48 protein-coding genes and 1 tRNA gene are annotated in these 50,946 nt (G+C 74.5%); 25 read left to right on the forward strand and 24 right to left on the reverse strand.

Features of this window, described 5'->3' with window-relative positions; translation table 11 throughout:
* Positions 1–267 precede the first annotated feature (267 nt).
* Positions 268–1,362, reverse strand: a complete 1,095-nt coding sequence (locus ACIPW5_RS31055) for a DUF5925 domain-containing protein (protein ID WP_401251982.1) — start codon at positions 1,360–1,362, stop codon at positions 268–270.
* Positions 1,363–1,576: 214 nt separating this feature from the next.
* On the opposite strand from ACIPW5_RS31055, the gene ACIPW5_RS31060 reads away from it, so the two are divergent.
* A complete protein-coding gene (locus ACIPW5_RS31060; RefSeq protein ID WP_401251985.1) occupies positions 1,577–2,386 on the forward strand; it encodes an SGNH/GDSL hydrolase family protein in 810 nt (269 codons plus the stop codon).
* Positions 2,387–2,400: 14 nt separating this feature from the next.
* Here ACIPW5_RS31060 and ACIPW5_RS31065 read toward each other — a convergent pair whose 3' ends face one another.
* Positions 2,401–4,089, reverse strand: coding sequence for a serine/threonine-protein kinase (locus ACIPW5_RS31065; protein ID WP_401251988.1), 1,689 nt, complete (start codon positions 4,087–4,089; stop codon positions 2,401–2,403).
* 269 nt (positions 4,090–4,358) lie between these two features.
* Between ACIPW5_RS31065 and ACIPW5_RS31070 the strand changes: the two genes are divergently transcribed.
* Positions 4,359–4,628 (forward strand): hypothetical protein, encoded by a 270-nt coding sequence (locus ACIPW5_RS31070; protein WP_125816285.1) that lies wholly within the window; start codon positions 4,359–4,361, stop codon positions 4,626–4,628.
* 90 nt (positions 4,629–4,718) lie between these two features.
* Here the strand turns inward: ACIPW5_RS31070 and ACIPW5_RS31075 are convergent, their stop codons facing one another.
* The 3 genes from ACIPW5_RS31075 to ACIPW5_RS31085 all read right to left on the reverse strand — a co-directional run bounded on the left by ACIPW5_RS31075 (position 4,719) and on the right by ACIPW5_RS31085 (position 7,794).
* Positions 4,719–5,915, reverse strand: a complete 1,197-nt coding sequence (locus ACIPW5_RS31075) for a CaiB/BaiF CoA transferase family protein (RefSeq protein WP_401251992.1) — start codon at positions 5,913–5,915, stop codon at positions 4,719–4,721.
* A gap of 122 nt (positions 5,916–6,037) precedes the next feature.
* On the reverse strand, positions 6,038–6,826 hold the full coding sequence (locus tag ACIPW5_RS31080) for an ABC transporter permease (RefSeq protein WP_401251995.1): 789 nt from the start codon (positions 6,824–6,826) through the stop codon (positions 6,038–6,040).
* Positions 6,823–7,794, reverse strand: a complete 972-nt coding sequence (locus ACIPW5_RS31085) for an ATP-binding cassette domain-containing protein (RefSeq protein ID WP_401251998.1) — start codon at positions 7,792–7,794, stop codon at positions 6,823–6,825. The genes ACIPW5_RS31080 and ACIPW5_RS31085 overlap by 4 nt, the downstream gene beginning before the upstream one ends.
* A gap of 77 nt (positions 7,795–7,871) precedes the next feature.
* Here ACIPW5_RS31085 and ACIPW5_RS31090 point away from each other — a divergent pair, with 77 nt between their 5' ends.
* A complete protein-coding gene (locus tag ACIPW5_RS31090) occupies positions 7,872–8,594 on the forward strand; it encodes a TetR/AcrR family transcriptional regulator C-terminal domain-containing protein (protein ID WP_401252001.1) in 723 nt (240 codons plus the stop codon).
* 355 nt (positions 8,595–8,949) lie between these two features.
* On the opposite strand, the gene ACIPW5_RS31095 is transcribed toward ACIPW5_RS31090, so the two are convergent.
* Positions 8,950–10,071, reverse strand: coding sequence for a type ISP restriction/modification enzyme (locus ACIPW5_RS31095; RefSeq protein ID WP_401252224.1), 1,122 nt, complete (start codon positions 10,069–10,071; stop codon positions 8,950–8,952).
* Between the two features lie 171 nt (positions 10,072–10,242).
* Between ACIPW5_RS31095 and ACIPW5_RS31100 the strand changes: the two genes are divergently transcribed.
* Positions 10,243–10,413 (forward strand): hypothetical protein, encoded by a 171-nt coding sequence (locus ACIPW5_RS31100; RefSeq protein WP_401252004.1) that lies wholly within the window; start codon positions 10,243–10,245, stop codon positions 10,411–10,413.
* A gap of 48 nt (positions 10,414–10,461) precedes the next feature.
* On the opposite strand, the gene ACIPW5_RS31105 is transcribed toward ACIPW5_RS31100, so the two are convergent.
* Together ACIPW5_RS31105 and hmgA are read right to left on the reverse strand one after the other, a co-directional pair.
* Positions 10,462–11,211: a GntR family transcriptional regulator gene (locus ACIPW5_RS31105; protein WP_401252006.1), complete on the reverse strand. Its 750-nt coding sequence runs from the start codon at positions 11,209–11,211 to the stop codon at positions 10,462–10,464.
* A gap of 72 nt (positions 11,212–11,283) precedes the next feature.
* Entirely contained in the window at positions 11,284–12,597 is a 1,314-nt protein-coding gene (gene hmgA / locus ACIPW5_RS31110; RefSeq protein ID WP_401252009.1) for a homogentisate 1,2-dioxygenase, read from the reverse strand.
* Positions 12,598–12,903: 306 nt separating this feature from the next.
* On the opposite strand from hmgA, the gene ACIPW5_RS31115 reads away from it, so the two are divergent.
* The 8 genes from ACIPW5_RS31115 to ACIPW5_RS31150 all read left to right on the forward strand — a co-directional run bounded on the left by ACIPW5_RS31115 (position 12,904) and on the right by ACIPW5_RS31150 (position 24,795).
* Positions 12,904–15,054, forward strand: a complete 2,151-nt coding sequence (locus tag ACIPW5_RS31115) for a right-handed parallel beta-helix repeat-containing protein (RefSeq protein ID WP_401252012.1) — start codon at positions 12,904–12,906, stop codon at positions 15,052–15,054.
* Positions 15,055–15,341: 287 nt separating this feature from the next.
* Entirely contained in the window at positions 15,342–16,169 is an 828-nt protein-coding gene (locus tag ACIPW5_RS31120) for a hypothetical protein (RefSeq protein WP_401252226.1), read from the forward strand.
* Positions 16,166–17,488: a hypothetical protein gene (locus tag ACIPW5_RS31125; protein ID WP_401252014.1), complete on the forward strand. Its 1,323-nt coding sequence runs from the start codon at positions 16,166–16,168 to the stop codon at positions 17,486–17,488. Before ACIPW5_RS31120 ends, ACIPW5_RS31125 begins: the two co-directional genes overlap by 4 nt.
* Before the next feature lie 45 nt (positions 17,489–17,533).
* Positions 17,534–18,154, forward strand: a complete 621-nt coding sequence (locus ACIPW5_RS31130; protein ID WP_401252017.1) for a TetR family transcriptional regulator — start codon at positions 17,534–17,536, stop codon at positions 18,152–18,154.
* Positions 18,155–18,298: 144 nt separating this feature from the next.
* Positions 18,299–20,614, forward strand: a complete 2,316-nt coding sequence (locus tag ACIPW5_RS31135) for a molybdopterin-dependent oxidoreductase (protein WP_401252020.1) — start codon at positions 18,299–18,301, stop codon at positions 20,612–20,614.
* A gap of 73 nt (positions 20,615–20,687) precedes the next feature.
* Positions 20,688–22,133, forward strand: coding sequence for a CitMHS family transporter (locus ACIPW5_RS31140; protein ID WP_401252023.1), 1,446 nt, complete (start codon positions 20,688–20,690; stop codon positions 22,131–22,133).
* A 100-nt stretch (positions 22,134–22,233) separates the two neighbouring features.
* Positions 22,234–23,646 carry an aldehyde dehydrogenase family protein gene (locus ACIPW5_RS31145; protein ID WP_401252026.1) on the forward strand — a complete coding sequence of 471 codons (1,413 nt, stop codon included), beginning with the start codon at positions 22,234–22,236 and terminating at the stop codon, positions 23,644–23,646.
* 69 nt (positions 23,647–23,715) lie between these two features.
* Positions 23,716–24,795, forward strand: coding sequence for a Zn-dependent alcohol dehydrogenase (locus tag ACIPW5_RS31150; protein WP_401252028.1), 1,080 nt, complete (start codon positions 23,716–23,718; stop codon positions 24,793–24,795).
* A gap of 36 nt (positions 24,796–24,831) precedes the next feature.
* Here ACIPW5_RS31150 and ACIPW5_RS31155 read toward each other — a convergent pair whose 3' ends face one another.
* Positions 24,832–25,482: a TetR/AcrR family transcriptional regulator gene (locus ACIPW5_RS31155; protein ID WP_401252031.1), complete on the reverse strand. Its 651-nt coding sequence runs from the start codon at positions 25,480–25,482 to the stop codon at positions 24,832–24,834.
* An 88-nt stretch (positions 25,483–25,570) separates the two neighbouring features.
* Here ACIPW5_RS31155 and ACIPW5_RS31160 point away from each other — a divergent pair, with 88 nt between their 5' ends.
* The 3 genes from ACIPW5_RS31160 to ACIPW5_RS31170 all read left to right on the forward strand — a co-directional run bounded on the left by ACIPW5_RS31160 (position 25,571) and on the right by ACIPW5_RS31170 (position 27,804).
* Positions 25,571–26,725 carry an acyl-CoA dehydrogenase family protein gene (locus ACIPW5_RS31160; RefSeq protein ID WP_401252034.1) on the forward strand — a complete coding sequence of 385 codons (1,155 nt, stop codon included), beginning with the start codon at positions 25,571–25,573 and terminating at the stop codon, positions 26,723–26,725.
* Between the two features lie 59 nt (positions 26,726–26,784).
* On the forward strand, positions 26,785–27,072 hold the full coding sequence (locus ACIPW5_RS31165; RefSeq protein WP_401252037.1) for a YiaA/YiaB family inner membrane protein: 288 nt from the start codon (positions 26,785–26,787) through the stop codon (positions 27,070–27,072).
* Positions 27,073–27,156: 84 nt separating this feature from the next.
* Positions 27,157–27,804: a TetR/AcrR family transcriptional regulator gene (locus ACIPW5_RS31170; RefSeq protein ID WP_401252040.1), complete on the forward strand. Its 648-nt coding sequence runs from the start codon at positions 27,157–27,159 to the stop codon at positions 27,802–27,804.
* Here the strand turns inward: ACIPW5_RS31170 and ACIPW5_RS31175 are convergent.
* Complete coding sequence (locus ACIPW5_RS31175) at positions 27,795–28,256, reverse strand: MaoC family dehydratase (RefSeq protein ID WP_401252043.1); 462 nt, start codon at positions 28,254–28,256, stop codon at positions 27,795–27,797. The two genes, ACIPW5_RS31170 and ACIPW5_RS31175, sit on opposite strands and share 10 nt — an antisense overlap.
* 120 nt (positions 28,257–28,376) lie before the next feature.
* Between ACIPW5_RS31175 and soxR the strand changes: the two genes are divergently transcribed.
* Positions 28,377–28,826: a redox-sensitive transcriptional activator SoxR gene (soxR, locus tag ACIPW5_RS31180; protein ID WP_401252044.1), complete on the forward strand. Its 450-nt coding sequence runs from the start codon at positions 28,377–28,379 to the stop codon at positions 28,824–28,826.
* Here soxR and ACIPW5_RS31185 read toward each other — a convergent pair.
* From ACIPW5_RS31185 to ACIPW5_RS31200, 4 genes are all read right to left on the reverse strand, one after another.
* Complete coding sequence (locus ACIPW5_RS31185; protein ID WP_401252047.1) at positions 28,801–29,583, reverse strand: 3-keto-5-aminohexanoate cleavage protein; 783 nt, start codon at positions 29,581–29,583, stop codon at positions 28,801–28,803. The two genes, soxR and ACIPW5_RS31185, sit on opposite strands and share 26 nt — an antisense overlap.
* Entirely contained in the window at positions 29,580–30,176 is a 597-nt protein-coding gene (locus tag ACIPW5_RS31190) for a hypothetical protein (RefSeq protein ID WP_401252050.1), read from the reverse strand. The genes ACIPW5_RS31185 and ACIPW5_RS31190 overlap by 4 nt, the downstream gene beginning before the upstream one ends.
* A gap of 150 nt (positions 30,177–30,326) precedes the next feature.
* Positions 30,327–31,625, reverse strand: coding sequence for a serine-threonine protein kinase (locus ACIPW5_RS31195; RefSeq protein WP_401252052.1), 1,299 nt, complete (start codon positions 31,623–31,625; stop codon positions 30,327–30,329).
* Positions 31,626–31,733: 108 nt separating this feature from the next.
* Entirely contained in the window at positions 31,734–32,981 is a 1,248-nt protein-coding gene (locus tag ACIPW5_RS31200) for an exo-beta-N-acetylmuramidase NamZ domain-containing protein (protein WP_401252055.1), read from the reverse strand.
* A 102-nt stretch (positions 32,982–33,083) separates the two neighbouring features.
* Between ACIPW5_RS31200 and ACIPW5_RS31205 the strand changes: the two genes are divergently transcribed.
* Genes ACIPW5_RS31205 through ACIPW5_RS31215 form a run of 3 tightly spaced genes read left to right on the forward strand, consistent with a single transcriptional unit; the run spans position 33,084 to position 36,415 of the window.
* Positions 33,084–33,863, forward strand: a complete 780-nt coding sequence (locus ACIPW5_RS31205) for an SDR family NAD(P)-dependent oxidoreductase (protein ID WP_401252058.1) — start codon at positions 33,084–33,086, stop codon at positions 33,861–33,863.
* Positions 33,860–35,767, forward strand: coding sequence for a class I adenylate-forming enzyme family protein (locus ACIPW5_RS31210; protein ID WP_401252061.1), 1,908 nt, complete (start codon positions 33,860–33,862; stop codon positions 35,765–35,767). The genes ACIPW5_RS31205 and ACIPW5_RS31210 overlap by 4 nt, the downstream gene beginning before the upstream one ends.
* Positions 35,768–35,803: 36 nt before the next feature.
* Positions 35,804–36,415: a TetR/AcrR family transcriptional regulator gene (locus ACIPW5_RS31215; RefSeq protein WP_401252064.1), complete on the forward strand. Its 612-nt coding sequence runs from the start codon at positions 35,804–35,806 to the stop codon at positions 36,413–36,415.
* On the opposite strand, the gene ACIPW5_RS31220 is transcribed toward ACIPW5_RS31215, so the two are convergent.
* Entirely contained in the window at positions 36,412–37,533 is a 1,122-nt protein-coding gene (locus tag ACIPW5_RS31220) for an alkene reductase (protein ID WP_401252067.1), read from the reverse strand. The genes ACIPW5_RS31215 and ACIPW5_RS31220 overlap by 4 nt on opposite strands.
* A 52-nt stretch (positions 37,534–37,585) precedes the next feature.
* On the opposite strand from ACIPW5_RS31220, the gene ACIPW5_RS31225 reads away from it, so the two are divergent.
* On the forward strand, positions 37,586–38,035 hold the full coding sequence (locus ACIPW5_RS31225; protein ID WP_401252229.1) for a MerR family transcriptional regulator: 450 nt from the start codon (positions 37,586–37,588) through the stop codon (positions 38,033–38,035).
* On the forward strand, positions 38,032–38,610 hold the full coding sequence (locus ACIPW5_RS31230) for a TIGR03086 family metal-binding protein (RefSeq protein ID WP_401252070.1): 579 nt from the start codon (positions 38,032–38,034) through the stop codon (positions 38,608–38,610). The genes ACIPW5_RS31225 and ACIPW5_RS31230 overlap by 4 nt, the downstream gene beginning before the upstream one ends.
* Positions 38,611–38,669: 59 nt before the next feature.
* On the opposite strand, the gene ACIPW5_RS31235 is transcribed toward ACIPW5_RS31230, so the two are convergent.
* The 7 genes from ACIPW5_RS31235 to ACIPW5_RS31265 all read right to left on the reverse strand — a co-directional run bounded on the left by ACIPW5_RS31235 (position 38,670) and on the right by ACIPW5_RS31265 (position 43,777).
* The gene (locus ACIPW5_RS31235) at positions 38,670–39,905 is read right to left on the reverse strand and encodes an acyl-CoA dehydrogenase family protein (protein ID WP_401252073.1); all 1,236 of its coding nucleotides are present in this window, start codon (positions 39,903–39,905) and stop codon (positions 38,670–38,672) included.
* Between the two features lie 13 nt (positions 39,906–39,918).
* A complete protein-coding gene (locus ACIPW5_RS31240; RefSeq protein ID WP_401252076.1) occupies positions 39,919–40,944 on the reverse strand; it encodes a phosphotransferase family protein in 1,026 nt (341 codons plus the stop codon).
* 129 nt (positions 40,945–41,073) lie between these two features.
* Complete coding sequence (locus ACIPW5_RS31245) at positions 41,074–41,985, reverse strand: MBL fold metallo-hydrolase (RefSeq protein ID WP_401252079.1); 912 nt, start codon at positions 41,983–41,985, stop codon at positions 41,074–41,076.
* Positions 41,986–42,105: 120 nt separating this feature from the next.
* Positions 42,106–42,402 carry a hypothetical protein gene (locus ACIPW5_RS31250; RefSeq protein ID WP_401252082.1) on the reverse strand — a complete coding sequence of 99 codons (297 nt, stop codon included), beginning with the start codon at positions 42,400–42,402 and terminating at the stop codon, positions 42,106–42,108.
* A 99-nt stretch (positions 42,403–42,501) separates the two neighbouring features.
* Positions 42,502–42,822, reverse strand: a complete 321-nt coding sequence (locus ACIPW5_RS31255) for a DUF202 domain-containing protein (protein ID WP_401252085.1) — start codon at positions 42,820–42,822, stop codon at positions 42,502–42,504.
* Complete coding sequence (locus ACIPW5_RS31260; protein ID WP_401252091.1) at positions 42,819–43,217, reverse strand: YidH family protein; 399 nt, start codon at positions 43,215–43,217, stop codon at positions 42,819–42,821. Before ACIPW5_RS31260 ends, ACIPW5_RS31255 begins: the two co-directional genes overlap by 4 nt.
* Positions 43,218–43,237: 20 nt before the next feature.
* Positions 43,238–43,777 (reverse strand): NUDIX hydrolase, encoded by a 540-nt coding sequence (locus ACIPW5_RS31265; RefSeq protein WP_401252093.1) that lies wholly within the window; start codon positions 43,775–43,777, stop codon positions 43,238–43,240.
* 87 nt (positions 43,778–43,864) lie between these two features.
* Between ACIPW5_RS31265 and ACIPW5_RS31270 the strand changes: the two genes are divergently transcribed.
* Positions 43,865–45,520 carry an FAD-binding dehydrogenase gene (locus ACIPW5_RS31270; protein ID WP_401252096.1) on the forward strand — a complete coding sequence of 552 codons (1,656 nt, stop codon included), beginning with the start codon at positions 43,865–43,867 and terminating at the stop codon, positions 45,518–45,520.
* Positions 45,521–45,611: 91 nt separating this feature from the next.
* Here the strand turns inward: ACIPW5_RS31270 and ACIPW5_RS31275 are convergent, their stop codons facing one another.
* Entirely contained in the window at positions 45,612–46,037 is a 426-nt protein-coding gene (locus tag ACIPW5_RS31275) for an ASCH domain-containing protein (protein WP_401252099.1), read from the reverse strand.
* A 296-nt stretch (positions 46,038–46,333) separates the two neighbouring features.
* On the opposite strand from ACIPW5_RS31275, the gene ACIPW5_RS31280 reads away from it, so the two are divergent.
* The 3 genes from ACIPW5_RS31280 (at position 46,334) to ACIPW5_RS31290 (ending at position 50,523) form a co-directional block, all read left to right on the forward strand.
* The gene (locus ACIPW5_RS31280) at positions 46,334–47,284 is read left to right on the forward strand and encodes a hypothetical protein (protein ID WP_401252102.1); all 951 of its coding nucleotides are present in this window, start codon (positions 46,334–46,336) and stop codon (positions 47,282–47,284) included.
* A gap of 26 nt (positions 47,285–47,310) precedes the next feature.
* On the forward strand, positions 47,311–48,861 hold the full coding sequence (locus tag ACIPW5_RS31285; RefSeq protein WP_401252104.1) for an APC family permease: 1,551 nt from the start codon (positions 47,311–47,313) through the stop codon (positions 48,859–48,861).
* A gap of 222 nt (positions 48,862–49,083) precedes the next feature.
* On the forward strand, positions 49,084–50,523 hold the full coding sequence (locus ACIPW5_RS31290; RefSeq protein ID WP_401252107.1) for an amino acid permease: 1,440 nt from the start codon (positions 49,084–49,086) through the stop codon (positions 50,521–50,523).
* Between the two features lie 134 nt (positions 50,524–50,657).
* On the opposite strand, the gene ACIPW5_RS31295 is transcribed toward ACIPW5_RS31290, so the two are convergent.
* Positions 50,658–50,745, reverse strand: a tRNA-Leu gene (locus ACIPW5_RS31295).
* Between the last annotated feature and the right edge of the window lie 201 nt (positions 50,746–50,946).

Raw genomic sequence — 50,946 nt, forward strand, 5'->3', positions numbered from 1 at the left:
GGGGCCCCACCCCGCCATACCACCGTCCCCCGGGCTCCCCCCGGACCCATCCGGCGCTCCCGCGCCCGCGCCACAACCGCGGGGGGGGCTGGAGGTGCGCGGCGCCCACCCCCCCCCCGGCCGGCAATTTCAGCCTCGCCGGCGTTTGAGGCGCGGGGGTCTGGGGGCGGAGCCCCCAGGAAAGGGGTCCGGGGCAACGCCCCGGGGAACGGGGGAAGGGCGGGTAGGGGACGGCTCCGCGCAGCGGTGGATCGGTCCCGCGAGGAGCTACAGGTACAGGCCCGCCTCCGGCGACGGCTGCGTCGGCAGCACCGCCGCCGGCCCCGTCCCGCGCCGGAGGGCGAAGAGTTCGGCCAGGGTGGCGCCCTCGCGGGAGACGCCCTCGTCCGTGCCGAGCCAGTCCACCGCCTCCCGGTGCGTCAGCCGGCCGACCTCGATGCGGGCCAGGCAGCGCCCCGGGCGGACCACGGCCGGGTGGAGGCGCTCCAGGTCCTCGTTCGTCGTGACGCCGACCAGGACGTTGCGGCCCTGCCCCAGCAGACCGTCCGTCAGGTTCAGCAGCCGGGACAGCGCCTGCCCCGCCGTGTGCCGGGCCTCGCCGCGGATCAGCTCGTCGCAGTCCTCCAGCAGCAGCAGCCGCCACCGGCCCTTCGCGGTGCCCTCGTCCTCCCCGATGGCGATGTCCATGAGGTAGCCGACGTCGTTGAACAGCCGCTCCGGGTCCAGCACGCAGTCCACCTGGCACCAGTCCCGCCACGACCGCGCCAGCGTGCGCAGCGCCGAGGTCTTGCCGGTGCCCGGCGGCCCGTGCAGCAGGAGCAGCCGGCCGGCGATGTCGTCGGGGGTGACCTTCATCAGCCGGTCCATCGCCAGGGCCACCGGCGCCGTGTAGTTCGGCCGGACGTCCTCCCACGTGCCCGCGGAGATCTGCCGGGTCGTGCGGTACGGGCCGCGGCGCGGGGAGACGTACCAGAAGCCCATGGTGACGTTCTCCGGCTGGGGTTCGGGCTCGTCCTGCGCCCCCTCCGTGGCCTCGCCGAGCACCTTCTCCGCGAGTTCGTCGCTGACCGCCGTCACGGTCACGTCCGCCCCCCGGCTCCAGCGGGAGACCAGGACCGTCCAGCCCTCGCCCTCGGCGAGCGTGGCGCTGCGGTCGGTGTCGCGCGCCGCGCGGAGCACGGTGGCGCGCGGGGGCAGCAGGGTGGCTTCCGCCTTCACCCGTTCGATAGTGACGCTCTGTGCGTACGGCTGCTCGCCGGTCGCGAACCGGCCGAGGAACAGTGCGTCGACGACATCCGACGGTGAATCGCTGTCGTCGACATGGAGCCGGATCGGCAGCGCGTCATGCGGGTCTGCTGGCATGGCGCCCATGATCCGGCACGAACTGCCCCCACGCACCCGTGTTTCGCCGGATCGGGTGGCCGGATTCCCTCTTCAAACCCAGCGCGGGTGAAGATTCCGGCCAGGTCCGCACCCCGATCCTGCGCCGAACATTCTTGGCATGGACACTTCCGGACAGCCCCGGCTGCTTGTACCACGGACTCAGGAGTAACCCCCCACAAGGAGCCGCACACCCATGAGCAGAAGAATGTCGCGTTTCGCCGCCTTGACGTCCTCCCTGTTACTCGCCGCGGGCGCCGCCCTGTTCGGCGCCGGCCAGGCCTCGGCCGCGCAGGCCGACTTCGGCTACGTGGCCCTCGGCGACTCGTACTCCTCCGGCGTCGGCGCCGGCAACTACGACAGCTCCAGCGGCAACTGCAAGCGCACCAACCGCGCCTACCCGGCCCTGTGGGCCGCCGCCCACTCCCCGCAGACCTTCTCCTTCACCGCGTGCTCGGGCGCCCGTACCGGTGACGTGCTCTCGGGCCAGCTCGGCCCCCTCAACTCCGGCACCGACCTGGTGAGCATCACCGTCGGGGGCAACGACGCCGGATTCTCGGACGTGATGACGACCTGCGTCCTGCAGTCCGAATCCACCTGCGTCAACCGGGTCAACGAGGCCAAGCGCTACGTCGACACCACCCTCCCCGGCCAACTCGACCGGGTCTACGACGCGATCCGGGGCCGCGCCCCCGCCGCCAAGGTCGTCGTCCTCGGCTACCCCCGCTTCTACAAGCTGAACGGCACCTGCGTCGCGGGCCTGACCGAGGGCGAACGCTCCGCCATCAACGGCGCGGCCGACTACCTCAACGCCGCGATCGCCAAGCGCGCCGCCGACCACGGCTACACCTTCGCCTCGGTCGCCGGCGCCTTCACCGGCCACGAGATCTGCTCCGGCAGCGCCTGGCTGCACAGCGTCAACTGGACCAACATCGGCGAGTCCTACCACCCGACCGCCGCCGGACAGTCCGGCGGCTACCTGCCCGTCTTCTCCGGCAAGGCCTGAGCCGCGGGACGTCCCTACGGGCCGGGGCCCGCGCTCGGTGTGGGCGCGGGCGTCGGCGTCGGTGTCCAGGCCGGCGAACCGGAGGGCCCGGGAGAACCGGGGGAGGAGGCCCCGCCCGTCGGGGTCTCCTTCTCGCACGTCAGGGAGTACTCCAGCCACGCCGACGCCGTCTGTGCCGGCGCCCGGACCTCCAGCCGGACCGCGTCGCGGACGCTCGCGCCCGCCGGGTCCCCCGGCTCGGTGTGGTCCAGCCGGCGGGTGCGCGTCCCGCCCTCCTCGTACACGATGCTCCGCCAGTCCCCGGCCGGAGCCCCGCCCGCGCCGCGCCTGACCCAGCGGTACTCCACCAGCGCCGGGATCCGGGCCACCTCGACGGTTCCGGTGAAGGCGGGCGCGGCCCCCGCGGCCGGCGGGCAGCTCCCGCTGTACGCGGGGCGCGCGGCGTGCACGTACAGGGTGACGCTCTGCGCGGGGGCGGTGCCGGAGGAGGCCGACGCCGACGCCGACGCCGAAGCGGAAGCCGACGCCGGGGCAGAGGCCGAGGGGGACCCGGAGGCGGACGCCGGGGGCGACGGGGTGCCCCCCGAGCCCTCGTCCCGCCAGGTGTCCCGCAGCAGCAGCCACCCCAGCAGGACCAGCGCCAGCAGCAGCACCGCGATCCCGAGGACCAGCACCGCCCCCGCCCGCCCCTGCCCCGGTGCACCGCGCCCCGTGTCCGGCGGCACCGGTCGGGGCCCGGGCGCGGGTGCCGGCATCGGCATCGGCGGGGTCTGCCCGTACCCCGGCCCGTACCCCGGCCCGGATCCCGCCCGCGCGCCGGCCGTCGGGGTGCCCGGCCCGGAGACCGGCCCGCCGGGGTCCCGTACCGCCCCGCCCGCGCCGATGATCCGCAGCATCCGGGCGGCCTCCGCGGCGGACAGCCGCTCGGCCGGGTCCTTGCGCAGCAGCCCCTCCAGCACCGGCTCCAGCGGTCCGGCCCGGCGCGGCGGGGGCAACTCCGCGTCCACGACGGCCTGCAGGGTGGTCAGCGGGGTGTCCTTCCGGAAGGGCGAGACCCCCTCCACGGCCGCGTAGAGCATCACCCCGAGCGACCACAGGTCCGACTCCGGGCCGGGCTCGTTGCCCAACGCCCTCTCCGGCGCGAGGAATTCGGGCGAGCCGACCACCTCGCCCGGCATGGTGAGCGCGGCGGAGCCCTCCAGGCGGGCGATCCCGAAGTCGCTCAGCACCACCCGCCCGTCATTGGCGACCAGTACGTTGGCCGGCTTCACGTCCCGGTGCAGCACCCCGGCGTCGTGCGCGGAGCGCAGCGCGGCCAGCACCTGCTCGCCGAGGTGCGCGGTGCGCTGCGGGGTCATCGGGCCCTCGCCCTCCAGCACCTCCGCCAGGGAGAGCCCGCGCACCAGCTCCATCACGATCCACGGACGGCCCTCCTCGGTGACCACGTCGTAGACCGTGACCACCCCGCGGTGCGAGATCCGGGCGGCGGCCCAGGCCTCCCGCTCCAGCCTCCGGTACATCCGTCCGACCTCGGCCGCGTCCAGCCCGGCGGGGGCCCGCACCTCCTTGACGGCGACCTCGCGGCCCAGCACCTCGTCCCGGGCCCGCCACACCACGCCCATGCCGCCCTGCCCCAGCCGGCCGAGCAGCCGGTACCGGCCGGCGACGACACGCCCGGCGTCCCCGCCCTCGTCCACATTCATGCGAACCCCCCTGCGTCACCGGGTGATCACTCCAAGTTAGCGCAGGACCTGCCGGGTGGCCCCCGTCGTGACGACACTGTCACCGACCGCTGTGCGGGGCCTCCCAAGTCGGGCGAATCGTACGGAGAGTGACGGATGACTCCGCTGAGTAATCGTCAACTACCCGTAATTACAGGGGTAATTCACACCACCGGGATACCCTGGGGCATGGAGTGGGCGATAGGGTTAACCTGCCCGGGCCGGGTGCCCTCGTACGGGTGGGGAGAGACATGGAACAGATAACGATGCGCAGCAGGCCGCCCCGCGTGCCTGCCATCACCTGCGGAAGCAGCGCGGTCAGCTCGCGCCTCGACCGCCACCTCGCCGTGCTGGGCGGTCCCGCCGTCCCGCGCCACGAGGTCGCCGAGGCGACCCTGCTGATGCGCGAGCTCACCTCGCGCGACCACACCCACGTCCAGCGGAGCCGGAGCGCGCGCGTCGCGCTCTTCGCACCGCTGCGCAGGCTGCGGCGCACGCTCTTCGGCAGCCGCCGCACCTGACCGTCCGCGCAGCCGGCCCCCCGTCCGGCTGCGTCCCGGCCCCCGTCCCCCCGTACGGCGCCTTCGGAACCCCACGGCGCCACCCCGGCCTCAGGCGATCACACCGTCCCGGCGCAACGCCGTGATCTGCGCGTCCGTCATCCCCAGGGCGTGCAGCAGCGCGTCGGTGTGTTCGCCGAGCGCGGGCACCGCACCCATCCGCGGTTCCGCGCCGCCCGGCAGTCCGATCGGCGGCAGCAGCGCCCGCAGCGGACCCGTCGGCGAATCCACCTCCCGCCAGCGGTCGCGCGCCGCCAGCTGCGGGTGCCCGGCCAGCTGCGCCACCGAGTTCAGCCGTGCGCAGGCGATCCCGGCCTCCTCCAGCCGCGCCACGGCCTCGTCCGCCCCGAGCCGGCCGAGGGCTTCGGCCACCACCGCGTCCGTCTCCTCCCGCCCCTTCGTCCGGGCCGCGTTCGTCGCGTACGCCGGATCCTCCGCCAGGTCCGGCCGGTCCAGCACCCGGACCGCGAGCCGTCGCCACTCGCGGTCGTTCTGCACCGACAGCAGCACCCGGTCCCCGTCGGCCGTCGCGTAGGCGTCGTACGGGGCGATCACCGCGTGCGCGAGGCCGGTCCGCACGGGCTGCTCCCCGCCGTGCATCGTGTGGTGCAGCGGATGCCCCATCCACTCCGCGAGCGCGTCCAGCATCGACACCTCCACCGGGCCGCCGCGCCCGGTGGTGCCGCGCCGCAGCAGGGCGGCGAGCACCCCCGAGAAGGCGTACATGGCGGCTGCGATGTCCGCCGCCGGGATCCCCGCCTTCACCGGCCGCTCCGGGGTGCCGGTCACCGAGACCAGCCCCGCCTCGCACTGCACCAGCATGTCGTAGGCGCGCTTGTGGGCGTACGGGCCCTGCGGGCCGTAGCCGGAGACGTCCACGGCGACCAGCCGTGGGTAGCGGGCGCACAGCGTCGCCGCGTCGATCCCCAGCCGGGCGGCGGCCCCGTGCGCGAGGTTCTGCACGAAGACGTCGGCCCCGTCGAGCAGGCCGTGCAGCACCTCCAGCCCGCGCGGGTCCTTCAGGTCCAGGGTGAGGGACTCCTTGCCGCGGTTGGCCCACACGAAGTGCGAGGCGAGGCCCTGCGCCGCGGTGTCGTAGGCGCGCGCGAAGTCACCGCCGTCGGGCCGCTCGACCTTGATCACCCTGGCCCCGAGGTCGGCGAGCTGACGGGTGGCGAAGGGTGCGGAGACGGCCTGTTCGACGGCGACGACGGTGAGGCCGGAGAGGGGGAGGGGTTCGGTAGCCATGGGGTCTGCCTACCGGGTGGAAGCCGGTCTGTCACCCGTGTCCGGATCCCGAGTCCACGGGAACGTCCGGATTCCGCGGGCACGGCGCGGGCGACCGGCGCCGGCGCCTCCGCGGCCGTCCGCTACCTGCCGCGCGCGAACCGGCGCGTGGCCGCCGGTACGGACAGCAGCAGGAGCAGCAGCGACCACAGCACCGCGGCCGCCACCGGGTGCGCCGCAGGCCAGGCCGCGGCGGGTTCCGCGGCCGCGCCGCCCGCGTTCCCGCACAGCTCCCGTACGGCGGTGGCGACGGCGCTGATCGGGTTCCACTCCGCGACCGTCCGCAGCCAGCCGGGCAGTCCGGCCGTCGGCAGGTACGCGCTGGACAGCATCGGCAGCACGAAGGTGGCGCTGCCGAGCTGGCCCGCGGCCTCCTCGCTGCGGCTCACCAGCCCGAGGTACGTGCCCACCCACGCGGCGGCGAAGCGGAACAGCAGCAGCACGCCGAGCGCCCCCAGGGCCCCGGGCACGCCGTTCTCGATCCGCCAGCCCATCGCCAGCCCCACCAGCATCAGCGGCACCATCGACACCGCCGTGGTCAGCAGATCGGCGGCGGTCTGCCCCAGCGGGACCGCGGCCCGGCTCATCGGCAGCGTCCGGAACCGGTCCATCACCCCCCGGTGCGCGTCCTGCGCGGCGGTGAACATGCCGGTCATCAGGCCGTTCGCGGCGGTCGCCGCGAGCAGGCCGGGCACCAGGAACTCGCGGTACTCGGTGCCCGGCATGGCCAGCGCGCTGCCGAACACGTAGCCGAAGAAGAGCAGCATCATGATCGGCATGGTCTGGGTCAGCACCAGCAGGGCCGGGGCGTGCCGGGCCTTCCGGAGCTGGCGGGTGAGGACGGCGGCGCCGTCCGGCAGCAGGGTGGTCATGCCGCGTGCTCCTTGTGGTCCGGGGCGGTGGAGGGGGTCCGGGTGAGGCGCAGGAACACCTCGTCGAGGGTGGGCGGGCGCAGGCTGGCGTCGGTCACCGGGATCCCGGCGGTGTCGAGCGCGCGGATGATCCGGGGCAGGGTGAGGCCGTCGTCGAGCACGGTCACGCCGACGGTGAGCCGCGCCCCGTCCAGGGCGGGCCGTCCGCCCGTGAGCCGGTCGAGGACCGCGGCCGCGCCCGCGAGGGAGTCCGGCCCGGCCAGGGTGACCTCGGCCCGCGCGCCGATCCGGGCCTCGAGGACGGCCGGGGTGCCGGTGGCGACGGCCCGGCCCCGGTCGACGACGACGATGTCGTCGGCGAGCCGGTCGGCCTCCTCCAGGTACTGGGTGGTCAGCAGCACGGTGGTGCCCCCGTCGGCGAGGCCGCGCACCGCCGTCCAGATCCGTTCGCGGGCCGCCGGGTCCAGCCCGGTGGTGGGCTCGTCGAGGAAGAGCACCCGGGGCCGGGTGACCAGGCCGGCGGCCAGGTCCAGGCGCCGCCGCATGCCGCCCGACCAGGTGGAGGCCACCCGGTCGGCGGCCTCCACCAGGCCGAACTGCTCCAGCAGTTCGTCCGCGCGGGCCCGTCCGGCCCGCCCCCGCAGTCCGGCGAGGCGGGCGAACAGCCGGAGGTTCTCCCGGCCGGTCAGGTCCCCGTCGACGGAGGCGTACTGGCCGGTGGCGCCGATGGAACGGCGTACCGCGGCCGGGTCGGCGGTGACCTCGTGCCCGGCGACCAGGGCGCGTCCGGCGGTGGGCGCGGTGAGCGTGGTGAGGATCCGCACGGCGGTGGTCTTGCCCGCGCCGTTGGGGCCCAGCAGCCCGCAGACGGTGCCCTCCGGCACGGCCAGGTCCAGCCCGCGCAGGGCGTGCACCTCGCCGTACTGCTTCTCCAGACCTTCACTAAGTACGGTGTACGTAGTTGTCATGTGCCGCACCCTACCGCACTACGTACGGCGTACGTAACTAAGATGGTGGCGGAGACGACGACGAGGTGATGTGACCGATGACAGCCGGTGGGCGCCCCGCCGAACCCGAAGTGATCTGGGCCCGCCCGCAGCGGGCCGGCCGCGGGCCCCGGCCCGCGCACAGCCGCGACTCGATCGCGGCCGAGGCCGTGCGGATCGCCGACGCGGAGGGGATCGAGGCCGTTTCCATGCGGCGGGTGGCGGCCGGGATCGGCGCCGGGACCATGTCCCTGTACAACTACGTCCCCCGCAAGGAGGACCTGTACGAGCTGATGGTCGACGCGGTCAGCGGGGAGTACGACCTCGCCCCGCCGAGCGGGCGCTGGCGGGACGACCTGCTCGCCCTGGCCCGCCAGACCCGGGCCCTGATGCACCGCCACCCCTGGCTGCCGCGGCTGCTGAGCCCGGTCTACGGCTTCGGCCCCAACGCCCTGCGGTACCTGGAGCACAGCCTGGCCTGCCTGGAGCCGCTGGAGGTGTCCGGGGCCGGGAAGCTGGAGCTGATCGCCTCCGTCAACGGCATGGTGGCCACCTTCGTGGCGGGGGAACTCGCCCTGGCCGAACGGGCCCGCTCGCTGCCCTGGAGCGAGGCCGCCGAGGAAGGCGTACGGACGGCCTGGCTCGGCTCCCGGCTGGCGACGGGGGAGTACCCGAGGCTCGCGGCGGCCCTCACCGAGGGCGCCCCGGTGACCGCCGCCGGAGCGGACCTGACGGAGGCGTTCGACCGCTCGGTGTCCCGCCTCCTGGCGGGCTGGCCCTGACGGTCCGCCTCCGGCGGGGTCCCGGGGGCGTACCGCTCCCCGGGCGACACGATCCCGCGGTCGCGCCCCCGGCGGCGCGGTCCCGGGCGGCATGACCCCGCCCGGCACGGCTGCGGGGGCGCCCCGCGGCAGTGCGGTCCCGGTCGGCAGGGTCCGGCCGATGCGGCCGCTGGCAGGGTGGTTCCGGTTGGCGTGCCTCCCGGTGGCGTGGGCCCGGGTGGCGTGAGCCCGCCCGGCGTGGCTGCGGGGGCGCCCCCGGGCAGCGTGGTCCCGGTCGGGCCGGCTCCCGGAGGGTGGGGCGCCCGGTGGTGCGGGCCGGCCTGCGGCATTGCGGCCGGCAGGCCCCCGGCAGTGGTCAGAGCAGTGCGAACTGCCCGCCCGGGCCCTCCTCCTGGTGGTCCAGGACCGAGGCCGGACGGCGGGCCCAGCGCGGCGGCGGGAGCACCCCGGCGGCCTCCAGCTCCCCGGCCGGCAGCAGCGGCCCGGGGGTGAACGCCGCCCGCTCCGGCGCCAGAGCGGCCAGCAGTGCCAGGGTGGTCACCAGGGCCAGCAGCTCCGAAGTCCAGGCCTGCGGCCACTCGGCCGGCCCCAGCCCCTCCAGCCCGCCCGCCCCCGGATCCCGGTGCGCGCAGCGGGCGGCGAACCACCCCTCCAGCACCCGGACGCCCTGGACCTCGTACTCCCAGGCCCCCGCCGGGACCGGGGAGACGGCCCCGTCCCCGAGGGTCAGCGTCTCGCTCTCCGCGTCGTAGCCGAGCCCCTCCGGCCAGGCCGTGACCGCCGAGCGGACGTACGGCCGCCGCCCGCCGGGCAGCCGCGGCGGCTCCCCGCCCCGCGCCCCGCGCAACTGGACCGTCAGCAGCCGCTGGCCCAGCTCCAGGCCGGCCCGCCAGTGCTCCGGGTCGGCCGCGAGCGGGACCTCGTACCCCCGGGGGCCCGGCCGCCCGGCGGCGAGGATCCAGCACAGCACGTCCTCCGGGGTGACCCAGCCGCCGTGGTGCCCGCCCAGCAGGGGCAGCAGGCCCGGCGCGAGGTTCGGCTCGGCCCCGCCGGGGCGCCGGTGCAGCGGGCGGATCCGGCCGAGCCGGCCCGCCGGGAGGTGCGCGGTGGCCAGCAGGCCCGGCGCCTCCAGCAGGAACACCTGCTGCGCGTCCCGCACCCGCCACAGCTCGGGCCGGGCGGAGTCGATGAGCCGCTGGTCGGGCAGCAGCCACTGCTCGTCGAAGGGCGCGCGGAGCACCCGTACGGGCTCGGGGAAGGCGCCGGGCGCGTCGGCGAAGCGGGCGGTGGCCGAACGCTGGCCCGGCAGCGCCGCCGCCCCGGCGGAGGGCGTACGGGTCCGGCTCGGGCGGAACAGCCGCTCCCGCTCCGCCCCTTCGGCGTCGGCCAGGGCCGTCCAGCGGGCCCGCAGGGTGGCGGGATCGGGCGCCGCGACCCAGTCCCGGCCCAGGCGCAGGCCGCTCACGGCCCAGGGCATCAGATCGTCCAGCAGCGGTACGTCAGCGCTCACCCGGCAGATGGTAGCGACGGCCCGCCGGGGCCGGGCCGTGTCCCGGCCGAAGCGTTACGCTCCTTATGTACGCATCCGCCGTGTACGTACGCATCCGTACCGGCCGGCCTGCGCACCCGCACCGACGAGGAGCCGGCCATGAGCACGTACGACGAGTATTCGACCCCGTCGCAGGCCGAGGGCGAGCGGCTCGACGAGGACATGGACGAGCGGGAGTGGGAGCAGCACCACCACCCCCAGACGATGCGCACCACGCCCTCGCAGGCCGAGGGCGAGCGGCTCACGGAGGAGAACGAGCAGCAGAAGTAGCGCGGGCGCCGGGCGCCGGGCACCGGGCATCGGCCCGGCGCCGTGCGGTCAGGGCGCTTCGACGGTCACCGTGAAGGAGAACCGGTCGCCCCGGTACCGGATGCGGGCCACGTCCACGACCCGCCCGTCCTCGTCGTAGGTCACGCCGGTGTAGTGCAGGATCGGGCTCAGCAGCGGGACCTCCAGCAGCTCGGCCGTGACCGGGTCGGCGAGCCGCGCCTCCACGGTGTCCGTGATCCGGCTGATCCGCACGCCGACCACGTCCCGCAGCACCTTGGTCATCGGCCAGCGCTCCAGGTCGGCCAGGTCCACGGCGTCGGCGAGCTCCGGACGGACCGCGTTCTCCGCCCAGTTGGTGGGCTCCCCGCTCTCGCCGTCGCGCCGGAGCCTGCGGTACGTGACCACCTCGGCCGTGTCCGGGAAGTGCTCCAGCAGCTCCCCGGCCACGGCCGTGCGCTCCCGGCCCAGCACCGTCGTCAGGTCGCCCGACTGCTGGGCCACGATCGCGTCCACCGAGCCGAGCAGCCGCACCGGGGCGCTGCGCATCGCACCCGGCTCGATGAAGGTCCCGCGCCGCCGGTGCCGGCTGATGAGGCCCTCGCCCTCCAGCTCCTTGAGCGCCTGGCGCATGGTCAGCACGCTCACCCCGTAGTGCTCGGCGAGCTGCTCCTCGGTCGGCAGCCGCAGCGAGGCGTCCGGGGCGCGCCCCAGTATCGAGGCGCGCAGGGACTGGGACACCTGGTACCAGAGCGGCAGCTTGCGGTTCAGTACCAGGGAGTCGGGGGCGAAGGCGGTCACGGGTCGTTCTCCGTACGGGCCGGCTGTCAGCAGACGGCGGGGCGGGGCGGTGTGCGGGGGGACACCGGCATGTTAGGCGCGGAAGTGGCGCTGGAGACCCTCCCATACGTCGTCGTATCCGCGCTGGAGGTGCTCCGCCCCCGCCGCCTGGGGGGTGGCGGTGATCGGCCAGCGCGTCTCGAACATGAAGGCCAGGCCGTCGTCGATCTTCTGCGGCTTCAGTTCGGCGGCGCTCGCCTTGTCGAAGGTCTCGCGGTCCGGTCCGTGCGCGGACATCATGTTGTGCAGCGAGCCGCCGCCCGGTACGAACCCCTCGGCCTTGGCGTCGTAGGCGCCCTCGATCAGGCCCATGTACTCGCTCATGACGTTGCGGTGGAAGTACGGCGGGCGGAAGGTGTCCTCGCCGACCAGCCAGCGCGGGGCGAACACCACGAAGTCCACGCCCGCCAGGCCCGGGGTGTCGGACGGCGAGGTCAGCACGGTGAAGATCGACGGGTCCGGGTGGTCGTAGCTGATGGAGCCGATCACGTTGAACTTGCGCAGGTCGTACACGTACGGGACGTGCGTGCCGTGCCAGGCGACGACGTCGAGCGGCGAGTGGCCGTAGGTCGCGGACCAGAGGTTGCCGCAGAACTTGTTGACCACCTCGGTCGGCCGCTCCACGTCCTCGTACGCGGCCACCGGCGCCCGGAAGTCCCGCGCCGCGGCCAGGCCGTTGGCGCCGATCGGGCCGAGGTCCGGCAGCTCGAAGGGCTGCCCGTAGTTCTCGCAGACGTAGCCGCGGGCGTCGCCGTCGAGCAGCTCGACGCGGAAGCGCACCCCGCGCGGGATCAGCGCCACCTCGCCGGGACCGGCGCTCAGCAGGCCGAGCTCCGTGCGCAGCAGCAGGCCGCCGCGCTCGGGGACGATCAGCAGCTCGCCGTCCGAGTCGCTGAAGACCCGGTCGGTCATGTCGGCGTTGGCGGAATAGAGGTGGACGGCCATGCCGGTGCGCTGGGTGGCGTCGCCGTTGCCGCCGAGGGTCCACAGTCCGGCCAGGAAGTCGGTGCCGGGGGCCGGGTCCGGCAGCGGGTTCCAGCGCAGCCGGTTGGGGTCCGGGACGGCGTCGGTGAAGGGCGCGGTGCGCAGGGCGCCGTTGTCCACGCGGGTGAAGGCCGGGTGGGCGGCCGAGGGGCGGATCCGGTAGAGCCACGACCTGCGGTTGTGGCGGCGCGGCTCGGTGAAGGCGCTGCCGCTGAGCTGCTCGGCGTAGAGGCCGAGGGCGGCGCGCTGGGGGGAGTTGCGGCCGAGCGGGAGCGCGCCGGGCACGGCCTCCGAGCCGTGTTCGTTCCCGAAGCCGGTGAGGTATTCCAGCGCCTCCGCCGTCTTCCTGGCCTGCTCACTCATGGGCTTGCTCCCGCTCCGTCGAAGGAATCCTATGGTCGACAGTAGGATTCCGTGACCCTCCCCGTCAACGCCCTCTTGCGGCCACCGCCCGAAACGCCCCGCCGCACGGGCCGGGCCCGCCGTGCCGCCGCCTCCCGCGCGGCCGCCGCGGTCGCGGGACGGATCCGCCCGGCCGGCGACCACCCCCGCCCGGGGCCCCGCCCCGCCCCCGGCGGCAGCCGCCCGGCGCAACGATCCGGTTACCGCCCCGGGCGGAATCCGCGCGAGGGGATCCCAAAAGATGAACATTGCTCTACTCTCTCGCGCATGTCGTGGACCCGCAGGTTCCCTGCCGTGCCGGCGGCGCTCCTCGCCGCCCTCCTCGCCTTCCTGTCCCTCCTCGCCGCCGCGCCCGCCGCCCGCGCGCACGAGGAGCGCCCCGTCGCCCTTCCCGACGGCACCGGATCCGTCCCCGCCCACCGGGCCGCGGCCGAGCCCGACCTGCTGGTCTGCAAGACCGACCGGCCCGCCTTCGAACGCCGCGTGGCCGGCTTCCCGCAGGAGCTCCGGCAGCGCAACCTCGACCTCTACGAGCGCTGCGAGAAGAACGGCTACCGCCACCTCCAGCAGGCCGTGGACGCCGTCGACCGGCCGGGGATGAACATCGCGATCCTGCCCGGCCTCTACGAGGAGGAGCCCTCGCTGCCCGCGCCCACGGGTGAGTGCGCGAACCTCAAGGCGCCCAACTCCTCGCTGGGCTACCAGATCCTGTCGTACGAACAGCAGGAGAAGTGCCGGCACAACCAGAACCTCGTGGCCGTCCTCGGCAAGAAGAACCTGCAGATCGAGGGCACCGGAGCCGCCCGCACGGACGTCGTCATCGACGCCAAGTACCAGAAGCTGAACGCCATCCGCGCCGACCGCTCCGACGGGATCTACTTCCGGAACTTCACCGCGCAGCGCACCACCTTCAACTCCCTCTACGTGCTCGCCGCCGACGGCTTCGTCATCGACGACGTCCTGACCCGCTGGAACGACGAGTACGGCTTCCTGACCTTCGCCAGCGACCACGGGCTCTACAAGAACTGCGAGTCCTACGGCAACGGGGACTCCGGGATCTACCCCGGAAGCGCCTCCAACATCAACGACGGCCGCGGCTACGACGTGCCCCGCTACTCCATCGAGATCACCGGCTGCCGCAGCCACCACAACATGGTCGGCTACTCCGGCACCGCCGGGGACTCGGTCTGGGTCCACGACAACGAGTTCGACCAGAACATGGGCGGCGCCTCGATGGACAGCGCCTTCCCCGGACACCCCGGACTCCCGCAGAACCACGCCCGCTTCGAACGCAACCTGATCCACGACAACAACGCCGACTACTACCCCTACGTCGCCGACGGCACCTGCGCCAAGCCGCCCGTCGAGCGCGGCTACGAGCAGGGGGTGGTCTGCCCGCAGATCTCCATGCCCCCCGGCACCGGCATCATCACCGCCGGAGGCAACTGGAACCTCTACGAGGACAACTGGGTATACGGGCACCGGCGCGCGGGCTTCTTCCTCAGCGCCGTCCCCGCCTTCATCCGGGGCGAGGAGCGCTGGTCCAAGCAGACCGACACCTCCCACCACAACCGGTACGCGGGCAACGTCCTCGGCAAGGACAGGTCGGGCGCCTCCCGCCCCAACGGCACCGACGTGTGGTGGGACGGCCAGGGCGAGGGGAACTGCTGGCAGGACGGCCCCGACGGCTCCACCCCGGGCACGCTCCCGCAGTGCGGGAAGGAGCGCGGACAGGTCAGCGGCTCCTCGGCCCGGCTGGTGGGCGAACCGGTGAAGCTGACCCAGCTGATGGTCTGCGCCGACTACAACGTCCAGGCCCGCAAGCTCCCGGCGGGCTGCGACTGGTACGGCGCCCGGGGCCTGGAGCGGGTGGAGACGCAGATCGCGCTGGCCGTGGCGGCGGTGCTGCTGCTGGTCGGCGGCACGCTGTGGTGGCGGCGCCTGCGCGGCTCCCGGCTGGGCACCGCGGCGTCGCTCGCCGGCCTGGCCGGACTGGCCCTCGACGTGGCCGGCTCCACGATGCCCCTGGTGGACACCCCCGTCCCGGCCCTGGGCCTGCTCCTGCTCGGACTCTGGTGGACCGGGGCCGGCCTGGCCCTGCGCCGCGAACGCCCCTGGCTGGCCCGGCTCACCCTGCTGCTGGGCGCCCTGACCCTGCTGGACGCCTTCGACAAGGCCGTCCTGATGATCCCGTGGATCCCGCTCAGCCCCGCCTGGGTGCGGGCCCTCGTCGCGGTGGTGTGGGTGCTGTGGGCGGTCGTCGCCTCGGCCCGCCCCGGCCCGGCCGCCCCCGCCCGTCCCGCCGGCCCGGGCGACGACCCGGCCGGCGACCGCACCCCCGTCCCGGCGGGCCCCGCCCCGGCCCTGACCACAACCGCCGAGCCCCCGCCCCCCACCCCCGACGGCAACCCCGCCTGACCCAGGACCCGCCCACAGGGGCAGCCCCGCCCTTGCCGCGGCCCCGCCCCCGGCAAGGGCGCCCGGCCCCCGCCCCGCCCGGCTGCGGCAAGGGCCCCACAGCCACACCCCGCCCCGCCCGCAGCGGGGCCGCCGCCCCCCCCGGAGCCCCGCCCGGCCGCGGCGGCCCGCCCCCTGACCGGAGGCCCGCAGTGAACGTGCCCGCAGAGACCCGCATCCGGTGCGACGCGTGCCGGACGCCCGCCCCCCGGACCCGCCCGCACCGGCGCTCCGCCCGCACCGCGGCGCTGCTGGCCCTGCTCCTGCTGCTCGCGGGCGGTGCGGCGACGGGCTGCGGCGGCCGGGCCACCACCCACCACAAGCCCGGCACCACCCACGAACAGGCCTCCGGCAGCACCGGCACCCTGCTGGACGCCCAGGACGGCGCCGGCCACCGCCTGCGCGAGGTCCCGGCCCAGGGGGCGCCCGAGGTGAAGCTCACCGCCCGCCCCGACTCCGAGGACGGCTGGAACCTCCGACTGGACGTGACCCACTTCCGCTTCACCCCGGACAGCGTCGGCGGCGCCGCGCTGGCCGGCGCCGGCCACGCCCACCTGGAACTCGACGGCCGCAAGCTGGCCCGCCTGTACGGCCCCTGGTTCCACCTGCCCGCGGCACAGGTGCCCGAGGGCGCGCACACCCTGACCGTCCGCCTGTACGCCGACGACCACACCGCCTGGGCCGTCGCCGGCAAGCCGGTCCAGGCGGCGGCCGAGCTGACCGCGGGCCCCCCGGGCCAGGGAACCCACAGCCACCCCGCGCCCACCCCGACCGGACCCCCGGCAACGCAGGCACCCCGGGAAGCCCCGCCGGCCGACCGGACCGTCACCATCGCCGTCCGGGACGGCAAGGTGGTGCCCGCCACCGGCCGCACCGAACTGAAACGGGGCGAACGCCTGGCCCTGCGCGTCACCAGCGACCGCGCCGACACCCTGCACGTCCACGGCTACGACAAGGAACTCGCCCTGCCCGCGGGCCAGGAGGCCACCCTGGTCCTCACGGCCGACCGCACCGGCCTCTTCGAGGTCGAGACCCACGAGTCCCGGCTCGTCCTGACCCAGCTCCTCGTCCGATGAGCCCGACGGCACCCGTGGTCCCCCTCCCGTCCGGCCCGTCGGCCCTGCTCGCGCACGGCATCGGCTCCCAGCACGATCTGCCGATCTCCCCCTTCTACGCCTTCGCCGGCGCTTTCACGGCGCTCTTCGTCTCCTTCCTCGCACTCGGCCTCCTGTGGTCCGCCTCCCGCTTCCGCGGCGACCGCTCCGGCCTCGCCCTGCCCGCCGGGCTCCAGCGGGCGGCCGACGCGCCGGCCACCCGCACCACCCTGCGCGGACTGGGTCTGGCCGCAGCCCTCGCCGTGCTCCTCCACCTCCTCCTCGGTCCCGACGACCCCGACCGCAACCCCGCCCCCGGCGCCGTCTACGTCCTGCTGTGGGTCGGCATCGTGCCCGCCTCCCTCCTCCTCGGCCCCGTCTGGCGCCTCCTCAACCCGCTTCGCACCCTGCACCGCCTCCTCGCCAGGGCCCGCCGCCGCCCGCCCGGGGCCGGCCGCCCCCTGCCGCCCCGGACCGGCCAATGGCCGGCCGCCGCCGGGCTGTTCGGCTTCACCTGGCTCGAACTCGTCGCTCCCGATCCCGCATCGACCACCACCCTCCTGTGCGCCCTCGCCCTCTACACCGCCGCCCACCTGCTGCTCGCCGCCCGCTTCGGCGAGAGCTGGTTCGCCGAAGCCGACGCCTTCGAGGTGTACTCCGGCCTCCTGGCCCGGCTCTCCCCCTTCGGTCGTCGCAGCGACGGCCGCCTGGTCCTCCGCAACCCCTTCCACGGACTCGACGCGACGCCCGAGCGGCCCGGACTCGTCGCCACCGTCTGCGTCCTGCTCGGCTCCACCGCCTACGACGGCTACTCCGACAACCCCGGCTGGATCAACACCCTTCAGACCTCCCCCCTCGGCCGCACCCCCACGGCCACGCTCGGACTGCTCGCTTCCGTCGCCCTCGTCGCCACCCTGTACTGCCTGTGCGCCGCGGCCACCCGCCTCGTCAGCGGCCCGCACCCCCGACCGCTGACGGCCTTCGCGCACTCACTCGTGCCGATCGCCCTCGGCTATCTCACCGCTCACTACTTCTCCCTCCTCGTCACCGAAGGACCACGCACGGTAAGCATGGCACTCGGCACTGACAACGCCCCCGAGCCCAGTCCCCCCTTGGGTCCCGGCGGCCTCGCCGCCCTCCAGGTCATCGCCGTCGTCACCGGGCACGTACTCGGTGTGATCGCCGCGCACGACCGTTCCGTACGCCTCTTCCCGCCCGCGAAGGCGGTGGCGGGCCAGCTGCCGCTGCTCGCGCTGATGATCACGTACACGATCGGCGGGCTGACCCTCCTGCTGAACTGAAGCCCCGCCCCCGCACCGCTGGACCCACGAGCCAGGAGCGGCATGATGGACCCCGTGCCTCCCGCCCACCCCCTGCGCAGGACCCCGGTCCAGCAGCGCAGCGCCGACCGCCTCGCCCGGATCCTCGACGCCTGCGCCGAACTCCTCGACGAGACCGGCTACGAGAACCTCAGCACCCGCGCCGTCGCCCTGCGCGCCGGCGTGCCCATCGGCTCGGTCTACCGGTTCTTCGGGAACAAGCGGGCCATGGCCGTCGCCCTGGCCCAGCGCAACCTGGAGCAGTACGCCGAGGGCATCGAACGGCGGCTCGCCGCCCTGCCGGCCACGCACTGGCGGCCCGTCGTCGACGCCGTGCTGGACGAGTACCTGGCCATGAAGCGCAGCGTCCCCGGCTTCGCCCTCGTGGACTTCGGGGTGCCCGCCCCGCCCGCCGAAGGACCCGCCTCCGACCCCAACCACCTGGTCGCCGCCCGTCTGACCGGGCTGCTGTGCGCCCACCTCGGACTCGACCCGGGCCCCGAACTGTCCCGGGTGGTCCTGGTGGCCGTGGAGGCGACCGACGCGCTGGTCCAACTGGCCTTCCGGGCCGACCCGGAGGGCGATCCCGGCATCGTCGCCGAGACCCGGGCGATGATGCACGCCTACCTGGCCCGCGTCCTGGACTGACCCCCGTGGGGAGGGGCGCCCGGTGCCGGTGCCGGTGCCGGGGCGAACGGGCCGCCGCAGCCCCCTCCCCGCCATGCCTACCGGTCGGTATGCTCGGGGCGCCCGCCGTGCCCGCGCCGCGGCCTGCCGCCCCCAGGAGGGCCCATGCCCCGCACCGCCCGCCGCATCTGCCCCCTCTGCGAAGCCACCTGCGGCCTCACCCTCACCATCGAGGGCACCACCGTCACCGGTGCCCGGGGCGACCGGGACGACGTCTTCAGCCGCGGCTTCGTCTGCCCCAAGGGGGCCGCCTTCGGCGCCCTCGACGCCGACCCCGACCGGCTGCGCACCCCTCTCGTCCGCCGCGGCGGACGGCTCCGCGAGGCCACCTGGGACGAGGCCTACGCCGCCGTCGCCGCCGCCGTTCCCGCCCTCGTCCGGGAACACGGCGCCCAGTCCGTCGGCATCGTGCTCGGCAACCCCAACGTCCACACCATGGCCGGGGCCCTCTACCCGCCGCTGCTCGTCAACGCCCTCGGCACCCGCAACCTCTTCACCGCCAGCACCCTCGACCAGATGCCCAAACACGTCTCCAGCGGGCTCCTGTTCGGCGACCCCTTCGCCATCCCCGTGCCCGACCTCGACCGCACCGGCTTCCTCCTGCTGATCGGCGCCAACCCGGTCGAGTCCAACGGCTCCCTGTGCACCGCCCCCGACTTCCCCGGCCGGCTCAAGGCGCTCCGGGCCAGGGGCGGCACCCTCGTCGTCGTCGACCCGCGCCGCACGCGCACCGCCGCGCTCGCCGACACCCACCTCGCGCCGCGCCCCGGCAGCGACGCCCTGCTGCTGGCCGCGCTCGCCCACACCCTGCTCGCCGAGGGGCTCGCCGACCCCGGAGCGCTCGCGGAGCACACCGAAGGGATCCCGGAACTCGCCGACGCCCTCGCGCGTTTCACTCCCGAGGCGGTCGCCCCCGCCTGCGACCTGCCGGCCGACCGGATCCGCACCCTCGCCCGGGAGCTGGCGGCCGCGCCGACCGCCGCCGTCTACGGGCGGATCGGCAGCTGCACCGTCGAGTACGGGACGCTCGCCAGCTGGCTGGTGGACGTCCTGAACATCCTCACCGGGAACCTCGACCGCCCGGGCGGAGCGCTCTTCCCGCTCCCGGCGGCCGGTCCGCGGCCCCGGCCCGCCGGGCCCGGCCGGGGATTCGCCCTCGGCCGCTGGCGCAGCCGGGTCAGCGGTTACCCCGAGGTCAAGAGCGAACTGCCCACCGCCGCCCTGGCCGAGGAGATCGAGACCCCGGGGGAGGGGCGCATCCGCGCCCTGATCGCGATCGCGGCCAACCCCGTGCTGTCCGCCCCCGACGGCCGGCGGCTCGACGCGGCACTCGCCGGGCTCGACTTCATGGTCAGCGTCGACCCGTACCTCAACGAGACCTCGCGCCACGCCCACGTCGTCCTGCCCCCGCCGCCGCCCTCGCAGAGCGCCCACCACGACTTCGCCTTCAACGGGTTCGCCGTCCGCAACCAGGTCCGCTACACCCGGCCCGCCGTCCCCCTCGAAGCGGACCGGCTCGACGAGTGCGAGATCCACGCGCGCCTGGTCCTGGCCGTCTCCGGGGCGCACGGCACCGCCCTGCCGTCCGCCGTCGACGACACGGCGATCCGGGCCGCCCTCGCCAAGGAGACCGCCGACCCCCGCTCCCCGCTCCACGGGGCGGACCCGGCGGCCCTGGCCGGGCTCCTCACCGGCGAGTCCGGACCGGAGCGCAGGCTCGACCTGATGCTCCGACTGGGCCCGTACGGAGACCTGTTCGGCGCCCCCGGCCACCCCGGCGGCACCGGTGCCGCAGGCACGGGCGCGGGAGCAGCCGGCGACGGTACGCGGACCCGTGCGGCCGCGCCCGGGGAGACGGCCGGGCTCAGCCTGGAGCGGCTCCTCGCCCACCCGCACGGCATCGACTTGGGCCCGCTGCGGCCCCGGCTCCCGGGCCTGCTGCGGACCCGCAGCGGCAGGATCGAGCTGCTCCCGGAGCCGATCGCGGCCGAGCTGCCCGGGCTGCGCGCGGCGCTCGCCGCCCGCCCCGCCGCCCTGGTGCTCGTGGGCCGCCGCCACCTGCGGTCCAACAACAGCTGGTTGCACAACGTCCCGGCCCTCACCGGAGGTTCCAACCGGTGCACCCTCCAGGTCCATCCCGCCGACGCGGACCGGCTCGGCCTCGCCGACGGCGGCCGGGCCCGGATCACCGCCGACGGGGGCAGCCTGGAGGCTCCGGTGGAGGTCACCGACGCCGTCCGTACGGGAGTGGTCAGCCTCCCGCACGGCTGGGGCCACGACCGTGCGGGCACCCGGCTCGCGGTGGCCGGAGCCGAGCCGGGGGTCAACGTGAACCAGCTGCTCGACGGCACCCGCCTCGACCCGCTGTCGGGCACCGCGGTGCTCAACGGCTTCCCCGTCACCCTGACACCCCTGCCCTGAGCTGGGGTTTTGCTCGTATTGCTCACGCGTGGACGTCTTGTTGGCGCAAGGAGGCGGCACCTACCTTCCCTGCATGCTGACCTTCCTCGGCTTCGCCATGATCGCGACCTTCCTGGTCCTGATCATGCTGAAGAAAATGTCGCCCATCGCGGCGCTCGTCCTCATCCCCGCGCTCTTCTGCGTGTTCGCCGGAAAGGGCGCGCACCTGGGGGACTACGTCATCGACGGGGTCGGCAAGCTCGCCCCGACCGCCGCCATGCTGATGTTCGCCATCGTCTACTTCGGCGTGATGATCGACGTCGGCCTCTTCGATCCGATCGTCCGGGGCATCCTGCGCTTCTGCAAGGCGGACCCCATGCGGGTGGTGGTCGGCACGGCCGTCCTCGCCGCGATCGTCTCCCTCGACGGGGACGGGTCGACCACCTTCATGATCACGGTTTCGGCCATGTACCCGCTGTACAAGCGGCTCGGGCTGAGCCTGGTGGTCATGACCGGTGTCGCCGCGACCGCCAACGGCGTGATGAACACCCTGCCCTGGGGCGGCCCCACCGCCCGCGCGGCGACGGCCCTCAAGCTCGACGCGGCGGACATCTTCGTCCCGATGATCCCGGCCCTCGCGGTCGGCCTGCTGTTCGTCTTCGCCCTGGCCTACGTCCTCGGCGTCCGGGAGCGCCGCCGGGTCGGCTCCCTCGTGATGCCGGGCGGGGAGACCGCGGAGGCCCAGGAAGAGTCCCTGGTGGCGGCCGGTTCCGGTGCCGGGGAGGCAGCAGCGGGCACCCGTACCGGCGGCGGCTCCGCCCCCGCCCCGGGCGCGGCGGCCCCCGCGGCCGGGGCCAACGGGCCGACGGAGGGTGACGGCGGCGAGGACGGTGACGGCTTCCAGGGGCTGGACCCCCGGCGTCCGACGCTGCGTCCGCACCTCTACTGGTTCAACGCGGGCCTCACCGTCGCCCTGCTCACCGCGATGATCATGGAGCTGCTGCCCATCCCGGTGCTGTTCCTGCTCGGCGCGGCCCTCGCCCTCACCGTGAACTTCCCGCACATGCCCGACCAGAAGGCCCGGATCGCCGCCCACGCGGACAACGTCCTCAACGTCGCCGGCATGGTCTTCGCCGCAGCCGTCTTCACCGGCGTCCTCACCGGCACCGGCATGGTCAAGCACATGGCCGACTGGCTGGTCGGCGCCATCCCCGAGGGGATGGGCCCGCACATGGCCCTGGTCACCGGCCTGCTGAGCCTGCCCCTCACCTACTTCATGTCGAACGACGGCTTCTACTTCGGGGTCCTGCCGGTCCTGGCCGAGGCGGGCGCCGCGCACGGGGTCTCCCCGCTGGAGATCGCCCGCGCCTCGCTGGTCGGGCAGGCCCTGCACATGTCCAGCCCGCTGGTTCCGGCCGTCTACGTCCTCGTGGGCATGGCCAAGGTCGAGTTCGGCGACCACACCCGGTTCACCGTGAAGTGGGCGGCGCTCACCTCCCTCGTGGTCCTGGCCGCAGGGATGGTTTTCGGCATCATCTGACCGCCGGGGCCCCTGGCGGACCAAAAACTACCGACGCTAGTTTGTAGGGTGTTGCGGCGAGGACAGGTCCACGCACTCGTAGGTGCTCGGGAGGAATGCCATGAAGGCCCACGACGGGATGTACATCGGCGGGGAATGGCGGCCCGCCGCCGGAACCGGCCGGATCGAGGTGGTCAACCCGGCCGACGAGCAGGTCATCGGCAGCGTTCCGGCCGGGACGGCCGAGGACGTGGACGCGGCGGTGGGCGCGGCCCGCGCGGCCTTCCCCGGCTGGGCGGCCACCGCCCCGGCCGAGCGGGCCGCACTGATCGGCGCCCTGCGCGACGTGCTCGTGGCCCGCAAGGCCGAGTTCACCGAGACCATCACCGCCGAGCTCGGCTCCCCGCTCGGCTTCGCGGAGCTGGTGCACGTCGGCGCCCCCGTCGCGGTGGCCTCCTCGTACGCCGAACTCGCCGCCTCCTACCCCTTCGAGGAGCGGGTCGGGAACTCCACCGTCTTCATGGAGCCGGTCGGCGTGGTCGGGGCCATCACGCCCTGGAACTATCCCCTGCACCAGGTCGTTGCCAAGGTGGCACCCGCTCTCGCCGCCGGCTGCACCGTCGTCCTCAAGCCGGCCGAGGACACCCCGCTGACCGCACGGCTCTTCGCCGAGGCCGTGCACGAGGCGGGCATCCCGGCCGGGGTCTTCAACCTGGTGACCGGCACCGGTCCGGTCGCCGGCCAGGCGCTGGCCGAGCACGAGGGAGTCGACCTCGTCTCCTTCACCGGCTCGACCGCCGTCGGCAAGAAGATCGGCGCCATCGCCGGCGCCGCCGTCAAGCGCGTCGCCCTCGAACTGGGCGGCAAGTCGGCGAACGTCATCCTGCCCGGGGCCGACCTGGCCAAGGCCGTCGCGGCGGGCGTCGGACACGTCATGAACAACACCGGCCAGAGCTGCAACGCGCTCACCCGCATGCTCGTCCACCGGGACCAGCACGAGGAGGCGGTCGCCCTCGCCGCCGCGGCCGTCGCCACGTACCCCTCGGGCGACCCCCGCGACCGGGCCACCCGCCTCGGCCCGGTCGTCAACGCCGCCCAGCGCGACCGCGTCCGCTCCTACATCGACAAGGGCGTCGCGGAGGGCGCGCGCCTCGTCGCGGGCGGCCCCGACGCGCCCCGCGAGCGCGGGTACTTCATCGCCCCGACGGTCTTCGCCGACGTCACCCCGGACATGACCATCGCCCAGGAGGAGATCTTCGGCCCCGTGCTGGCGATCCTCCCCTACGAGGACCAGGACGACGCCCTGCGCATCGCCAACGGCACCGTCTACGGCCTGGGCGGCGCGGTGTGGGCGGCGGACGAGGAGACGGCCGTGGCGTTCGCCCGCCGGATGGACACCGGGCAGGTGGACATCAACGGCGGCCGCTTCAACGTGCTCGCACCCTTCGGCGGCTACAAGCAGTCGGGCGTGGGCCGGGAGCTCGGCGCGCACGGCCTGGGGGAGTACCTCCAGACCAAGTCCCTGCAGTTCTGACGCCCCGGCAGCCCCGGAGCCCGGCAGCCCCCGCAGCCCCGAAGCCCCCAAGACACGGAGACGACGACCATGGTCCGCGCCGCCATCCTGCCCGCCGTCGGAGCCCCGCTGGAGATAAGGGACATCGTCCTGCCCGATCCCGGACCCGGGCAGGTCCGGGTGCGGCTCGCCGCGGCCGGGGTCTGCCACTCCGACCTGTCCCTCACCGACGGCACCATGCGGGTGCCCGTCCCCGCCGTCCTCGGTCACGAGGGCGCGGGGACGGTCCTCGCCGTCGGCGAGGGCGTCACCCACGTCTCCCCGGGCGACGGGGTGGTCCTCAACTGGGCTCCGTCCTGCGGGGAGTGCCACCACTGCCGGATCGGGGAGGTCTGGCTCTGCGCCGAGGCCCTGTCCGGGGTCGGCGCGGTGTACGCCCACGACGCCGAGGGCAACGAGCTGCACCCCGGGCTCAACGTCGCCGCCTTCGCCGAGGAGACCGTCGTCGCGGCGAAGTGCGTGCTGCCCGCGCCCGCCGGCATCCCGCTGCCCGAGGCCGCCCTCCTCGGCTGCGCCGTCCTGACCGGCTACGGCGCCGTGCACCACAGCGCCCAGGTCCGTCCGGGCGAGTCGGTCGCGGTGTTCGGCGTCGGCGGGGTCGGGCTCGCCGCCCTCCAGGCCGCCCGGATCGCCGGGGCCGGGCCGATCGTGGCCGTCGACGTCTCCCCGGCCAAGGAGGAGCTGGCCCGCGCCGCCGGGGCCACCGCGTTCGTCCTCGCCGGCGACACCACCGCCAAGCAGATCCGCGGCCTCACCGGCGGGCAGGGCGCCGACGTGGCCGTGGAGTGCGTGGGCCGGGCCGCGACCATCCGCACGGCCTGGGAGTCCACGCGCAGGGGCGGCCGGACCACGGTCGTCGGCATCGGCGGCAAGGACCAGCAGGTGGCCTTCCACGCGCTGGAGATCTTCCACTTCGCCCGCACCCTCAGCGGCTGCGTGTACGGGAACGGCGACCCGGCCCGCGACCTCCCCGTGATCGCCGAACACGTCCGGGCCGGCCGCCTCGACCTGGGCTCCATGGTCACCGACCGGATCACCCTGGACGGCATCCCGGCCGCCTTCGACGCGATGGTCGCGGGCAAGGGCGGCCGCTCCCTCGTGGTGTTCTAGCCACGCCCGAGCACCGGCGCACCGGGTGCACCGGCCCTACGGCCCCGGCGTGCCCGCCCGCAGGGCCTCGTACTGGAGGGTCAGGCCGTCCAGGAGGGCCGTCAGGCCCGTCTCGAAGGCGCCCTCGTCCACCTCCTGCCGGCGTTCCGCCAGCAGGTGGGCCTGCCCCAGGTGCGGGTAGTCCGCCGGGTCGTACGCCGTCTCGTCGTCCACGAACCCCCCGGCGAACGAGGCCACCGCCGAGCCCAGGATGAAGTACCGCATCAGGGCGCCGATCCGGGTCGCCTGGGCCGGGGGCCACCCCGCGGCCGTCATGGCGCCGAACACCGCGTCCGCCAGCCGCAGTCCCGCCGGGCGCCGGCCCGGCCCGCGGGCCAGCACCGGCACGATGTTCGGATGGTCCGACAGCGCCTCCCGGTACGAGTGCGCCCAGTCGTACAGCGCGCCCCGCCAGTCCTTGCCCCCGTCGAACGCCGACAGGTCGACCTTCGCGCTCACCGCGTCCGCGACCGCCTCCAGGATGGCGTCCTTGGTCCGGAAGTGGTTGTAGAGGGAGGGCCCGCTCACCCCGAGGGCGGCGGCCAGCCGCCGGGTCGAGACCGCCTCCAGCCCCTCCGCGTCCACGAGCGCGCCCGCCGCCTCGACGATGCGGTCTCTGCTGAGGAGGGGCTTGCGCGGTCTGGCCATGCGCCACATAGTAGGCCCTGCCCCGTCATAAACTACCGCCGCTAGTTTAAGTGCCCGAGAGCGGCCGGACCACGCCCCGGAGGGCCCCGTGAACCTGGAGCTGAGCGAGGAGCAGGAGGCCGTGCGCCGCCTCGCCCGCGCGTTCACCGACCGCGAGATCGCCCCGTACGCCGCCGAGTGGGACCGCGCCGAGAGCGTGGACCGCTCGATCGTGAAGAAGCTCGGCGGCCTCGGCTTCCTCGGCCTCACCGTCCCCGAGGAGTACGGCGGCTCCGGCGGCGACCACCTGTCCTACGTGCTCGTCACCGAGGAGCTCGGCCGCGGGGACTCGGCCGTGCGCGGCATCGTCTCCGTCTCCCTCGGCCTGGTCGCCAAGACCGTCGCCGCCTGGGGCACCGAGGAGCAGAAGCGCGCCTGGCTGCCCCGGTTGTGCTCCGGCGAGGCGCTCGGCTGCTTCGGCCTGACCGAGCCCGGCACCGGCTCCGATGCGGCCGCCCTCACCACCCGCGCCGTGCGCGAGGGGGACGCGTACGTCATCAGCGGCAGCAAGATGTTCATCACCAACGGCACCTGGGCCGACGTGGTCCTCCTCTTCGCCCGGACCGACCCGGCCACCCCCGGCCACCGCGGAATCTCCGCCTTCCTCGTCCCGGCCGACAGCCCCGGCCTCACCCGCCGCGAGGTCCGCGGCAAACTCGGCCTGCGCGGCCAGGCCACCGCCGAACTCGTCCTCGACGGCGTCCGCGTCCCCGCCTCCGCCCTGCTCGGCCCCGAGGGCAAGGGCTTCTCCGTGGCGATGTCGGCCCTGGCCAAGGGACGGATGTCGGTGGCCGCCGGCTGCGTCGGCATCGCCCAGGCGGCACTGGACGCGGCGGTCTCGTACGCGGCCCGGCGCGAGCAGTTCGGCAAGCCGATCGCCCACCACCAGCTGGTGCAGGAGCTGATCGCCGACATCTCGGTCGACGTCGACGCGGCCCGGCTGCTGACCTGGCGGGTCGCCGACCTGATCGACCGCGGGCGGCCCTTCGCCACGGAGTCCTCCACCGCCAAGCTCTTCGCCTCCGAGGCCGCGGTGCGCGCCGCGGGCAACGCCCTCCAGGTGCACGGCGGCTACGGCTACGTCGACGAGTACCCGGCCGGGAAGCTGCTGCGCGACGCCCGCGTCATGACCCTCTACGAGGGCACCAGCCAGATCCAGAAGCTCCTCATCGGCCGCGCCCGCACCGGGGTCTCCGCCTTCTGAGTACCCGTCTGAGTACCCGTGCGGATGTGGTCCCCGTCACGGCGCCCGATGCTGGCGGCATGAACGAGACACCGGTCAAGCAGCAGAACACGGGGGCGTACTACGGCCAGGCCGTCGCCTCCTTCGGCATCGCCCTGGCCGCCGTGGCCGTGGGCATCTACAACATGGACGTGGACGGCTGGGTCCGCGCCTTCCTCGGGATCGCCGTCCTCTACCTGACGACCTCCGCCTTCACCCTGGCCAAGGTGGTCCGCGACCGGCAGGAGGCGACGCAGATCGTCAGCCGGGTCGACCAGGCGAGAATGGAGAAGATCATGGCGGACTACGACCCCTTCACGCCGAAATAGCGCCCGCGGCGGCAGCTCCCCTAAGCGCTTGCTCACCCTCCGGTAAGCTGACGTCTTCCTACAGGACGAAGAGGGTGGCGGGCGATGGACAGCGCGGCGGAGACGACCGACGGCTACGTGCCGTGGTCGGAGGTCACCCCCGACGCCGCGCGGCGGCTCCTCGTGGCGGCCGTCGAAGCCTTCGCCGAGCGCGGCTACCACGCGACGACCACCCGCGACATCGCGGGCCGCGCGGGGATGAGTCCGGCCGCGCTCTACATCCACTACAAGACCAAGGAAGAACTGCTCCACCGGATCAGCAGGATCGGTCACGACAAGGCGCTGGAGATCCTGGAGACCGCCGCCTCCGGTCCGGGGTCCGCCGCCGAGCGCCTGGACGCGGCCGTGCGGTCCTTCGTGCGCTGGCACGCCGCGCACCACACCACCGCCCGCGTCGTCCAGTACGAGCTGGACGCACTCGCGGCGGAGCACCGCTCCGAGATCGTCGCCCTGCGCCGGCAGAGCGACGCCGCCGTGCGCCGGATCCTCGCCGACGGCGTGCTGGCGGGGGAGTTCGACGTCCCCGACGTCCCGGGCACCACCCTCGCCGTGCTGTCGCTGTGCATCGACGTGGCCCGCTGGTTCAGCACCGCCGGGCAGCGCACGCCCGACGAGGTCGGCACCCTCTACGCCGACCTCGTCCTCCGGATGGTGGGCGCGCGCCCGGCCGCCGGGGCGGGACCTCAGAAGTAGTAGCGGGACACCGACTCCGCGACGCACACCGGCTTTTCGCCGCCCTCGCGCTCCACGGTCACCGTCGCCGCGACCTGTACGCCGCCGCCCGCCTCGGTGACCGAGGTGATCACGGCGGTGGCGCGCAGCCGCGAGCCGACCGGCACCGGGGCGGGGAAACGCACCTTGTCCGTGCCGTAGTTGATGCCCATCCGCATGCCCTCGACGCGCATGATCTGCGGCACCAGGCTCGGCAGCAGGGACAGGGTCAGGTAGCCGTGCGCGATGGTGGAGCCGAAGGGTCCGGTGGCGGCGCGCTCCGGGTCCACGTGGATCCACTGGTGGTCGCCGGTCGCGTCCGCGAAGAGGTCGATCCGCTTCTGGTCCACCTCCAGCCACCCGCTCGGGCCGAGCCGTTCGCCGATGCCGGCGCGCAGCTCCTCGGCGGAGGTGAAGATCCTCGGTTCGGCCATGCCCTGCCCCTGTCGTCCGCTGTCCACTGCCGTTTCCGGCCCCTCAGTCGAATAAGCGCTTGCTCAGCATGCTGGGGTCCTGGTGCGTCTGTCAACGGACGTCCGACTAGGCTCGGCCGTGTGCCGCAGATTCCCGAGAAAGTCCACGAACTCACCGTCGGCCAGCTGTCCGCGCGCAGCGGAGCGGCCGTCTCCGCCCTGCACTTCTACGAGGCCAAGGGGCTGATCAGCAGCCGCCGCACCTCCGGCAACCAACGCCGCTACAGCCGTGAGGCGTTGCGCCGGGTCGCCTTCGTGCGGGCCGCCCAGCGCGTGGGCATCCCCCTCGCCAGCATCCGCGAGGCGCTGGCCCAGCTGCCGGAGGAGCGCACCCCCACCCGGGAGGACTGGGCCCGGCTGTCCGAGAACTGGCGCACCGTGCTGGATCAGCGGATCTCGCAACTCAGCAGCCTGCGCGACCACTTGGACGACTGCATCGGCTGCGGCTGCCTCTCGCTCAAGACCTGCGCGCTGTCCAACCCGGACGACGTCTTCGGCGAGAGCATCACCGGCTCCAGGCTGTCCCAGTAGCCGACCCGGCGGCGCCCTCCACGTCGAGGGCGGCCGCCACCAGCTCGGCGTTCGAGCGCGCCGCCCGCCCGTCCGGAAGGTGCAGCACCTGCGCCACGCCGATCCGCGTGCCCGCACCGCACCGCGCCGCCAGCCGCAGCACCGGCCAGGCGGCGGAATCCCGCCCGAACAGCACCACGGGCACCGGTGGCAGCCACCGCAGCCCCGCCACCAGCGCCGGATCAGCCTCCGCCAGCTCCGCCACCAGCCGGACCCGGGCCGGATCCGGCGGGGCCCACTCCAGGAACCGGGCCAGCGGCTCCGGCCCGGCCCCGCCGCCCATCGGGACCACCGCGTCCACCGCCACCCCGCGCTCCAGCAGGGCCCGCGCCAGCTCCCGCGCCCCCGGCTCCGCGAACGGCACCGCCGCCCGGTCCGGCAGCACCGTCCAGGACCGCACCCGCTCCAGCCGCCCCGCCGGATCCTGCTCGGCCGCGACACCCGCCGGAACCGTCAGAGGTACGCGGACCCCCGCGCCGCGCATCTCCTCCAGCAGGGGCCCCACGACCCGGGGCGAGAGGCTCTCCCGCCCGCACGGGGTCCGCGGGTGCACCAGCACCTCGCCGGCCCCGGCAGCCACCGTCTCCCGCGCCGCCCGGACCAGGTCCCCGGGCGACAGCGGCACCGCCGCCCCGTCGGCAGCGCCCCGCGAGCCGTTCAGCGCTGCCTGCAGCACCCGCGCCCGCGTCCCGCCGACCCCGCCCCCACTCACGCTCACGCCGCGCCCGCCGCCTGGTGCCCCACCACGGCCTCCGTCAGCGCCGGCCGCGGCACCACGATCCCGCAGCCCCCGCACACCGGCCCGTCCCACGCCCACGCCCCGGCCCACGCCGCCGGCCCCGACAGCGGCGCCGGCCAGCTCAGCTCCTCCTCGCCGCAGACCGGGCACGCCGTCCCCGGCTCCGACTCCAGGGCCGCGACCAGCCGCCGCAGCACCTCGCCCAGCGTCCCCTCCGGCCGCACGTCCGGGTCGGCGCACCGCACCACGGCGTCCCCGCTGCCGCCCCAGGCCCACTCCGGCCGCCGCACCCCGTCGTGCTTCTCCCGTCTGCGCCGCTCCGCGAACTGCCGCTCGTACTCCAGCCAGACCGCCCGCGCCTCCTCCAGCTCCTCCAGCGCCGCGACCAGCCGCAGCGGGTCCGCGCCCCGGTCCTCGGGGGCGATCCCGTGCCGGTCGCACAGGTGCCACCACGTCGCCCGGTGCCCGTAGGGCGCGAAACGCTCCAGGCAGCGGCGCAGCGAATGGCGCCTCAGGGCCCGGTCGTTGCGCGCGTCGCGCACCTGATAGGCGAGACTCCGAAAACCTGCCACCGTACCTTCACCTCCGCCGTGCCATGCCCACACCGCCGACCGCGTCACTCCGTCGAACGAAGCAACCCCCCGCGACGTGCCCAACATGCCCGGCAGGATGCGGGCGCATGCGGGGGCGGTCGAGGCGTGCGGGTGGCACATGGCCGGAACTCAGCGCCCCATGCGCCCCGCCCCGACCACGATCCGGGCCAGCTCCTCGTGGCAGATGTCGCTGTGCGCCCCCGACGGAGGACCCCCGCGACGCACCACGGAGCCCGCGTCCACGCTGACGCAACCGGCCTCCGGGAGCCCGTCCCGCAGGGCCGCCTCCAGGCTCAGCCGGGGCGCGCCGGGCACCGCGCGCACCCCATCGTGCCCGACCGCGCCCCACCGTTCGTCGAAACCGAGCAGACCGGCCGAATCACCCGCCATCCGGGAGGCCAGCGGGTAGAACACGCCCAGCGCCGAGTCGTGGGCGGAATGGCAGGCCACCACCGGTCCGTCCACCCGGCGCTGGAGACCGCCCAGGGCCCCGCCGCGCCGCCGGTCGTGCGGCAGGCGCTCGCTGAACGCGTAGTGGGAGAAGGCCCCCTGGAGCAGCGTCAGCGACTTCACGTGCCGCGCCCCGTCCGCCACGGCCCGCAGGGAGAAGGACACCACGCGGGCGCCGAAGCTGTGGCCGACCAGGTGGAAGCGCAGGGCGGGCCGGCGTCCCGCGAGGTCGGTGAGGACCGGACCGAGCCCGTGCTCGCCGACCACCCCGGCCCGCTTCTTCATCTCGTAGTACGTTGCCTGGCGCAGCAGTTCCCTGGCCCCGCCCCACAGCGCGCGCGCCCCGGAGCCGAGGGCGAGCGCGGGTCCGCCCTCCTGCCCGGCCCCCGCGCCCTCCAGGGCCTCCGTCAGGGCCCGGCACACCTCCAGGGTGTCCCGCACGAAGACGGCCGGTACCTGCGGGCCGACGGCCGCGTCCGCCGGTTCGGCGTGCACGAGCTGCCGTACCAGCGCCCCGAACTCGGCGAACGCCGCGGGCGGTTCGGGCCGCTCCGCGAGCAGCACGGCGAGCCGGTCCAGCTCTGCCTCCCGCCCCGGCCAGAACGCCCCGAGCGCCGCGCGTGCCGCGGCGTCCAGGGCGGGCCCGGCCCCCGCGCCCGGCAGGACGCCGTGCGGGTCGAAGTCCGGGATCGGTTCGTCCGGGAAGCGGATCGAAGGCCACACCACCCCCACGTACCCCAGCCGCACCCCCGCCCCCACCAGCCCCGGGAAGGGGGCGAAGAAGCGGTCGAAGAGCCGGGTCGAGGCGGTCCGGTCGCTGTTCCACCCGTGGGCGAAGACCAGCAGGTCCGTGGCCTCGATCCGGGCCACCGCCGCCCGCGCGGCCGGATCCACGTCACCCTGGGCGTCGAAGGTCAGCTCCCGGTACGGACCCACCCCGATCCCGGCTCCGGCCGCCGCACCACCGCTGTCCACCATGGCCTCCCCCTTCCCGCGCGCCGCCTCCCGTGCTCGCAGCATCCCGCCGGGAGGCCGCGTCGGCCAGACCCGCGACGGCACCGGTCCGCGGGGGCGCCCCGCCCGGCGTCAGGAGTAGAGCAGGTACCCCGCCCGCACCGCCGAGAACCGCGCCAGCCCGTCGGCCCAGGCGTCCGTGATCTCCTCCACCCCCGCGCCCGCGTCCACCATCGTCCGCACCCGGTCCGAGCCGGTCAGCCGGTCGATCCAGTGGTCCGCCCGCCACCCGAACCCGCTGCACGCCCGGCGCGCCGTCACCAGCAGCCCGATCCCCGTCCGCACCGGGTCGAAGGCCGCCGGGTCGTGCACGACCAGCCGGACCCCTCCGCAGACCTTGCCGGCGTGCTTGGAGAAGGCGGGCGTGAACCAGGCCTCCCGGAACCACACCCCGGGCAGCCCCAGCCCGTCCGCCGCCTCCGCCCACCGCCGGTCGACCCCCTCGGCGCCGAGCACCTCGAAGGGCGTGGTCGTGCCCCGGCCCTCGGACAGGGTGGTCCCCTCGAAGAGGCAGGTCCCCGCGTACGCGAGCGCCGTCCCGGGGGTCGGCACGTTCGGGCTCGGCGGCACCCACGGCAGGCCGGTCTCCCCGAAGAAGGAGGCGCGCCGCCACCCCGACATCGCCACCACCCCCAGCCGGGGACCGGCACCCTTCAGGAACTCCCCGTTGAAGAGCAGCGCCAGTTCGCCCGCCGTCATCCCGTGCGCCAGCGCGATCGGCTCCCGGCCCACGAAGCTGGCGTACGCCCGGTCCAGCACCGGCCCGGCCGCCCGCCGCCCGCCCACCGGGTTGGGCCGGTCGAGCACCACCACCGCCTTGCCGGCCAGCGCGGCCGCCCGCATGCAGTCGTACAGGGTCCAGATGTAGGTGTAGAAGCGCGCACCGACGTCCTGGATGTCGAAGACGACCGTGTCGACGCCCGCCGCCGTGAACACGTCCGCGAGCGGCTGCCCGCTCTTGCCGTACGTGTCGTACACCGGCAGCCCCGTCGCCGGATCGCGCCCGGCCGCCTCGGACCCGCCCGCCTGCGCCGTCCCCCGGAAGCCGTGCTCCGGCCCGAACACCGCCACCAGGTCCACCCGTTCGTCGGCGTGCAGTACGTCGACCAGGTGGCGGGCGTCGGCGGTGATCCCGGTCGGGTTGGTGACCACCCCGATCCGCTGCCCGGTGAGTTCCGCGTACCCGCCGGCGGCGAGCCGTTCGAAGCCGGTCCGCACCCGTTCGGCCCCGGCCGCCGGCCCGGCCCCCGCGCCCCCCAGGACCCCGCCGGCCCCCACGGCCCCCGCCATGCCCAGCACCCCGCGTCGCGACAGCTTCATCCCGCCACGCTAGGTCGCGCACCCCTTCCGCCGTCACATACCGACTGGTTAGTCTGCGCGGGATCCGGCCGGTCCGGCCGGCCGTGACGAGAGGTGACCCCCGTGAGCGCGAGCGCGTACCAGGACCAGCGAGTCGTCGTCACCGGCGCGGGCGGCGGCATCGGCGCGGCCCTCGCCCACCGGTTCGCCGCCGAAGGGGCCACCGTGGCCGTCAACGACCTCGACGCCGCCAAGGCCGCCTCCGTGGCCGGTGCCGTCACGGCGGCCGGAGGCCGGGCGGTCGCCGTCCCCGGCGACGCCTCCGCGATCGCCGGGGAGGCCCGCGAGGCCCTCGGCGGCACGGTCGACGTGTACTGCGCCAACGCCGGACTCGCCTCCGGCGGCGACGCCTTCGCGGACGAGGCCGTCTGGGAGGCCGCCTGGGACACCAACGTCATGGCGCACGTGCGCGCCGCGCGGGCCCTGCTGCCCGACTGGCTGGAGCGCGGCAGCGGCCGCTTCGTGTCCACCGTCTCCGCCGCCGGGCTGCTGACCATGATCGGGGCCGCCCCGTACAGTGTCACCAAGCACGGTGCCCTCGCCTTCGCGGAATGGCTGTCGCTGACCTACCGCCACCGGGGCGTCCGGGTCCACGCCATCTGCCCGCAGGGCGTGCGCACCGACATGCTGACCGCCTCCGGTTCGGCGGGGGAGCTGGTCCTGGCGCCGACCGCGATCGAGCCGGACACGGTCGCCGAAGCGCTGTTCGACGGCATGGAGAAGGGCCGGTTCTTGATCCTCCCGCACCCCGAGGTGGCGGACTACCACGCCGCCCGCGCGACCGACCCCGACCGGTGGCTGCACTCCATGAACCGCCTCCAGCAGAAGTGGGAGGGCTCGTGACGCGCCCCTCCGGCCCCGGATCCCCGTACGCGGCCCGGCCCTGGCTGGGCCGGCTGAGCCCCGCCCAGCTCGCGCCGGTGACTCCGCCGCCGAGCGTCCTGCACGCCTTCCGGGCCGCCGCGGCCCGGGCCCCGGAGCGCACCGTGCTGGCGTACTTCGACGGTCGGGTCTCCTACGCCGAGGCCGACGCCCTCTCGGACTCGCTGGCCGGGTACCTCGCGGAGCGGGGCGTCGGCCGGGGCGACCGGGTGGCCGTCGCGCTCCAGAACACCCCGCACTTCGTGCTCGCGGTGCTGGCCGCCTGGAAGGCCGGGGCGGTGGTCGTCCCGCTGAACCCGATGTACAAGGCGGGGGAGGCCGGGCACGTCCTGCGGGACTCCGGGGCGGCCGCGCTCGTGTGCGGGGCGGACGCGTGGGAGGCGCAGCTGCGGGCGGCGGCGCACGAATCCGCCGTCCGCGTCGTGCTCACCGCCCGCGACCGGGACTTCCAGACCCGCAACGACCCCCGCGTCCTCCCACCCGAGCCCGCACCGCACCCCCCGGCCCCGGCCGAGCCCGCGGCCTGGGTGTCAGCCGAGCTCCCGGCCCCGGCCGAGCCCGCGGCCTGGGTGTCAGCCGAGCTCCCGGCCCCGGCCGAGCCCGCGGCCTGGGTGTCAGCCGAGCTCCCGGCGCCGGCCGAGCCCCGCCCCCCGGCCGAGCCGCACCTCCCGGCCCCGGCCCCGGCCGAGCCCGCGCCCCCGGCCCCCCGCGCCGTGCCCGCGGGCCGCGCCGCCGGCCCGGTGCCCCGGGACCTGCTCGACGTGGCCCGCCAGGGCCACTCCGCTCCGGGCGACCCCGGGCTCACCGCCGCCGACACCGCCCTCGTCAGCTACACCTCCGGCACCTCCGGCCCGCCCAAGGGTGCCCTGAACCCGCACGGGGCGATCACCTACAACGCCACCCGGCAGGTCACCGGCCACCCCCTCCCCGAGGGCGCCGGGTACTTCGCGCTCGCCCCGCTCTTCCACATCACCGGCCTGGTCTGCGAACTCGCCGCCTGCTTCGTCAACGCCGGCACCCTCGTGCTCGCCCACCGCTTCCACCCCGGGGCCGTCCTCGACGCCTTCCTCGAACACCGCCCCGCCTACACCATCGGCCCGGCCACCGCCTTCACGGCCCTCGCCGCGCACCCCGGGGCCACCCGCGACCACTTCGCCTCCTTCCAGGTGGTCTCCTCCGGCGGAGCCCCGCTCCCGCCCGCGCTCGTCGAACGCCTCCGCGCCGGCTTCGGGATCTACCTGCGCAACGGCTACGGCCTCACCGAGTGCACCGCCCCCTGCGCCTCGGTCCCCGCGCACCTCGAAGCGCCCGTCGACCCCGCCACCGGCACCCTCTCCGTCGGGGTCCCGGGCGCGCAGACCCTCGTACGCATCCTCGGCGAGGACGGAGCCGAGCTCCCGCTCGGGGAGACCGGGGAGATCGCCGTGCGCGGACCCCAGGTCGTCCCCGGCTACTGGGGGCTGCCCGAGGCCACCGCCGAGACCTTCCCGGACGGCGAACTGCGCACCGGCGACGTCGGGTTCATGGACCGGGACGGCTGGCTCTACGTGGTCGACCGCAAGAAGGACATGATCAACGCCTCCGGGTTCAAGGTCTGGCCCCGGGAGGTCGAGGACGTGCTCTACACCCACCCCGCCGTACGGGAGGCGGCCGTGGTCGGCGTGCCCGACGCCTACCGGGGGGAGACCGTGAAGGCGTACGTGAGCCTGCGCCCGGGCACCCGGGCCGAGCCCGGGGAACTCTCCGCGTACTGCGCCGAGCGCCTGGCCGCGTACAAGTACCCGCGCCGGGTCGAGATCCTGCCTGTCCTTCCGCAGACCACCAGTGGCAAGATCCTGCGACGAGAATTGCGCGACCGCGGCTGAAAACAGTCGGAGGATCAGGAGAGGAAGGCGAGCACCATGGCCGCCAGGACCACCGAGGGCCCCGAGGACGGAAACCGGGAGACCCCGGTGCCGCAGCGGCTGCTGGCCGTCGCCACCCGGCTCTTCGCCGAACGCGGCTACGACCGCACCTCCGTCCAGGAGATCGTGGAGGCGGCCGGGGTCACCAAGGGCGCGCTCTACCACTACTTCGGCTCCAAGGACGACCTGCTGCACGAGGTGTACGCGCGCATGCTGCGCCTCCAGCAGCAGCGGCTGGACGCCGTGGCCGGATCCGACGCCCCCGTCGAGGAGCGGCTGCGGGCCGCGGCCGCCGACGTCGTGGTCACCACCATCGAGAACCTCGACGACGCGATGATCTTCTTCCGGTCGATGCACCAGCTCGGCCCGGAGAAGTACAAGCAGGTACGGGCCGAGCGGCGGCGCTACCACGAGCGGTTCCGGGCGCTGGTCGAAGAGGGCATGCGCAGCGGGGTCTTCTCCACGGCCACGCCCGCCGACCTGGTGGTGGACTACTACTTCGGCTCCGTGCACCACCTGTCCACCTGGTACCGCACGGACGGCCCGCTCACCCCGCACCAGGTCGCCGACCACCTCGCCGACCTGCTCCTGCGCTCCCTCCGCCCCTAGGCGGCGGCAGCCAGACTGCCCAGCGCCGGGTAGTCGTTGTAGCCCTCGGGGCCGTGCACGTGCATCAGGAACTCCGGGCGCAGCGCGTTGAGCGGGGCGCCCGTGCGCAGCCGTTCCACCAGGTCGGGATTGGCGAGGAAGCCCCGGCCCAGCGCGACCAGGTCGGCGCCCGCGGCCAGCAGCCGTCCGGCGCGGAACAGGCCCGCGTCGGCTGCGAGCTCCTCGTGCGAGAGACGGGGGTTGGCGATGAGGGTGCCGGGCCAGGCCCTGCGGATCTCCGCGAAGAGGGGCTGGTCCGGGTCGGAGTGGACCTGGTGCAGGTAGGCCGGCCCCAGTTCCGCCAGGGCTGCGACCAGCGCCGGGTACAGCCGCTCGGTGTCGTCCTCCCGCACGCCGTTGACGTTCGTCCCGGGGGAGATCCGCACGCCCACCCGCTCCGGGCCGACGGCCTCGGCGACGGCCCGGACCACCTCGACGGTGAACCGGATCCGCTTCTCGACGGAACCGCCCCACGCGTCGGTGCGCAGGTTGGTGTTCGAGGCGAGGAACTGGTGGAGCAGGTGACCGTTGGCGGAGTGCACCTCCACGCCCTCGAAGCCCGCCTCGACGGCGTTCCGTGCGGCGCTCGCGAAGTCGGCGATCGTGGAGCGGACGTCCTCCTCGCCCATCACGCGCGGCGTCACGCCCTCCCGCAGCCCGCCCGGGGTCTGCAGCGGCTCCGGGAAGCGCACGGCCGACGGCGCGAGCGGTACGTGCCCGCTGGTGTCGGGGTGGCCGACCCGGCCGCCGTGCTGGAGCTGGAGGAACATCCGACCGCCCGCGGCGCGCACGGCGTCGGTGACCCGGCGCCACCCGGCGATCTGGGCCGCGGTGTGGATGCCGGGGATGTGCGGGTAGGTCTGCCCGACGGCGTTCGGGGTGGTGCCCTCGGCGATGATCAGGCCGGCCGAGGCGCGCTGCGCGTAGTGGGTGGCCATGAGCTCCCCGGGCACCCCGTCGGCCCCGGCGCGGTTGCGCGTCAGCGGGGCCATCACCAGGCGGCCGGGCAGTTCCAGGCCGCCGAGGCGGGCGGGTTCGAAGAGGCGGGAAGCGGCGGGGGACTGCGGGGTCTGCGTCATGCCGGTACCGTAGAACCTGACACTGATGTCAGGTTCAAGGGGCGGGGCGGGCATGCGGATCGGCGAACTGGCGGCGCGCACCGGGGTCGGTGAGCGTTCGCTGCGCTACTACGAACAGCAGGGACTGCTGGCGTCCGACCGTACGCCCGGAGGCCACCGGGACTTCCCCGAGCGCGCCGTCGACCGGGTCATCCGCATCCAGGAGCTCTACGCGGCCGGGCTGAACAGCTCCAGGATCCGGCAGATCCTGCCCTGCATGCGGGACGAGGACGGCGGCCCGTCGGTGCGCGCCACCCCCGCCCTGGTGGCCGAACTGGCCGCCGAACGGGAGCGGATCGACCGGACGATCGGCGACCTCCTGCGTTCCCGCGAGGTACTGGACGAGGTCATCGAGGCCGCGTCCGGCCGCTCCGGGGCCCCGGGAGGGAAGAGCGGGACAGCGGAGCACGTACCGGTCTATCGTGGCGATCCGATCATGGGACCACGGGAGGGCGACGGATGACCGCCGACGGATTCAAGCTGCTGGCCGACGCGCACGCGTACCTGCTCACCGCCGTGCGCGGCGTCCCCGCCGGGGCCTGGGGGGACCCGACGCCGTGCTCGGATTGGACGGTGCGCCAGGTGCTGAACCACGCCCGCCTGGACCAGCAGGCGCTGGTCATGCAGATCACCGGCGTCGCGCCCGAGACCGACCCCTTCGAGCCCGAGGACGCGACGGCCGCCGACCCGGTCGCGGAACTGGCGGCGGTGCTGGAGGCGGCCGCCGCGGCCTGGGAGTCGGGGAGGGACGCCGAGAGCGTGCCCACCCCGATGGGGCCGATGCCCGCGGACACCGGAGCCGCCGTCGCGGCCCTCGACGCCGGGATCCACGCCTGGGACATCGCCCGGGCCACCGGCCAGGACCTGCCGCTGACCGAGGAGATGGCCGGCGCGCTGGCGGACACCGTGTCGGGGATCGTCGACTTCGTGCGCGACTCCTTCGGGAAGTACGCGCCGGCGCTGACCGCTCCCGAGGGGGCGGACCGGGCGGAGCGGTTCCTCGCCTTCACCGGCCGCGACCCCCACTGGTCCCGCTGACCCCCACCGCACCGCACCCGGCCGCGGCCGCCCCGGCAGCCGCCGCGGCCCGCCGCGGCTCAGTCCCGGTACGCCTTGAGCTCGCGGTGCGCCAGCGAGCGCTGGTGCACCTCGTCCGGGCCGTCCGCCAGCCGCAGCGTCCGGGCCGCCGCCCACAGTTCGGCGAGCGGGAAGTCCTGGCTGACCCCGCCCGCGCCGTGCAGCTGCACCGCCTGGTCCAGGATCCCCACGACCGCGCGCGGGGTGGCGATCTTGATGGCCTGGATCTCCGTGTGCGCGCCCCGGTTGCCGACCGTGTCCATCAGCCAGGCCGTCTTCAGCACCAGCAGCCGCAGCTGCTCGATGGTGACCCGGGCGTCGGCGATCCAGTTCTGCACGACCCCCTGCGCGGCCAGCTCCTTGCCGAAGGCCGTACGCCCCACCGCGCGCCGGCACATCAGCTCGACGGCCCGCTCCGCCATCCCGATCAGCCGCATGCAGTGGTGGATCCGGCCCGGGCCGAGCCGGGCCTGGGCGATGGCGAAGCCGCTGCCCTCCCCGCCGATCAGGTTCCCCGCCGGGACCCGGGCCCCGTGGAAGACCACCTCGGCGTGGCCGCCGTGGTCGTGGTCCGCGTACCCGTACACCGTCATCGCCCGGCGCACCTCCACGCCCGGGGTGTCGCGCGGGACCAGCACCATCGACTGCCGGCGGCGCGGATCGGCGCCCTCCGGGTCGGTCTTGCCCATCACGATGAAGACCTTGCAGTCCGGGTTCATCGCCCCGGAGATGTACCACTTGCGCCCCGTCACCACGTACGCGTCGCCGTCCCGCTCGATGCGCGTCTCGATGTTCGACGCGTCCGAGGAGGCCACCTCCGGCTCGGTCATCGCGAAGGCGGAGCGGATCTCCCCGGCGAGCAGCGGCTCCAGCCACTGCTTCTTCTGCGCCTCGTCGCCGAACTGCGCGAGCAGCTCCATGTTCCCGGTGTCCGGGGCCGCGCAGTTGGTCGCCATCGGCGCCAGGTGCGGGCTCCGGCCGGTGATCTCGGCCAGCGGGGCGTACTGGAGGTTGGTCAGGCCCGCGCCGTACTCGGCACCGGCCGGGCCGTGCGGGTCCACGAAGAACAGGTTCCACAGCCCCCTGCGGCGCGCCTCGGCCTTCAGCTCACCGAAGACGGCCGGGGTGTCCCAGGGCGAGGCCAGCCGTGCCCGCTGCTCGGCGGCGACGGCTTCCGCCGGGTAGACGTACTCCTCCATGAACGCGAGCAGCCGCCCGCGGAGTTCCTCGGTCCGGGTGTCGAATGCGAAGTCCATGCGGTGCGGCTCCTCAGCCTTCCTGGAGGGTGGTCAGTCCGTGCTCGATGAAGACCGGGACCAGCTCGCCGATCCGGTCGAAGCCCGCGCCGACCGTCTGCCCGAGCGTGTACCGGTAGTGGATGCCTTCGAGGATCACGGCGAGCTTGAACCAGGCGAAGGCCGTGTACCAGGCGATCGCCCCGGTGTCCCGCCCCGAGCGCGCGGCGTACCGTTCGACCAGCTCGGCGGGGGCCGGATGGCCGGGGGCCCCGCTCGTGGTGCTGACCGGGGACTCCGGCAGGCCCAGGTCGGAGCTGTACATCACCAGCAGGCCGAGGTCGGTCAGCGGGTCGCCGAGCGTGGACATCTCCCAGTCCAGCACCGCCCGGATCCTGTCGTCCGGCCCGCCGATCAGGACGTTGTCCAGCCGGAAGTCCCCGTGCACCACGGCCGGCGCGGGGGAGCGGGGCAGTGCCCGGCCCAGTGCCCCGTGCAGCTCGTCGATCCCGGCGAGCTCGCGGCCCCGGGAGGCCGCCAGCTGCTTGCCCCAGCGGCGCAGCTGCCGGTCCAGGAAGCCCTCGGGGCGGCCGAAGTCGCCCAGGCCCACCGCCTCCGGGTCCACCGCGTGCAGGTCGACCAGGGTGTCCACCAGGCCCAGCACCGCCCGCCGGGTGCGTTCGGGGCCGAGCTCCGCGAGCTGCCCGGCGGTGCGGTACGGGACCCCGTCGACGTACTCCATGACGTAGAACGGCGCCCCCAGCACCTCCTCGTCCTCGCACAGCAGCAGCGTCCCGGGCACCGGAACGGCCGTCCCGTGCAGGGCCGAGACCACCCGGTGCTCGCGCCGCATGTCGTGCGCGGTGGCCAGCACGTGTCCCAGCGGAGGCCGCCGCACCACCCAGCGGGAGGTGCCGTCGGTGACCGCGTACGTCAGGTTCGACCGGCCCCCCTCGATCAGCCGGCCGCTCAGCGGCCCCGCCGCGAGCCCGGGCCGCACGGCGTCGAGATGGCCGCGCAGCCTCGCCAGATCGAGGCCTCGGGGATCGGCTGGGGTCATGGGGCGCGCCTCCGTACGGGTTCGACGACGGGGTTCTCGGTCCGGGAGCCATCATGCCGACCAGTCGGTATGCCGTCCAGAGGGGTGGCCGGAAGAACTCCTCCCGGCCGCCCGTTCAGCCCGTGCGGCTCACGCGTGGCACAGGATCGGCGTCCCGCCGTTCATCACCGTCATGTCCCTCAGCACCGCCGCGATGTCCAGCGGCACCCCCTCCGGCTCCCCGGCCAGCTCGGAGTAGGCCCGGTGCAGGTTCGCCACCAGCCGCTCGCTCTCCCGCCAGGCCGCGAACTCCCCGAGGTCGGCCCCCTGAGCCGCCTCCAGCGGGGTCAGGCCCTTCTCCCGGCCCTCCCGGGCCAGCTCGGCCACGTACCGCAGGTAGCGCTCGGTCGCGTCGTACGCTGAGGCGTCGGTCAGCGGCCCGTGGCCCGGTACGACGGTCTCCGCGTCCAGCGAGCGCAGCAGCTCCAGCGCCCGCAGCGACCCGGCCAGGGAACCCATCGCCAGGAACGGGGTGCCGCCGGCGAAGACCAGGTCGCCGGTGAACACCACCCGCTGCCGGGGCAGCCACACGACCGAGTCGCCGGTGGTGTGGGCCGTGCCCGGGTGGAGGACCTGGACCTCGGTGCCGCCGACGTGCAGGGTCAGGCGGTCGCGGTAGGTGAGGTCGGGCGCGGTGATCTCTATGGACCCGAAGTCGGTCGCGGGCCAGATCAGCTCCAGCTGGTGCCCGGCGGCGAGCTGCTCGGCGCGCGCGTTGTCGTGCCCGACGATCACGGCCCCGTCGGCGAAGACGGCGTTGCCGTAGGTGTGGTCGCCGTGGTGGTGGGTGTTGACCACGGTCCGGGGCAGCGGCGCCCCGGACGCGGTGACGGCCTCGCGCAGGGCCAGCGCGCGCCGCTCGGTCGCGGCGGTGTCGACGAGCAGGGTGCGTCCGCCGTCGCTGATCCAGCCGGCGTTGTTCAGGCACCAGCCCCCGTCGGGCTGGACGTAGGCGTACACCCCGGTCGCGGGCTGGACGACGTACGGCTCTTCGACGGTCATGGACGCTCTCCCCGGGTCGCTGTGACAGGCGGTCAGCATCCTGTCAGCCGGGCCTCGGGCCGGGGAGGGCGGGGGCGGGGGCGGCGGGCGGCCGGGGGCCGCCCGCGGCCGCCCGGGCCGTCAGTGGTCGTCGTAGTGGCCGTCGTGCACGGCGTGCCGGTGCCCGTCGTGCAGGTAGTCGAGGTGGTCGCCGTGCGGGACCGCGTCGTGCCCGCAGCCCTCGCCGTGCTCGTGCTCGTGTTCCTCGTGCGGGGCGTGGCCGGAGGTCTCGCACTCGTCCCAGTGCCCCGAGTGCTGCCGGTGCAGGTGGCCGTCGTGCGCGTAGTCCAGGTGGTCGCCGTGCTCGACCGCCGTGTGCCCGCAGCCGGGGCCGTGCTCGTGGGCGTGCGTGGGGTGTTCCTGGTGCAGGGTCGTCATGCGGCCGAGGCTAGACCGCAACGCCCCGGAACGCCCGTTGCGTCCCCGTGGCGCGGCACTCTCGGGACCATCGGACGATCGGACCGTCGTACGGGAGGCTCAGAAGATGAGCGCCATCGCGAACACCGCCAGGCCCACGGTGCACAGCACCGCCCCCAGCGCCACCCGGGGCGGCAGCCCCGGCGGCCGGGCCCCGGTCAGCCGGCGCATCCGCCGGTGGGCCAGCCACAGGAAGGCCACCCAGATCAGCGCGATCACCGCGGTCCCGGCCACCTCCACCCGCGAGCCGGTCCCGTGCAGGGCCTGCCGCAGCGCCAGCACCGCCGTGACCGAGCAGGCCAGCGTCGTGCGCCGCCACGCCAGCCGAGTCCGTTCGGGCTGGAGCCCGGCGTCGCGGGCCGCCGTGCCGGGCCGGGTCACCGCCCGGCCGTCCAGCCCAGCAGCACGACCACCACCATCGCCGCGGCCACCAGCCCCACGCCGAGGCTCAGCACCACGGGGAACCGGGACAGCGGCAGGTCCTCGCCCCGCCGCATGGCCCGCTCGCACCGCACCCAGTGGTTCACGGCCCGCAGCGCGCACGCCGCCCCCACCGCCAGCAGCGCGAGGGCCATCCCGACCCGCACCCCCCACCGCAGGTCCGGCAGGAACTGGTCCACCGCGAACCCGCCGCCCACCAGCGCCAGCGCGGTGCGGATCCAGGCGAGGAAGGTCCGCTCGTTGGCGAGGGAGAAGCGGTAGTCCGGGGTCTCGCCCTCGTCCCGCACCCGCTCCGGTGCGAACCAGAGCCGCACGTCCTTGACGAAGTCGATCACACGGCCAATCTACGTCCCCGTCACGCACCCGGCGCGGGCTGGGTCCGGCCCTCCCGGAACGCGCGCAGCCGCCGGTACGCCTCCAGCCCGTCCGGCACCCACGCCCAGTCCCCGCCCGCCACCCGCCGGTCCAGCTCCTCCTGCGGCAGCCAGGTGTGCCAGTCCACCTCCGAGGCCTGCGGGGCCACGGGCAGGGTGCACCGCACCTCGTGCACGTACGACCACCAGCCGCCGCCCGGCCCCTCGTACAGGAACTTGAACAGCGGCCGCGGCCGCGGCAGCCCGCTCACCCCGAGCTCCTCACCGGCCTCCCGCAGCGCCGCGTCCGCGTACTCCTCGCCGGCGCCCAGCACCCCACCGACGAACATGTCGTAGTGCGCGGGGAACACCAGCTTCGACGCGGTCCTGCGGTGCACGAAGACCCGTCCCTCCGCGTCCCTGGCCAGGACGAACACGCACCGGTGGAGCAGCCCCCGGCGGTACACCTCGCCGCGGGGCGCCCGCCCCGTGACCCGGTCCTCCCGGTCCACCACGTCCAGTACCTCGTCAGCGGGATCCATGAACCCATCCAACCACCGCTGTTGACTGGTTACCGCTCCGTAGCCAAGGATCTGCCCCACCACCGACCGACCGGAGGACCGGCAGGCATGACGTACGACGCTGACGTGATCGTGATCGGAGCGGGCCTCGCGGGCCTCGTGGCCACCGCCGAGCTCGTCGACGCGGGCCGCAGGGTGATCCTCCTCGACCAGGAGCCGGAGCAGTCCATCGGCGGACAGGCGCACTGGTCCTTCGGCGGGCTGTTCTTCGTGGACTCGCCCGAGCAGCGCCGCATGCGGATCAAGGACAGCCGCGACCTCGCGCTCCAGGACTGGCTCGGCACCGCCGGGTTCGACCGGGAGGAGGACGCCTGGCCCCGCCGCTGGGCCGAGGCGTACGTGGACTTCGCGGCCGGCGAGAAGCGGCCCTGGCTGCACTCCCGCGGGGTGCGCTTCTTCCCGGTGGTCGGCTGGGCCGAACGCGGCGGCTACGACGCGAACGGCCACGGCAACTCCGTGCCCCGCTTCCACATCACCTGGGGCACCGGCCCCGGCCTGCTGGAGCCCTTCGTGCGGCGGGTCCGCGCCGGGGCGGCCCGCGGGCTGGTCCGCTTCGCCCCCCGCCACCGGGTCACCGGGCTGTCCGCCACCGCCGGAGCCGTGGACACCGTCACCGGCGAGGTCCTGGCGCCCTCGGACGCCGTGCGCGGCACCGCGAGCAGCCGCGAGGTGGCCGGCGCGTTCAGCCTGCGCGCCCAGGCGGTGATCGTGACCAGCGGCGGCATCGGCGGCAACCACGACCTCGTGCGCGCCCAGTGGCCCGAGCGGCTCGGCACCCCGCCCGCGCGGCTGCTCTCCGGGGTCCCCGCGCACGTGGACGGGCTGATGCTGGGCATCACCGAGGCCGCCGGGGCCAGCCACATCAATAAGGACCGGATGTGGCACTACACCGAGGGCATCGAGAACTGGGACCCCATCTGGGCCCGGCACGGCATCCGCATCCTGCCCGGCCCCTCCTCGCTGTGGCTCGACGCCACCGGCAGGCGGCTGCCCGTGCCGCTCTTCCCCGGCTTCGACACCCTCGGCACCCTCGACCACATCATGCGCACCGGCCACGACCACACCTGGTTCGTGCTCAACCAGCGCATCATCGGCAAGGAGTTCGGCCTCTCCGGCTCCGAGCAGAACCCGGACCTGACGGGGAAGTCCGTCCGCGAGGTGATCAACCGGGCCCGGCAGGCCGTCCCCGGACCGGTCAAGGCCTTCATGGACCGCGGCGCGGACTTCATCGTCGAGCGGGACCTGTCGGCGCTGGTCCGCCGGATGAACGAGCTCACCAAGGAGGACCTGCTCGACGAGGACGCGGTCCGCCGCGAGATCACCGCCCGCGACCGGGAGATCGCCAACCCCTTCACCAAGGACCTCCAGGTGACGGCCATCCACGGGGCGCGCCGGTACCTCGGCGACAAGCTGATCCGCACCGCCGCCCCGCACCGCATCCTGGACCCGGCCGCGGGCCCGCTGATCGCGGTCCGGCTCTCCATCCTGACCCGCAAGTCCCTGGGCGGCCTGGAGACCGACCTGTCCTCCCGGGTCCTGACGCCCTCCGGCGACCCCCTGCCCGGCGTCTACGCGGCCGGCGAGGCCGCCGGCTTCGGCGGCGGGGGCGTCCACGGCTACCGCGCCCTGGAGGGCACCTTCCTGGGCGGCTGCATCTTCTCGGGCCGCGCCGCCGGCCGCGCGGCGGCACGGGCCGTCGGGTAGCTCCGGACGGGACGGTCCGGCGGGGCCCCGGCCGGGGCCCCGCGGAGAGCCCCGCCCGGATCCCCGCCCGAATCCCCGCCCGTGACCTGCGTCAGGCCGCTTCCCGGACGATCCGGAAGCGCTCCGCGACCACGAGGGTGTCGTCGTCGACGGTGAAGTCCGGATCGCCCAGCCACTCGCGCAGCTGCTCGCTCTGCCAGAAGCCCTCGTGCGCCGAGCGCCATTCGGCCACCGAGGCGAAACCCTCACCCTCGTCCAGCGCGTGGCGCAGGTCGACCTCGGCCAGCCTCAGCACCCGGACGTCCGTGATCTCCAGGACGACCAGGGGCTGCTCGTCGGAGTCGACCAGGACCACGCGCTCGCCCGCCCGGGGCACCGGCTCGCCCTCGGTCTCGTACCCCTTGAGCAGCCCCGTCGTCGTGGTCTTGGCGCCGCTCAGGACGGCGGCGGTCAGGGTGTCGCGCAGTTCCCCGGGGAAGCCCATCTCGAAGGGGCGGAGATCGTCGAAGCTCGTCATGCGCCCACCCTACGAACCGTCCCCGCAGGTCACACCCGAATTTCGAACCGTCACTTGCGTCCCAACTCGCCCCTTCTGCTCACCAGTTGAAACACGCCACCCCGTGGACCGGACCTTGACGCGGAGCTGTGCCTACCGGTTTGCTGTGCGTGATCATCCGGACAGACCACCGGCACGATCGAGCCGCGCCGTCGGCATTCCACGCGTACCACCGCACCGACCGCCCCACCCGTGCCCCCGTGCGCGCACCCGCGCACGCAGTCCACCCGCGCCCGCGTCCTGGAGGGAACCCGCGGATGTCCCCGCCTCCGCCGCCCCTCGGCCGCGCCCGCAAGCGGGACGCCCAGCTCTTCGACCCCGCCCTGTGCGACACCGAGCTCGTCGGCGTCCGGAGCCAGTTCACCCAGGGCCGCTGGGCCAGGGCCCGCTCCCTCCTCGTCGCCACCGGTGACGACTGGGACCGCCGCGGCCACCGCCTGGTCGTCCTCGCCGAAACCCCGGCCGCCACCGCCTGGGCCGGCGAATGGCTGCTCGCCGAACCCGACAGCGCCGACGCCACCACCCTCCTCGCCTGCGCCGCCGTCTTCACCGCCCTGCGCGGCAAGGGCAGCCCCGAAGCCGCCGACGAGGCCTGCCGCCGGGCCGCCGCGCTGCTCCCCGCCGACCCCACCCCCTGGCTCGGCCTCCTCATGCTCGCCCGCGCCTTCGGCACCGAGGAGGAGTTCAGCCGCCACTTCGACCAGGTCCGGGCCCGCCACCGCGAGCACCACCACGCCCACCACCTCATGGTCGCCAAGCTCGCCGAACGCACCCCCGCCTCCGGCCACGACCCGCTCCACGAGGTCTACGACTTCGCCGCCTGGGCCGCCGAGGAGTCCCCGGCCGACTCCCCGCTCGCCGTACTGCCCGTGATCGCCCACGCCGAGCGCTTCCGCGTCCTCGCCGCCGCCCGCGGCAGCGCCACCGCCGGGGCCGCCGCCGAGCACTGGACCGGCCGCCGCGCCCGCCAGGTGCTGCGCTCCGCCTTCGACTGGTGGCTGGAGTGGGAGCGCGAGGACCACCCCCGCAACCGGGTCGACCTCAACTTCCTCGCCCACGCCAAGCTCTGCGAAGGCCGCCCCGCCGAAGCGGCCGCCCTCTTCCACCGCATCGGCAGCCACGCCACCCGCGCCCCCTGGTCCTACCCGGACCGCGACCCGCACAAGGCCTTCCTCGCCGCGCGCAGTGCCGCGCTCGGCACCGCTTGACCAGCCACCCCCGAAAGGACCCTGCCATGCCGACGGGCAGATCCACCACGCTCCCAGCCGACTCCGCGGCCGAGATCCGCACGTACAAGGGCCAGGACCGCGCCCTGCGCGCCGACCGGCTCGGCACCGCCGGACTGCTCCTCTCCGTCCTCGCCGCCAGCGCGCCCCTGATGGTCGTCGCAGGTGTCATGCCCACGATCTTCGGGGTCATGGGCATCGTCGGCCAGCCGCTGCTCTTCGTCATCCTCGGCGTCGTCCTCGCCCTCTTCGCCGTCGGCTACGCCGAGATGAGCCGGCACGTCCACAACGCCGGCGCCTTCTACGCCTACATCGCCCGCGGCCTCGGCCCCACCGCCGGCGCCTCCGCCTCCCTCGTCGCCCTGGTCGCCTACAGCGCCATGCAGGTCGGCGTCTACGGCATCCTCGGCTTCGAGGTGTCCGGCCTCTTCGCCACCTACCTCGACACCCAGGTCGCCTGGTGGATCCCGGCCCTGCTCGCGGTCGCCGCCACCGGCGCGCTCGGCTGGCTCAAGATCGACCTGAACGCCAAGGTGCTCGGCGTCCTGCTCCTCATCGAGTGCGCCCTCGTCGTCGTCTTCGACGCCGCCGCCCTCGGCAAGCCCGGCCCCGAAGGCCTCTCCCTGGGCGCCTTCGACCCCTCCACCCTGGGCGGGGCCGGCCTCGGCACCGCGCTGTGCTTCTGCATCGCCGCCTTCGTCGGCTTCGAGCAGTCCCCGGTCTACGCCGAGGAGACCAGCAAGCCGCACATCGTGGTCTCCCGCGTGATGTTCCTCGCCATCGGTTTCGTCGCCCTCTTCTTCGCCCTCAGCGCCTGGGCCCTCTCGGTCGCCACCGGCCCCGGCGGGATCGTCAAGGCCTCCGCCGAGGCCGGTCCCGGCCTGCTCTTCGAGCTCACCGGGAGCCGCCTCGGAACCGCCTTCACGGACGTCCTGCACGTGCTCTTCGTGACCGGCATGTTCGCGGCCATGCTCAGCTTCCACAACGTCGTCGCCCGCTACGCCTTCGCGATGGGCCGCGAGGGCCTGCTGCCCGCCCGCTTCGGCCGCACCAACCCGGGCACCGGCGCCCCCGCCACCGGCTCCCTCCTGCAGACCGTGGTCGCCGCCGTGGTCGTCCTCGTCTTCGCCGTCACCGACTCGGAGCCGACGGGCGACCCCACCGCCCCCGTCCTGCACCTGTTCACCTGGATGGGCAGCGTCGGCGCCCTCGGCGTGACCGCCCTGATGGCCGCGGCCTCCTTCGCCGTCATCGCCTTCTTCGTCCGCCGCGGCACCGCCGGCGCCCAGATCCGGCGGCTGGTCGCCGCGGGCCTGGCCGGCCTCGCCCTGGTCGGCATCGTCGTCTACACCGTCAAGGACTTCGCCGTCCTCGTCGGCGCCGAGCAGGGTTCCGCGCTGAGCTGGGCCCTGCCCGCGATCATCGCCGTCGCCGCCCTGGGCGGACTGGTCCACGGGCTGCTGCTGAAGTCCCGCCGCCCCGAGGTCCACGCCCGCATCGGCCTGGGCAACGAGGCCTTCCGCCTCGACCAGGCCGCGGAGGCCACACCGCGCGCCTGAGGCCCGGCAGCCCTCGTAATCGCACCCCTGGGAAGCCCCCGGAGACCGTTTCCATGGTCGCCGGGGGCTTCCGCGTTCGGTGGCCGATTTTGGCGGGTTGCGGAGGCACGTGGTCTCCTATGGCGACAAAATCACCGGTACCGCGATACGGGGGACACCACCCAGCTCCCCCGCGCGCGGCCGCCGGACCTGCCTGACCGAACCACGAAGGCGAAGTCCCACATGAGTGATCGCACCTTGGCCGAGGCCCCCGCCGAGCCGTCCCGCCGTCCCGTCGACGCCGGTGACGAGGGCTACAGCAAGGACCTCAAGTCCCGCCACATCAACATGATCGCCATCGGCGGGGCGATAGGCACCGGCCTCTTCCTCGGTGCCGGCGGCCGCCTCGCCGGCGCCGGCCCCTCGCTGGCCATCGCCTACGCGGTGTGCGGCGTCTTCGCCTTCTTCGTGGTCCGCGCCCTCGGCGAGCTCGTCCTCTACCGCCCGTCCTCCGGCGCCTTCGTCTCGTACGCGCGCGAGTTCATGGGGGAGAAGGGCGCCTACACGGCGGGCTGGCTGTACTTCCTGAACTGGTCCACCACCACCGTGGCCGACATCACGGCCGCCGCGACCTACGCGCACTTCTGGTCGATGTTCACCGACGTCCCGCAGTGGGTGCTCGCCTTCATCGCCCTGGCCGTCGTCCTCACCGCGAACCTGATCTCGGTGAAGTACTTCGGCGAGATGGAGTTCTGGTTCTCCCTGGTCAAGGTCGCCGCCCTGGTGATCTTCCTGATCGTCGGCATCTACCTCGTCGCCACCAGCCACGACATCGGCGGCAACACCCCTGGCCTCGCCAACATCACCGACCACGGCGGCATCTTCCCGTCCGGCGTCCTGCCGATGCTCCTGGTGGTCCAGGGCGTCGTCTTCGCGTACGCCTCCGTCGAGCTGTGCGGCGTCGCCGCGGGCGAGACCGAGAACCCCGAGAAGATCATGCCGAAGGCGATCAACTCGATCATGTGGCGCGTGGGCCTCTTCTACGTCGGCTCCGTGGTCCTGCTGGCCCTGCTGCTCCCCTACACCGCGTACTCGGCCGACCAGAGCCCCTTCGTCACCGTCTTCGACAAGCTCGGGGTCCCCGGCGCCGCCGGCATCATGAACCTGGTCGTCCTGACCGCAGCCCTGTCCAGCCTGAACTCCGGCCTCTACTCCACCGGCCGGATCCTGCGCTCGATGGCCATGGCGGGCTCCGCCCCCAAGTTCACCGGCGTCATGAACAAGGGCAAGGTCCCCTACGGCGGCGTCCTCTTCACCGCCGCCTTCGGCGTCGCGGGCGTCGGCCTGAACTACTGGATGCCCGGCGAGGCCTTCGAGATCGTCCTCAACCTGGCCTCCATCGGCATCCTCGGCACCTGGGCCATGGTCATGCTCTGTTCGCTGTTCTTCTGGCACCGCTCGAAGAACGGCCTGGTCGAGCGCCCGTCCTACCGCCTGCCCTGGGCCCCCTACACCCAGATCGTGACCCTGGTCTTCCTGGTCGTGGTCCTGGTCCTGATGTGGAGCGACGGCGGCGTCGGCCGCACCACGGTCATGTTCCTCCCGGCGATCGCCGCCGCCCTCGTCGGCGGCTGGTTCCTGGTCCGCCGCCGCGTGGCCGAGATCGCCGCCGCCAACGACTGACCCGGTCCGCCCGTACGCGAAGGGCCCCCGGGCCGGGATCCCAGATCCCGGCCCGGGGGCCCTTCCCCGTTCCCGCCCCGTTCCCCGTGTCCGGGGGAACGAAGAAGGACCCCGCCGAAGCGGGGTCCTTCTGTTGGTGTCCGAGGGGGGACTTGAACCCCCACGCCCGATAAAGGGCACTAGCACCTCAAGCTAGCGCGTCTGCCATTCCGCCACCCGGACAGGGTGTGCGCTTCACGTTCCTTGCGGCCCGTTGCGACGTGGAAAACATTACCAAACATTCCGGGGTGGCCGGTCCACGCCCTTCCCGGCCCGGAACCGTGCTGCCGGGGAACGAAGAAGGACCCCGCCGAAGCGGGGTCCTTCTGTTGGTGTCCGAGGGGGGACTTGAACCCCCACGCCCGATAAAGGGCACTAGCACCT

Origin of the sequence: Streptomyces sp. NPDC090077 (assembly GCF_044747545.1) — a bacterium.
GTDB lineage: Bacteria > Actinomycetota > Actinomycetes > Streptomycetales > Streptomycetaceae > Streptomyces.

Coding starts and splice junctions, on each gene's coding strand:
- ACIPW5_RS31290 (WP_401252107.1), top strand. CDS start 49,084: ATGAGTGATCGCACCTTGGCCGAGGCCCCCGCCGAGCCGTCCCGCCGT.
- ACIPW5_RS31115 (WP_401252012.1), top strand. CDS start 12,904: ATGTCGTGGACCCGCAGGTTCCCTGCCGTGCCGGCGGCGCTCCTCGCC.
- ACIPW5_RS31240 (WP_401252076.1), bottom strand. CDS start 40,944: ATGACCCCAGCCGATCCCCGAGGCCTCGATCTGGCGAGGCTGCGCGGC.
- ACIPW5_RS31165 (WP_401252037.1), top strand. CDS start 26,785: ATGAACGAGACACCGGTCAAGCAGCAGAACACGGGGGCGTACTACGGC.
- ACIPW5_RS31075 (WP_401251992.1), bottom strand. CDS start 5,915: ATGGCTACCGAACCCCTCCCCCTCTCCGGCCTCACCGTCGTCGCCGTC.
- ACIPW5_RS31095 (WP_401252224.1), bottom strand. CDS start 10,071: ATGCCCTGGGCCGTGAGCGGCCTGCGCCTGGGCCGGGACTGGGTCGCG.
- ACIPW5_RS31225 (WP_401252229.1), top strand. CDS start 37,586: ATGCGGATCGGCGAACTGGCGGCGCGCACCGGGGTCGGTGAGCGTTCG.
- ACIPW5_RS31270 (WP_401252096.1), top strand. CDS start 43,865: ATGACGTACGACGCTGACGTGATCGTGATCGGAGCGGGCCTCGCGGGC.
- ACIPW5_RS31175 (WP_401252043.1), bottom strand. CDS start 28,256: ATGGCCGAACCGAGGATCTTCACCTCCGCCGAGGAGCTGCGCGCCGGC.
- ACIPW5_RS31135 (WP_401252020.1), top strand. CDS start 18,299: ATGCCCCGCACCGCCCGCCGCATCTGCCCCCTCTGCGAAGCCACCTGC.
- ACIPW5_RS31200 (WP_401252055.1), bottom strand. CDS start 32,981: ATGAAGCTGTCGCGACGCGGGGTGCTGGGCATGGCGGGGGCCGTGGGG.
- ACIPW5_RS31280 (WP_401252102.1), top strand. CDS start 46,334: ATGTCCCCGCCTCCGCCGCCCCTCGGCCGCGCCCGCAAGCGGGACGCC.
- ACIPW5_RS31080 (WP_401251995.1), bottom strand. CDS start 6,826: ATGACCACCCTGCTGCCGGACGGCGCCGCCGTCCTCACCCGCCAGCTC.
- ACIPW5_RS31230 (WP_401252070.1), top strand. CDS start 38,032: ATGACCGCCGACGGATTCAAGCTGCTGGCCGACGCGCACGCGTACCTG.
- ACIPW5_RS31170 (WP_401252040.1), top strand. CDS start 27,157: ATGGACAGCGCGGCGGAGACGACCGACGGCTACGTGCCGTGGTCGGAG.
- ACIPW5_RS31070 (WP_125816285.1), top strand. CDS start 4,359: ATGGAACAGATAACGATGCGCAGCAGGCCGCCCCGCGTGCCTGCCATC.
- ACIPW5_RS31275 (WP_401252099.1), bottom strand. CDS start 46,037: ATGACGAGCTTCGACGATCTCCGCCCCTTCGAGATGGGCTTCCCCGGG.
- ACIPW5_RS31220 (WP_401252067.1), bottom strand. CDS start 37,533: ATGACGCAGACCCCGCAGTCCCCCGCCGCTTCCCGCCTCTTCGAACCC.
- ACIPW5_RS31065 (WP_401251988.1), bottom strand. CDS start 4,089: ATGAATGTGGACGAGGGCGGGGACGCCGGGCGTGTCGTCGCCGGCCGG.
- ACIPW5_RS31215 (WP_401252064.1), top strand. CDS start 35,804: ATGGCCGCCAGGACCACCGAGGGCCCCGAGGACGGAAACCGGGAGACC.
- ACIPW5_RS31055 (WP_401251982.1), bottom strand. CDS start 1,362: ATGCCAGCAGACCCGCATGACGCGCTGCCGATCCGGCTCCATGTCGAC.
- ACIPW5_RS31145 (WP_401252026.1), top strand. CDS start 22,234: ATGAAGGCCCACGACGGGATGTACATCGGCGGGGAATGGCGGCCCGCC.
- ACIPW5_RS31150 (WP_401252028.1), top strand. CDS start 23,716: ATGGTCCGCGCCGCCATCCTGCCCGCCGTCGGAGCCCCGCTGGAGATA.
- ACIPW5_RS31195 (WP_401252052.1), bottom strand. CDS start 31,625: ATGGTGGACAGCGGTGGTGCGGCGGCCGGAGCCGGGATCGGGGTGGGT.
- ACIPW5_RS31285 (WP_401252104.1), top strand. CDS start 47,311: ATGCCGACGGGCAGATCCACCACGCTCCCAGCCGACTCCGCGGCCGAG.
- ACIPW5_RS31085 (WP_401251998.1), bottom strand. CDS start 7,794: ATGACAACTACGTACACCGTACTTAGTGAAGGTCTGGAGAAGCAGTAC.
- ACIPW5_RS31090 (WP_401252001.1), top strand. CDS start 7,872: ATGACAGCCGGTGGGCGCCCCGCCGAACCCGAAGTGATCTGGGCCCGC.
- ACIPW5_RS31060 (WP_401251985.1), top strand. CDS start 1,577: ATGAGCAGAAGAATGTCGCGTTTCGCCGCCTTGACGTCCTCCCTGTTA.
- ACIPW5_RS31235 (WP_401252073.1), bottom strand. CDS start 39,905: ATGGACTTCGCATTCGACACCCGGACCGAGGAACTCCGCGGGCGGCTG.
- ACIPW5_RS31140 (WP_401252023.1), top strand. CDS start 20,688: ATGCTGACCTTCCTCGGCTTCGCCATGATCGCGACCTTCCTGGTCCTG.
- ACIPW5_RS31245 (WP_401252079.1), bottom strand. CDS start 41,985: ATGACCGTCGAAGAGCCGTACGTCGTCCAGCCCGCGACCGGGGTGTAC.
- ACIPW5_RS31250 (WP_401252082.1), bottom strand. CDS start 42,402: ATGACGACCCTGCACCAGGAACACCCCACGCACGCCCACGAGCACGGC.
- ACIPW5_RS31125 (WP_401252014.1), top strand. CDS start 16,166: ATGAGCCCGACGGCACCCGTGGTCCCCCTCCCGTCCGGCCCGTCGGCC.
- ACIPW5_RS31265 (WP_401252093.1), bottom strand. CDS start 43,777: ATGGATCCCGCTGACGAGGTACTGGACGTGGTGGACCGGGAGGACCGG.
- ACIPW5_RS31100 (WP_401252004.1), top strand. CDS start 10,243: ATGAGCACGTACGACGAGTATTCGACCCCGTCGCAGGCCGAGGGCGAG.
- ACIPW5_RS31155 (WP_401252031.1), bottom strand. CDS start 25,482: ATGGCCAGACCGCGCAAGCCCCTCCTCAGCAGAGACCGCATCGTCGAG.
- hmgA (WP_401252009.1), bottom strand. CDS start 12,597: ATGAGTGAGCAGGCCAGGAAGACGGCGGAGGCGCTGGAATACCTCACC.
- ACIPW5_RS31130 (WP_401252017.1), top strand. CDS start 17,534: ATGGACCCCGTGCCTCCCGCCCACCCCCTGCGCAGGACCCCGGTCCAG.